The organism is Ruegeria haliotis, assembly GCF_013377785.1.
GTDB classification, from domain to species: Bacteria; Pseudomonadota; Alphaproteobacteria; order Rhodobacterales; family Rhodobacteraceae; genus Ruegeria; species Ruegeria haliotis.
Window position 1 is genome coordinate 1 of sequence record NZ_JABXWT010000009.1, and the last position, 56,522, is coordinate 56,522.

Below are 56,522 nucleotides of genomic sequence, written 5' to 3' on the forward strand. Positions count from 1 at the left end.
AAAACGGCCTGCGTTTCGCCATCCGTGAAGGCGGTCGCACCGTCGGCGCCGGCGTCGTGTCGAAAATCGTCGAGTAACTCTTTGAGTTCAATGATACAGAAAACCCAACAACGGCTTGCGGTTTTCTTCAATGTCGAGCCTGGACCTCTAGAGGTCCAGGCTCATTTATTAGTGAATTCGCTACAGCTGTATTGCAAGGATGACTGTACCTTGCATGCGCATTGCCGGCACGATCGTATCAATAGGCTTCAGCCAGAAACGATCTCTCTGCTGCAGGCAAATGACGTTGAGCTTCTATCGATCAGCAATCCGTTTCATGACGGCTATCCGGCTGGAAACAAGATCGCTGGCGCTGCTTTGGAACGAGAGGCCCAGTTTTCAGTGTTTCTGGATACTGATAGCTTCCTGATCCGTGAAACGTCCTTTCTGGACATTGCAGAACCGGGGAAGATCTGTCTTTGCCCTGAAACGCGCAACGCCTGGACAAACCGGCCCAGGGTCTGGCGGCGAGTCTATGCGCAGTTTGGTTTGCCCAAGCCCACACCCGATCTTCAATTGTTGCTGGGGGATCTGTCCCATCCGTTTTTCAATGCCGGAATGGTCCTGTTTCCGTCAGGTGACTTTGGCAAACTCTGGCTGGATACAGCCCTGAACATTGATGAAATGGAAGGGATTCACGGGCGTCGCCCTTGGTTGGATCAGATTTCGCTTCCTGTTGCAGTTGCGCGCCTCGGTGATGGAGCGCTGAAGATTGTTGACCGGGCATGGAATGACACGCCCGACATCCCGAATGAAGATACGCGACTGTTGCACTATCACCGCCCAAGGCGGCTACGCGTGCGGGGGAAAATGCACTTGGCAGATGTCGTGTTCAAGGCAAGCGATTCAGCGTTTGCAAGCTATGCAGACGTGATTGCGTTCTACTCGGGCAAAGACGTCGTGGCAGACGCCAAGGCGCTTAATTTCAAGGATGATGCCTAAGCGCCCAAAGGCGCGCATTCAGGTCAAGGCTGACTTGGCCGCCGCGCGAACGGCGCGAATATTTTCCCCATAGATACTGGGGTTTTCGACCGACCCGCCTTTGAACACAGCCGATCCGGCCACCAGCACATCTGCCCCCGCTGCGGCAACAAGTGGTGCGGTTTTTGGGTCAACTCCGCCATCGATCTCGATATGGACCGGGCGGTCGCCGATCATCTGGCGTAGGCGACGAATCTTGTTTGTCATGTCGATGAATTTTTGCCCGCCAAAGCCCGGGTTCACGGTCATGACGCACACCAGATCCGTCAGGTCCAGCAACTGCTCGACGGTCTCGGCGGGGGTGCCGGGGTTCAGGGCGACACCCGCCTTCATACCAGCGGCACGGATTGCCTGAAGCGTTCGGTGGGTATGGGGCCCTGCCTCGACATGTGCAGTCAGGATGTCGGCGCCCGCGTCCGCATAGGCTTGAATGTACGGATCGACCGGGGTGATCATCAGGTGGACGTCCATGATCGTCTTGACATGCGGTCGGAAGGCTTTGACCGCTGGCGGTCCAAACGTCAGGTTGGGAACGAAATGCCCGTCCATAACATCGACATGGACCCAGTCAGCGCCCTGCGCTTCGATGGCTTGTATCTCTTGCCCGAAATTGGCGAAATCTGCGGACAGGATCGACGGGGCGATCTTGATGGTACGGTCAAAGCTCATTGCGGCCTCGTGTCAGCTGATGTGTTGGGCTCGCGTATACCTGCGCTATGTGTCGAAGGGTAGCCCCTGTACACGCCTTTCATGGTGGACCCCATCGGAAAGCGTCACCGTTGCCGTGTATACTGTGACGCTGGTTGTGGCCAAGCTCTGCAGGATTGGGATCATCGGCGGTCAGGTACGGGCAAACCGCCCCTTTTTACTCTACGGGCAATCAATCCCCTGACGGAGTCCAATGCTGGTCGTATTCTGTTCAAAACCCGTGACATGGCGCAACTGAAAGGTCGTGACAAACGTGCCTGGCAGGCGGAATGCACGGTGATTTTTCAGCAGTACAGCCTGATGCCACGCATGGATGTCATGCCGAATGTCCTGCACGGCACGCTAAACCGCGACTCGACACTGGCGACCATGCTCAACATCCTCCTGATGGATGAGGTTCACTGCGCCATCGACATCTTTGTTCGTCTGGAAATTTCCGAACGCGCGCTGTTTCAGAACCCCAGGATCATTATGGCGGATGAGCCTATTGCCCTACTGGGCCGGATGAACGCGCAAATGGTGATGTAGGCACTGTGTCGAATCCAAGAAGAGGATAGCGCACTGTATTCGACGGCCTGCCCGAGCAGCCGATCACCGATGTTGCCCGCGAGATCCATGGTGCTGATGCCGAACTTTTCGGAAAAGGCGATATCGGCTGAGATCGAGACGCTCGACGCCACCCAAAATACCATGAGTGCTTCTACGGGGTCGCCGCAGATGTAGCGATAGCATTCGAGCCAATTACCCACGACGCCTACGAGATCATCGTCAAAGCCCGCAAGCTGAAGTCCAACTATGGCTGCATACCAAATAATCGGGGCCGGTGACAAACCGGACCTCTTTCAGCCCTCAGGAGCATTCCATGACAGAACTGATCGCAGGGTTCCAAAGCGTCAGCCACATCCGGAGCGACTACACTACAATGATACGGCACAAGCGACTCTACGGCGGTGCCCTTCTGATCCTGCAACGGTTCGAAATCAACATCCGTGTTTCGGCCATTCTTGGGTTCATCGGAGCAGGTGGTCTGGGTTATGAGCTGCGCAATTCGATGTCTTGGGGGCAAGGGCGTTACAACCAGGTCACGCGATCTTTTTCACTTCTGTTCGTCACTATTATCGTTGTTGAGCAACTCTCGGACCACTTGCGTGATCGCTTGCCTTAAGGCACCGAAAAAGGAGTGCCGGCATGAGCACATTTGCAACTGACCTGCCGACCGATGAGCAGAAGACCCAGGCCGATCGATTGTTCAGCGGCAAAATGCTGACAACTTTCACCCTACCTGTGCTGGTGGTTATCTATCTCGCCTTTGTGTTCTTGGTCTTTGACATAGCGGGCCTGGCCGTACACACCGGCAAAATGCTGATTTCCGACCGCTACGGCTATGGGACCCGAGTGGAACGCGATAACCGCAACGGTGACATTTTGGGCGTTGCGTGCCGAAGCGTTTCTGGAAAACCGCGAGTGACGTTCGCGGGTATGACGGGGATGCTCTCGTGCCCGCAGATGCATCGGCTGCGCTATGCCCAACCGGATGCGGCCTCCGTCAGGAGGTCGAAGACGGGCGGGAGCATCGGCGATTTCTAGTCCTCGTTCAGGGTCAGGGTCACCCGCTCTCCTGCAAAAACGGTTCTGCCATATTCGATCGGGTTGCCATCAGGGTCGGCGTTGATGCCGACGGAAAAAAGAACCGGGGCGCCTTCGGTCAATTGTAAGTGCAGAGCTTGCGTCGCGGTCGCGGCACGCGCTGTAAGACGGGTGGAGACGCGAGCATAATCCGCAATGCCGCAACTTCGCAGGGCCTTGGTGACGGATTGCGTCTCGGTCAGAGCGTGCGGCATATCGGGAAACTGTTTAGCTGGGAAAACGCTTTGAAACAGAGCGATGGGCTGTCCATCGGCCAGGGACAGACCATCGTAGACATGAACAGGATCGCCAGGTTCCAGACCTAGTGCCTTTGCTTCTGCCTCGTCCGCTATGCGGCTAGTGAGGGCCAGGATTTTCTTGCCGGGTATCCTGCCACTGGCAGAGATGTTCTTGTGATACCGCACGCGCTTGCCAATCGGATAATCCGTTGGACGGGCCGCGACAAACACGCCTGCCCCGCGCCGAGCATGGACGAGGTCCTGTTCCGCCATGTCGGATAGCGCCCGGCGCACAGTGTGGCGATTGACTCCGTGTGTCGCCGCCAGTTGCGCCTCGGTCGGCAGGCGGTCACCTGTCTGATACCGACCTTCAGTGATGTCAGACGTCAGGCTGAGGGCGATGCTTTTCCAGATCGGGGTTTTACTCATGTCATCAAATCTTCACAGCGCAACGGATTGCGCGTCACTCTCTCGCATGATATTATTTGTCTAGTTGTATAGTACATGTGGACAACCCGGCCAAGAGGTTTTGATGACGGCACAGTCGGTCACGGTTAAGTACAGGGGCGGTCCAGACCAAAAGTCGAAGCAGCTGCGTTGATTGATGCGCTGACGCAGACTGCGGAGGTGGACACAGTACGCTCAAAGGGCTTGGATCCAATAAAACGACTGATGCAGGCAGCCAAGACAGCTCGTGCAGCCAGGGCGGCGGCCACCAAGGTCGAATTCTTTACCATGGTTCGGGGAGAGGATTGATGAACGCACAGATGCAGTTTTCGGGTGGTTACCAAAACGCACCGTTAGACGCCGCACATGCGTTTCGCGCGGCGATGGCCGGGACGGCACGTCCGGGTGAAATCCGCGCATTGACTGACAGCGATCCATCAGCGCCCTTGTCTGTCGCGGTGGGTACCTTGTTGTTGACGTTGAAGGTGGTTGCCGAGCCGCAGCGGATGACCATCGCACGCAGCGCGGCGATGGTCGGGATATTCCACGATGATGAAACCCACAGGCGGGTATGCGACCGCGAAGTTGATGTCTCGGAATTTACCCTTGGAACAGCCGCATGAGCATGGCTCCTGTCATAGCGGTTGTTGGCCCCTCGGGTGTTGGCAAAGACAGTGTGATTGCGGCATTGGTTGCGCGCGCGCCTGGGATTCACCGGGTTCGAAGGGTGATCACCCGACCCAAAGGTGAGGAGGGCGAAGACTTTGAAAGGGTCTGTGTTGACGCGTTCTTGAAGATGGAGCGGGACGGGGCCTTCGCGTTGAGCTGGCCTGCGCACGGGTTACTCTATGGTGTGCCGAACGGAATTGCGCAGCAAAGGCAGGTAGCTGATGCCGTTCTGGTCAACCTGTCCCGTGCCGTACTGTTGCGGGCGCAGGACGTGTTTGGTGGACTGATCGTGATTTCACTGACGGCGCGAGCAGACGTTTTGGAGCGGCGCCTGTCCGCGCGTGGGCGTGAAAGTGAAGGCGAGCAGGCACGGCGTCTGGATCGAGCCAAGGCGCCCTTGCCGGATGGGTTGAACCGAGTCATCGAAATCGACAACTCAGGGCCGCTGAATGATACGATTGATGAAATTCTAAGCCGTTTTCAGCCAGAGAGGAAAAAGCGGTGGATCAGGTGAAATCGCCCGTCTTCATCCTCGCCCACCAAGGTCAGATCGCTGATCTGAAGCGGCGCAGGCAGAAGGGGACCAAGCCGGGTTTCCAGTACAGAATGCACCTTGGCCAATGTGGGTTTGCTCAGTTTGCCGCTGAGCGTGATGTGAAAACGAAACAGACCATTTACGTAGGGATAGCCCCATTGCACCAGATTGGCGTCCTGTTCCGGGGTCAGGCCCGCCGCACGACGACGGACCAGTTCCGCTGCGGATGTGGGCGCGCGGAAGGTATCCAACTCCTGAACACAGGCAGTAGCCAGCGCGTTCAGGTCATCCGTGTTGCCCAGCGGCAGCAATGCCAGAAAACGACCCAGACGCGCGACCTGCAAACCATCCAGCGTAACCGGCGCTCGGACTGCCGCAAGCGATGCGCAGGCGTCCTGCAGCGCGCCGAAAGACTGCCCGTCACGCAATCGAAACGGTGGTTTCATCGTCGCGTGCAGCCCGTATTTGCGCGGCACCTCGGTTACGGTCGCGACATCGATGCCATCAAGGGCCGGATGTGTGACCTCAGACCCTGTGTCCATGTCCCATCCCAGCCAGCTGGTTGCAAATTTCGTCCATTCCGCTTCGGCGGGTGGCGCAAAATAAATCGCATATCGCGTGAATGTCACATTGGCCTCCTGTACGTGGCCTTCCCTTTGCCTCAAACCATGTGAAGATCAGATGACAGATGAAATGATCCTTGCCAATGCTACGCTTGTACTGCCCGGCGAAACTGTCCGCGGGAGTATTCGGATTGAGGGTGAGAGCATTGCCGAGATTAACACAGGTGCTTCTGTCCCGGCGGGTGCAATTGATTGCGAGGGCAACTATGTCAGCCCCGGCCTTGTTGAATTGCACACGGATAATCTGGAACGCCACATTCAGCCGCGTCCAAATGTGCACTGGCCCCATGCCGCTGCGATCCTTGCCCATGACGCGGAACTGGCCGGTACCGGTATCACCACCGTGTTTGATGCCATGCGTGTCGGATCGATCCCGTCCGGCGCGGCGCGGTATGGAAAATATGCACGCGGCTTGTCGCGGGACCTGTGGCAGCTTCGCGAACAGGATGCACTGAAAATCAGCCATTTTCTGCATCTGCGGGCCGAGGTCTGTTCAGAGACCTTGATTGATGAGCTGGATGAATTTGACCCTGAGGACCGGGTTGGGTTGGTGTCGATCATGGATCACACGCCTGGGCAGCGTCAGTTTCGTGATATGGCAAAGTTTGAAGCCTATTTGAAAGGTAAGTACGCCATGGACGATGACACGTTCCTACAGCATGTCGCTCAACTGAAGGCGCTGCGGGATCGTAACGGCGAGTTGCACGAGATCGAAACGGTCAAAGCCGCACACCGCCTCGGCGCCGTGTTGGCCAGCCATGACGACACGACCGAGGATCAGGTGCGCATTTCGGCTGGTCACGGCATCCGTCTTGCCGAGTTTCCGACCACTGTCGAGGCAGCGTACGCCTGTCACGATTATGGGATCAAGGTGATGATGGGTGCTCCGAACATGATCCGGGGCGGGTCGCACTCGGGCAATGTTGCGGCGCGGGAACTGGCCGAGCGTGGCCATCTGGACATTATGTCGTCGGATTATGTGCCGTCGGCACTATTGCTGTCAGCCGCAATGCTGGGTGAGATGTGGGGCGACATCGCGCGTGGACTGCAAACTGTGACACTGACCCCTGCGCAGGCTGCGGGATTGAGGGATCGGGGTGAATTGCGTGCAGGCGCACGCGCCGATTTGATTCGGTTTCGCATGCGCGCAGGCATACCCGCGCTGAATGCTGTCTGGTCCCGGGGGCGGCGTGTCGCTTGACGCAATTCAGGAAATTCGGATTAGGCGAGGTAGAACAAATAGCGATCCGGGGCGATAGTCTCGGGACCTTCGATCTGGTCGAACCCCTTCAAGGGCTGGCCAGAGATCAGCAGGCCGCCGGGCTGCATTACCCGCGCAATCATCGGGCTGAGACGAGCAGCCTCGGCCACGTCTTCGTCCTTGATGCCGCGCCCGAAATCGTAATGCGCCATCGCGATCTTGTGGCCAGTGTCGGCCAGTTTTTGCAGCATCGGTTCGGCCTCACCCTGTAGGAAGTCCTTGGGCGGGGGCGTGCTGTTGGGATGGCACTGCAGAACCCGGTCCATTACCCAGATCCGACGGTTGGGCAGAATTTCCCTCAGGTGGTCATACGTGCGACCATTGCCCAGACCCATGTCCAGAATGTCACCGTCACTGTCGCCAATCCGGGCCACGGCCCAGTTCAATCCGTCGCGCTGAGCGGTCAGGCGGCGTAGCATGGAATCCAGTCGGCTCATTGGGAACTCTCTTTTCAGGTACGTGGAGCAGTCCAGGCCAAGGCGGGACCGGTCAGCAGTTTGTGCAGTAAGGCTTCGGTAAAGGTCCAGATGTCTTGATCATGAACCAGATGATGGGTCAACACGCCGAAGGGTTCGGCGTTGTCAGCGTGCCCCTCGCGGCGGTCCCGCAGCAAGTTGGCAGTTTTGGCGATCAGTGTATGTGTTGGGGTTAATCGGCGTGTTCCGCGCCAATCGATGGGGTCGAGATGAGTGTTGATCTGCTCTAATCCCGGAACGGCCAACGTGGCCTTTCTCGGCGTTGCTGTCGAGAGGATGCGATACCCGATCCCCGGTAGTTGCACGACCGTCTCAGGCGCGATGCGGTTCCATGGCGGGACAAACATAGGGCGCAGATCGTCCCCGAACAGGGTATTGAGTCTGGAAAACCCAGCCTGTGCGTCAGCGATGATTGCATCCATCGATCGATGCAGGCGGAACTCGGACTTTTTCTCACCTTTTGGTGCATGGTTCACATGCGCCCATCCGTGGACAACGGGGATGAGTGTCTGGCTTTGTGCAACATAGTCCGCCAATTCTGTACTGGCATCGCGCGGGATCACCGCCAAGTGGACCGGCAGCCCAAGTCGCTGGGACATGTCAGACAGCGTACCCAACTGCCGTGTAGGTGCAACAGCATCATCATCGCGCCACCATAGTGGCAGTGACAATCCTTGGTCGCGCCAGCGGTCCAACTCGGTTTCCAGCGGGCGCCAATCGGGATTCACGTTCGTTGCTCCCATAGGTGTTTTGCGATCTCAACGGTTCGTTGTGCTCCATCAAACCCATGATCTTGCGGCGCGCGCGGCCCATCCGAAATGACGCGATCAACGGCGTGCGCAAGGGATGTTCCGTTCAAATCCTGACTGGCAAGCACCTCAATTGCGGACATGCCCGACAGGCTTTGACCACGCAATCCTTGTTCAACTTCCTTTCCATCATCGAAGGGAACAAAAACCGCTGGCGACCCACTTTGAAGGATATCCAACGCCGTATTGTAGCCGCACATGCTGACCGAGGCCGCTGCATGTGGCAACATCTGGCGAAAATCCGGGCGAACCGGTTCCAGAGTTACACGAGCACCCTCGGCCAGTTGCGACAGCTCGGTAATACGCGCCTCTGCGTCCTGACCGCCGACCAGCAGGTGCCAACGCCTGTTGGGCATCTTTCGGGCGGCCTCGATGGCCGCGCGAAAGATCGGCTGACCCACAGACCCACCGCCTGCGCTGACGAGAACTTCATCCCGACCGGCCGCCTCGGGGTGCGGTTGGGGCGGCTCAGGTGCAACAAAACCGGTGTAGTGTAGCCGCTTCTCCAACTGCTCGGATACCGGCCAACTGACTGAAAGAGGCGTTATGCTCTCGATCGAATGCACCAGAACGCCGTCATAGAAACGCTGTACTAGGTTTTCGGCCCGCGTGACTTTGGCAGGTTTGGATGGCGGCGCCAGAATGTCCCGGACCGAATTCAGAATGACCGGGCGTCGTGGAAGATCCTGCGCTGCGGACAAAGCAACGTCGAATTCCGAGGCCAGAGACCGGCGGCCAAACGGAAAAAGTTCGGTTATCAGAATTTGCGGTTGGAAGCTTTGAACAGCTTGGGTCAGGGCCGTTATTCGCGCAGTTCTGTAGGCATCATCGGCAACCTCTCCGCTTTGGGTCAGCAGTCGGGTGAAATCTGTCCCATCCGAGCGTAAAGGTGGCAGACCCAAAAGGGTTACACCGTTGCTGTCCAACTGGGGTGCAGGCATTCCACCAGATACAACCAGAACCTCGTTCCCATCCTCGGCGAAAGCCCGCCCCAAGGTCAGCGCACGGCTGAGATGCCCTGTACCCAACAAATGGGTGACGATGATCATCACCTTCATCAGACAGCCTCTCGCTTAGTCAGGCGAACAGGGTCGGGTTCGGGGGACAGTGTGGTCATGTCGATTACATACATGCGATTGCGCTTGATCTGAAAAGGCGCGGTACCTTCGAAATCCCAACCCCATGCGCGGGCCAGAATGACTCGCATGATGCCGATATGACAAACCGCAACCGTGTCGGTCTGCAATCCAGATAGCCAAGGCGACAAGCGGGTCCAGACCTCTGCCGGGCTTTCCCCGTTGGGAGGGCGATAATCCCATCCCCAGTCTTCGATATGCCGGTAGCCACTGTTGCCATCTTCGATCAGGTCAACACCGCGCAACCCTTCCCAATCGCCCCAGTTCATTTCAATCAGTGCGTCCGATGTTTGGGGCGTGCGGCCTGAAACGAGTCGCGCCGTTTCATTGGCGCGCTTCAAGGGACTGGACCAGATTTCAGCACCATCCCAAGGCGGGGGAAGATCGTATCCCGCCAACTCGGCGCGCGCGTCTTCATCCAGCGGAATGTCACTGCGCCCCTGAATGCGGCCAGCGCGATTCCAGTGCGTGTGCCCATGACGGAGCAGAGCCAGTCGGGTCATGACAATACCTCTAAGATCGGACGAATGGTTGCCCAGAACCGTTCGGTTGCGTTGGGCATCAGATGGCGCTGGGCAATATGTGTACGGGCGTCAGAACCAAGGGACTGGCGAAGAGGGGCGTTATCCAGCAGCCGTTGCATACGGTCGGCCAGGCCTTGGGCGCCCATATCGACCGGCGGGTAGTCTGACGGCGAAAGAACATCCCGAACACCCGGTCGATTTTGCGCCACTACAGGCAGACCAGCGGCTTGCGCTTCGAGATAGATCATCCCATAGGCCTCATTCACACCGGGCCACACCAACAGCGATGCACGCCCGTAGACTGCCTGCAACGCCTTGCGATCAAGTTGGCCCAGAAATGTAACGCGGGTCCCAAAGGGGGCCATTAATGCCTCGACCTCGGTGCGGGCCGGGCCGTCGCCCGCAATGTGCAGAGCCCAGTCGCCGGTCAACAAGGCCAGTGCATCGGCCAGTATCTCATAAGATGACAGCTTGTCGCCGTGCCGCATCATGCCGACCGTCAGCATGGGACCCTCGCCAGAGGTTTCAGGCGGGAGCGCTGACATCGGAAGGAAGGGTGGAAACTCGACCAGAGCCTGAGTACCGTGCCTGTCCCGTTGCAGCGTGATCAGATCATTCGCAGTGTGGTAAAAGATCACCTGTGCCGCGTCACTGGCGTCATGCGCGGATTGCGCAAACCCGGCCCATGGGCCGGTCAGACGGCTCGACGCGCGGGTGCTTTCCAGCTGCACATAGGGAATGTTGCGCGCCGCACAAACCTGAGGCCCAAGCAGATCGGGGGCCTTGTAATAGTTATGATACGTCACCCAAAGGTTGGTGTCCGAAGGCAGGTCCGCAATCAACCGTTTTGCTTCGGTCTCGGCAGTGCTGCGCAAAGCATGTTGCACGGTCGGATCACCCGATTTGTCATAGATGCGCAGCTGAGACACCAGATCGACCGTGTCGCCCTTGGCTGCAATCGCGCGCATGAGATTCCGGGCCATTTCGCGGTCACCCGAAGGCTTGGGGCTGTCAGGCGACTTCATCGGTGCGTAGAAAGCGACGCGGGCCATCACGTGTCATCCGAACACAAGGCATCCAGCTGCGCGGACAGGCGTGCGATGCCCGGGTCCATTCTAAATTCGGCGATCAGGCGATCATAAGCAGCTGCGGCCATCTGAGCCGCTTTACTGGGTTCGGCAGCCACAGCGGAAATGGCCGATGCCAGCGAGGCCGGGTCATCATCTGAGAGAATCCCATGCGTGCCGGAATTGATGAACTCGGGGATGGCCGAAACCGGTGTCGACAAGATCGGCAGATGCTGCGAGGCCGCCTCCATCAACACATTGGGCAAACCGTCGCGGTCGCCATCGGTTGCGATGCGGCTGGGCAGAACAAACAGATCCGCGTTGCGCATGGCCTCAATCACCTCGGGTTGGTCGCAAGCGCCTTTCCAGGTGATCCGGTCAGTGATACCTGCGGCACGGGCCTGGTCTTGCAAGGGCGTACCAAGGGCGCCACCACCGATATGGGTCCAGTGCCAGTCCAGCGACTTTGGCAGCTTGGCAAAGGCTTCGATCAGACGATCAAAGCCTTTTTTCTCGACCAGACGCCCGACCGACAACATTTGAAATGGGCCATCCGCTGCGCGCAATGCACGATCCGGTGGTGCGGGAAAGCGGGCCAGATCCAGCCCGTGATAGATCAACTCGACCCGTGCAGGGGTATCTGCGAGCCAGCGCAGATGTTCTGCGCCAATGGCTGTGCAGGTTGCACCAAATGCAGCGCCATGAGTGGAGGATTGCAATTTCTCGCGCTTTTCCCACTCAGGCGACGTCCAGATGTCCTTGGCGTGGGCCGAAAAGCTCCACGGGATGTCGCACATGATGGCCGCATAACGGGCGACTGAAGAGGGCGTATGCATGAAATGAGCATAGAGCGCCCGCGTCGCCGCAGGCAATTCTGCCGCCAAAACGCAAGCCTGACCAAAGCGGCGGATGCGGTTGTGCGAAAGGTCGCGGCGCAAATCCTGACGCCAGACCCGGAAGGCCTCGGCATAACCGGGCATACGCTGCGCGACGACCCGCGCGGCCCAGACACGTTGCGGTTCTTGATACAGGTATTCGGGCAGGTAATGCACCTGACCCTTGAATCGGTCATGCAATGGGTGACGCTTGGTGTCAGTCGGATGTCGCAGAGACCAGATGTCGAACTGATGCCCGGCTTCTTGTAGTGCAACCAGTTCCTGCGCGATGAACGTCTCGGACAGGCGCGGCCATCCTTTGACCAGCACCGCCAGTTTGGGTCCTGCTGCGCTCATCCGGTGGCCCGTTCCTGTTCCCGGTTCAGCAGTACATCGATACGGTCGGTCACATAATCCAGCCCGTCCAGCAGCCGGCCACTGATCGCCTGCGACGGCAAGGGCTGATTGGGCAGGTTGCGAATGGCCTTGATCATCGAATCCGGTGTCAGCCCGTCGCGATTTTCGTCCAGCATTTGCACAAGGCCAAGGTTTTCCGCGTGCGAAGCCCGGATCCATTGTTCCAACCGTGGCGTGGTGCGCGGGACAATGACGGCGCGTTTGTCAAAGGACAAAACCTCGCAGAAAGTGTTGTAGCCACCCATGCAGACAACGCCCGCGGCCCCGGCAAACAGCGTTTCGATCTGCGATTCAAATCCGACGGCGGTCACCCGACCATTCAGCGCCGCGACGCGGGTTTCGAATTCTTCGCGCACCTCGCCAGACAGGAAGGGGCCATAAACCAGCACCGCCCGCGGGGTCAGATCAGGATCCTTTTCATAAGCCGACAGGACCAGGTTGACCATCGCTTTGCCATCACCACCACCGCCGGGCGTGATCAGGATGTAGGGTTGTTCCGGCGGGGCACCGACCGGGCCGAGATCCCGACGCAAATACCCGGTCCAGTGGATGCGCGATTGCGCAGCAGGGCTGAGCGGCAGCCCCTTGGTCGGATCATAAATCGACCGCAGACCATAGACCCAGATTTCATGATAGAACCGTTCGGTCGCGGCGATGGCCTCTTTGCGCGCCCATTCGGCGGCCAGCACTTCGGGTTCGTCCAGAACGTCGCGCAGACCAAGGATCAGTTTGGTTCCGCATGTGTTGGACAGATATTCCAGCGTCGGCAACAGCTCTCCCCGGAACCCCGTCGGCTCCTTGTCGACGATCAGCACATCCGGGTCGAATTGCTGCACGGCCGTCTGGATCAGGCCCGAACGCAGTTCGGTCACCTCGTCAATACCCATGCCAATCGTGCGCGCGGCATAAGACCCATCGGCGCGTTTGGTCACACCGGGCAGGCGCACGTGGTCTACCCGGCGGGGGAAGGTGAAACGCCCCGCCACTGGTGACCCGGTCAGGATCAGGGCCGAGGCACTTGGATCGGCCTGCGTCATCGCTGCCGCCAGCGCCCGTGAACGTCGTAGATGACCTAATCCGAACGTGTCGTGGCTGTAAAACAGGATACGCGGCGCGCGGCCGGATTTCATTTTATTTTTGCCTAGGCTCATAGTGCTGCCCGTTTTTCTGATCTCGGTGCAATATCCGCGCGTTTGCACTTGTTATCGCATATTTGATGGCTGCGCTTGCCAAAGGCGGAAACGCCCGCATGCAAATGTGCCAAGCATTGCGATTTGGCAACAGGATATTGATGGATTTGGAACATGTTGTAGCAGAGTTTGGCATTGGTGGCAGAATGGTCGACAAAACGGCCAATGGGGCAGAACCCATGTGCCGCGTCGATCATATTCAACTTTTGCCAAGTTTAAAGTGCCAGTAGGTGTGCTGTGCGCCAAGAACACGCATTTATACGATGTTGAGAACGCTGGCCGCGAAGATTTGTACAGGCCCAAGGGGTTCTGTAATCTGAACGGCATCTGGAGAATTGGAAGCAAGACCCTATGAAACCAAATTTTCTGGCCGGACTGATCCTGGCAATCTGGGCCTCTGTTCTGGTCATTCCTGTAAGTGTGGCCGCGCAAACGTCGCTGATCCCGGGATATACCTCGGGTACGGGCAGCGAGACCGAGACATCCAGCGACAGCGATTTGGCCGCTGCGATCCGGGCGGCTAGCGAAGCTGGTGCCAGCGTCATCGTGATCGACAGCGCTGGACAGGTCGTCTCGTCGGCGTCCGGCGAAAGTTCGGCCCCGGATGAAGCGGGACCGGCCAATCCGATGGCTGACGGCTCGCAGTTGATGAAAGCACAGGAGAGGTTTACGAAATTTCGTGAATCGGTGGAATCACGGCTTGAGGCGTTGCCCTATTCTGTGTTCGAGGTTCAATATGTATTGCGCCAGACCAGCCCGGACGGTCGGATTCAGACTTATGTCGAGGTTTTGGGTTGGAATATTCTGCTGCTGCTGTTGGGTCGGTGGTTGTCCATCGAAATCTACGGCAAGCGCATCGCGCGCCGGATTGTTGTAGCCCGGTCCAAGGAGAATCCGCAGGGTTACCGCGAAAAGATGCCGTTTTTGGTGTTCCGATTCCTGATGGGAGTCGGTGCCACGGTGTTTGCGATGATGATGGCTTTGATTGTGGGGTATCTCATCTTTGGCGAGGCCGAGGATATCTCGATCCAGTTCACGATAACGGCCATCTTCACCGCTTTTTTCCTGTCGCGAACGGTGTCCGATCTATGGCGAATGGTTCTGTCGCCGTATCTCAGCCAATATCGCTTGCCGCCTTTTTCTGATCGCCATGCGAAGCGGCTGTATGTTTGGGCATCCGCTTTGGCGACTTATGACATTTCGGTCGTGCTGTTTTCGACCTGGGTGGCGGACTTTGGTCTGAACTACAATGTTTACGCGATGGTCTATGGCAGCCTGACCTTGCTGGGGGCCGCGGGTAACGTATTGATGATCCTGTTCAATGCGGGCGCCATTTCGAACGCCATTCGCGGCGGACGTGCACCGGACAAGGTCTCGTGGATCTTGCGGTTCATCTCATTTGCATGGGCGCCTGTGCTGATTTTGTACATGGCCTTCAGTTGGTTCAAGCTGGCGGTCGATCTGGTATTGGAAAACCAGAACTCGATCCCGATCGTGGCGAGCAGCTATGCGATTTTCATGTCGGTGGTCGTGGCTTATGGCGCGATGAATTACCTGCTGGAGCGTTACTTCGATCGTAATCGTCAGATCGAAGAGATGAACGCCGAGGCCGACAGTGCCGAGGACGACGAGGCATCAAAAACGCCGGAGGCACAAAAGAGAAAACATACGATTCTGACCTACGAGGATCTTGCCCGGCGCGTTGCTGGTATCCTGGCATTTGTTGTCGGAGCTTATGCGCTGGTGGTGATCTGGAATCCTGATGCCAGCTGGAGCGAGGACCTGCCGATCGGACGGGCGCTGGATGTGATGGTGATTCTGTTCATCGGCTACATCCTGTTCCATTTTTTCCGTGTGTGGATCGACAGCAAAATTGCCGAAGAAGTCGTCGATGGCAGCGATGCAGAGCTGGGCGACGAAGGTGGTGAGGGCGGGCAAAGCCGATTGGCCACACTGTTGCCGCTGTTTCGGGGGGCCATTCTGGCCGTAGTAGTCGTCACCATCGCTCTGATTACACTGATGGAACTGGGTATCAATGTCAGCCCCCTGTTCGCGGGTGCCGGTGTCGTGGGTCTGGCCGTCGGATTCGGCTCGCAAACATTGGTACGGGACATTTTTTCCGGAGCATTCTTTTTGATGGATGATGCTTTCCGCAAGGGAGAGTACATCGACATCGGAGATGTGAAGGGAACGGTCGAAAAAATCTCGGTCCGGTCGTTCCAGCTGCGCCACCATCTGGGTGCGTTGAACACCATTCCTTTTGGCGAAATCAAGGTTTTGACCAACTACTCCCGTGACTGGGTGATCATGAAACTGCCCTTGCGCGTGACCTATGACACGGATGTCGAAAAGGTACGTAAACTGATCAAGAAGCTGGGTCAGGAATTGCTGAGCGATCCGGTGATCGGCGATAACTTCATCCAGCCGTTGAAATCCCAAGGCGTGATCGAGATGCAGGACTCGGCGATGATCATCCGGGTCAAGTTCATGACCAAACCGGGCGATCAATGGCTGGTGCGCAAGAAAGTCTATCAGGATATTCGCGAATTGTTTGCGCGTGAAGGTATTCGCTTTGCGCACCGCGAAGTTACCGTGCGGCTGGCGGATGGCAAGGAGGCTGAAGATCTGACGCCCAAGCAGCGCGAGGCCGTGACAGGCGCGGTACAAGCCACAATAGACGAGGATTATCTGGACGATATTGGGCCTGGAGGAGACGACCGCTAAGGCGGTCTCCCGCCCCTTTGGTCAGCGTCTCTGACGAGACGCCACCCAAAGCGTTGGGCCGGGCCGCGCGTTCCGCGCGGCGGGGGTGTCAGGTGGACAGCGACGGCCAAACGGCTTTGGATGTGCCCAGTTTCGAGGCCGGCAATGTCCACCGCATTTCGGCGTCTCCAACGGTCAGCGCGGGTTTCAGGCGATGGCCATCCCCCCAACCAGAGGACTCGATCACCTGGGAATAGTCTGCAGGAGATGCCTTCTTGATGTCTGCGCCCGTGCTGATCTTGCCCAAAATAGCCAGCAATTCGGCTGTGCGGGCCAGAGACAGATGCGCGTGCATAATCGAATTGCCGGACGCGGCCTCAGCCAGTGCTGACAACACGGCTGCGGCCATCAGGTATCCTGTGGCATGATCCAGAGCCTGAACCGGCAGAGGCGTTGGCTTGTCGGAACTGGCCCATTGCATTCCTGCATGGGCGATCCCGGCGCTCATCTGCACGAGGCTGTCGAACCCGCGCCGTGTGGACCAGGGCCCCTGCCATCCATAAGCGTCCAGAGTGACCTCGACCCGGTTCGGGGCCAATTCGTCTCGTTTCGCCTTGGTCAACCCAAGCGCATCCAGCGCACCGGGGCGGTACCCATGCACAAAGACATCTGCCTGCGCCAACAGATCTTGCAGACGCTCCAGCCCGGTTGGAGACTTCAGGTCCAGATACGTACAGCGTTTGCCCAGTGAGATGTCGGGAATCACGCCCGGTTCGTCCCAGCCCGGGGGGTCAACACGCAATACGTCAGCCCCGAATCCGGCCAGCGTGCGGGTCGAAACCGGGCCAGCCAGAATGCGGGTCAGGTCGAGAACCCGTAAACCCGCCAGAGGGCGCGCGGCTGTTGCCTCTGGCCGATCACGCAGCGTGATGCGTCGCGGATTCTGCCAGCCAACCAGTGGGTCGCGGGTGACGGCGCGGCCCTGCGGATGGTCCTGCCACTCGGCCCGGCTGCGCATCGCCGCGGCGACGCCACCTTCGGCTACGATCATCGCCTCCAGATCATTGATGGCCCATGTCTTGACGGCCTGTGCCACGGCATTTCTGTCAGCCTGGGCGCTCAGAACCTTCAGCGCCGCTGCGCGGTGGCGTGGCAGGTTGGTGTGCAGTCTGATCCAGCCGTCCGAGGCCAGGTAATCTCCGGCTATCGCATCCCACAGGCTGGGCATTTCCCACCCATCGGGTTTGAAAGACAAGCCGTACCAAAGCGAGGCCAATCGATGATCAACCGCGACCTCGGGTGCAGTCGAGGTCAGGTTCATGGCAGTTACGAGGCGTGCCAGTTCCCGACCCACAGCCGCAAAACTTGCCGTTGCCAATTCAGAGACCGCGAAAACGCTGGGCCGTGCGCCAGAGCCTGTCGTGCGATAGCTGTCAACAGCCGGGAGAGAGGCCAACAAGCTCATTGCTGATAGGGGTCCAGACTGTCGCGCAGCCCGTCACCCAGAAAGTTGAACGCCAGTACGATGACGATGATCGGCAGCATCGGAATCGCAGTCCATGGGTAAATCTCGATCGAGGCGAGGTTTTGTGCGTCATTCAGCATCACGCCCCAACTGACCGCAGGCGCACGCAGGCCGAGGCCAAGGAAACTAAGCGCAGTTTCCCCCAGAATCATGGCCGGAATCGACAGCGTGGCCGAGGCGATCAGGTGTGACATGAAATTGGGCAGCAGATGCTTGCGGATCACCCGACCCGAGCTTGCCCCCATCATCTCGGCCGCGCGCACGTATTCCTCTTCGCGCAGGGACAGGAACTTCGCCCGCACCGAGCGCGCCAATCCCGGCCAGTCGAGGATGCCAAGGATGATCGAAATGATGAAGAAGACGGCGACCGGGCTCCAGTTCGAAGGCACGGCGGCGGACAGCGCCAGCCACAACGGAAGTTCCGGCAGCGATCGCAGGATTTCGATAACCCGGTTGATGACCCAATCGATGCGCCCCCCGAAATATCCGGCCATCGAGCCGAACAGAATGCCAAGAGTGAAGGAGACGGAAATGCCGATCAAACCCACAGTCAGCGACAGTTGCGCGCCGTATAGGATACGGCTGAATATGTCGCGGCCCAATCGGTCGGACCCCCACAAGAACAAAGTGGACCCTTCAGGGGCGCAGATCAGATGTGTGTCTGACGGGATCAGTCCGGCCAGCCGATATTCTGAGCCTTCGCAGAAGAACCGGATGGGGCGCGGGTCTTCCGTATCGGACACAAATTTCCACTGGAATGTTTCCAGATCGGCCTCGGCCACGATGGGGTAAACATAAGGCCCGATGAATGCGCCGTCGTGGAACCAGTTGATCGATTGCGGCGGGGCATAAAGATGCTCGCCGTTGCGATCATTCGGGCCGTAAGGCGCGATGAAGCCCGCAAAGGGCAGCATCAGGTAGCACAACAAAAGGAAGACGCCTGAAATCAGGCCCAGCTTGTGTGTTCTGAATTTGCGCCAGACCAGAACCCAGTTTGGCGCGTCCAGATCTGCGCGCTCCAATTGCTGCACGGACGCCTGAGGATCAAACGGGGCGTCATCTACATAGCGGTCGTCAGGACGGTCAGTCATGCTTCGCGTCCCTCATAGCGGATGCGCGGGTCAAGCATGACCAGCAAGATGTCGGAAATCATGGTGCCGATCAGGGTCAGAAGGGCGACGAACATAAGGATGAAGGCCGACAGGAATTGATCCTGCGTTTTCAGTGCCGTCAGAAGGGTAGGGCCGATGGTCTGCAAGCCCAGCACAACCGACACCAGAACCGACCCGGAAACCATCGAGGGCAGCAGATTGCCGATGTCGGCGACAAAGGGGTTGAAGGCGACGCGCAGGGGATATTTGGTCAGCATCCGGGATGGGGCCATGCCCTTGGCAATGGCGGTTTCCACGTATGGCTTACCCAATTCGTCCAACATGTTTGCGCGCAAACGCTGCATCATCGCCGAAGCCCCTGAGGTGCCGATGACAAAGGTGGGCACGATCAGATGGATGAGGATGGATTTCAGTTTTGCCCAACTCATCGGTTCACCTTCGAACGAAGGGTCCATTAAACCGCCGATTGGCAGGTTGAAGTATTGGTGTCCGTAGTAGAACAGGATCAGCGCCAGCAGAAAGTTCGGCGTAGCCAGACCAAGATACCCCACAAAGGCTGAGGTGTAGTCGATCCAGGTCCGTGACCGGGCGGCGGCAAGAACCCCAAGCGGCAAGGCGACGGCGTATACAAACAGGATCGCGGCCAGATTGACGACAACCGTCAGCCAAAGCGTGTCACCCACGATTTCCGAGACGGGTCGATCAAATTCAAACGACCAGCCATAATTGCCCTGAAGCAATCCAGAAAACCCGTGGGGACCCGGCCAGAAACCAATCCAGATCAGGAACTGTTCCCACATCGGACGGTCCAGCGCATATTCGGCGCGCAGGAATTCGGCCTTGGCCACGCCCGCGGATTGACCCGAGGCCTGAAGTTCCGCGATCTGGTTGCTCAGGTAATCACCCGGCGGAAGGTTGATGATGACGAATACCAGAACTGACACCACCAAAAGTGTCAGCAGCATCGTAAAAAAGCGATACACCGCATAGCGCAGCATTATCATTTAGCTGCTCCTGTCAGTCGGCAAAAAAGAATTCGTCCGGGCGATGTATGCCGAAATGCGCACCGGGTTCCCATGCCCACATGGCCTGCTCTGGTACATTGCGCAATCGGTTCGAAACCACGATGGGTTGTGGTGCACCATTGAGAATGCCGATGGCATATAGCTGGTCGGCGTGGATGTTCAGCATCTCGGTCCAAATGGCTTCACGCTCTTCGCTGGTTGTGGCCACGTCCCAGTCATGGGCCAATGCCATCAGCCGTTCGGCTTCGGGCATGTCGGGCGCTTCGCCGACTTCTCCACCTGTCTGATAGTATTGGCCCCATTTGGGCCAGGCCAGAAACACCTGATCGGTTGGCGCCAGATAGGCCGGAGACGTGTGCGCCTGCGGAATTCCGTCATCCCAGCCGAACCAGACCGACGCCATCGTGCTGCCCGCAAATACGCGGTTCCGCAGAATGTCCCGATCCAGCGGCCGCATCACCAGTTTGACGCCAATGTCCCGCCAGTTATCGGTGACGATCTGAAGCGCGTTTTCGACCTCCTGCCGTTCACCGGCAGTTTCGATCACCAACTCCATCGGGCGACCGTCGGGCAGCAGTCGGATACCGTATTTATCCCGTTGATCCAGCCCAGCCTCGTCCAGCAGGGCGTTGGCCTGATCTATATCGTAATCCGCCCAGGCTTTGGTATTCTCTTCGCTATAGAAAGGCGAGGCGGGCAGAACCGACATCGCGCCGGGATGGGCCAGCTTGAAATACAGCGCCTGATTGATGGTCTTGCGGTCGATGGCCAGCGACAAGGCGCGGCGCACACGTACGTCGCGCAGAACAGCGCGCCAGCCTTCGTCGTCGAAATTCAGGTTCGGATAGATCGCAATCTGCGATGCGACGCCGGTTTTCCACAGAAGGGTTTTATATCCGCCCTGTGCCTCACCTTTTTTCAGGATTGAGGCATCGCGGAAGGCCAATCCGCGGCCCTGCAGATCGCTTTCGCCTGCATTGGTTTTGGCGGCGACCAGCCCGGGGGCGACGATCTCCATCTCGACCACGTCGATATACGGCAGTTGCACGCCTTTGGAGTCGATACGGTGATAATAGGGATTGCGCACGAAGTTGTGCCGGATCTTCTTGCCTGAGCTCGCGTTCAGCCAAGGCTGCAATGTGGGCAGCTTATGGTTGTCGAACTTATAGAGGTTATCCACTTTGTTGTGCAGCGCCGCCCAGCTTTTGACGCGAGCATCGTCTACGTTAAAGGCCAAGTCCTCTGGATCGGCGAACTTCTCGTGATACTGTTTGAGAAAGGCTGACGGGCGATAGATAAATGGTGGGCGCGCCTGTGCCAGAGACTGCAGGAAATCAGGATTGGGATTGTCCCATTCATAGATCACCGTTGTCTCATCCGGGAACGTGACGGTGGGCAACTTGCCTTCGATGATCAGAAAGTCCGGAGGACCAGAGGGACTGAGAAGCTTGTTGTTGGCAACATCTTCCCACCAGTACCGAAAGTCCTCGGACGTAAAAGGTGACCCGTCCGACCATTTGTGGCCGTCGCGTAGGTTCAGGGTGAATTTGCGATTGTCTTCGCTCTCGAACGAGGCCAGCAGGTCAGGGACAATGGTGTAGTTTTCGTCAAACCCAACCAGCCGCGCATAACCGTAGACGACCATTTGACGAACATCTTTGGACCGCGTGACCATAGTACTCAATGTGCCGCCAGGTGTTCCGAAGTCGCGCCCTTTTGCAGCCAGATCGATAATCAGCGGGTCTTTGGGCAGGCGGTCTTGAACGGGCGGCAGATTGCCAGCATCAACCTCGGCGGCCCAAAAAGCGCTTTCTTTCAGGTCCGGTGTTCCTGCCGCGGCGGGCAGCATCCAGGCAATGGCCAGCGAAGCGGCCAGGATCAGCGGGCGAGTGGTCTTAAACATGGCAACGTACCTTATGGCCCGGTTCCAATTCCACAAGTGAGGGTATCACTGTGTCCGAGAAACGAAAGGCTTCATCCCAACAATCCGGCGAGCCGGCGCCCAAAGAAACCATTTTCAGGTCGATCGGGCGATTGATGTCAGGTTCGGGTTGAGCGGCAATCAACGCCTTGGTGTATGGGTGGCGTGGATTGTAGAAAAGGGTTTCGGGTGGGGCCTGTTCCACGACAAGCCCCCTGCGCATGACGGCAACTTCATCGGCAATGCGCGCCACGACGGCTAGGTCGTGGGAGATAAAGAAATAAGACAGGTTTAGACCGTCCTGCAGATTTTCCAGAAGGGTAAGGATCTGCTCTTGAACGGACACGTCCAATGCCGATGTCGGCTCATCGCAGACAATCAATTGCGGGTCCAGCATCATTGCCCGCGCGATGGACAGGCGTTGTCTCTGGCCGCCGGAAAAGGCATGTGGATAGCGTTTGAGCATGTCTGAATTCAGCCCCACACGCTGCAGCATCTCTGCCGCTTTGTCCCGTTGTTCCGACGTTGAGCCGACGCGATGTATTTCCAACGGCTCGGTCATGGCGTCCTGAACACGCATCCGTGGACTGAGTGAGCTGTAGGGGTCTTGAAACACCATCTGTGCCTTGCGCTGAAACGCAGTGCGCTGGGCGCGCGTCATATGGTGAACAGTGATGGGATCTTCGTTTGGTGAAGTGCGAAACAGAACCTCGCCACCCGGATCAGGCAATTCGGCGCCCAGTGCGATCCGCGCGGCGGTGGTCTTGCCTGAGCCGCTTTCACCAACAATGGCCAGCGTTTTGCCGCGCGCCAGATTCAGATCAACACCTCGGCATGCATGGATTGCCTTGTCGGCTTGCCACCCCTTGCTGGCACGCATGGTGTAGGTCTTCGAGACGTCCTTCATTTGTAGAATCAGATCTTCGCTTGGCATTGGCAGACCAACCGCTTCCTGATCTGGAATCTCGGGTGCGGCATCGAACAACTGTTTGGTGTAAGGATGGGCCGGGGCAGTCAGGATTGGTGCGGCGGGGCCGGATTCCATCACCCGTCCCTTATGCATGACAACAACACGTTCGGCCATGTTGGCAACGACACCCAGATCATGGGTGACAAGGATCAGCGCCATCCCCGTTTCTCTCTGAAGTTCCTTGATAAGCCCCAGCACCTGCGCCTGCGTGGTCACGTCCAACGCAGTTGTTGGCTCGTCCGCAATCAGTAGCTCGGGTTTTGCCACCATGGCCATGGCGATCATGGCGCGCTGGCGCATCCCGCCTGACATCTCGAATGGATAGGAGTCATAAGCGCGTTGAGGGTCCGGAAAGCCGACGCGCTCGAACTGTTCTAACACCTCAGTGCGCGCCTGAGATTCCGAAGCGCCGCGGTGCAGCCACAGAACTTCGCTAACCTGATTGCCGATCTTGTGCAGCGGCGACAGCGATCGCATCGGCTCCTGAAAGATCATTGAAATCCGGTTGCCGCGAATACTGCGCATTTCGCGTTCACTGATTTCCATCAGCTCCGCCGTGCCTTTGGAATCATTCAGGGTTATTGTGCCGCTGCGAATTTGCGCCGCGCGTGGAAGAATTCGCAGTGCCGCCCGACAGGAAATCGTTTTGCCCGAACCGGATTCTCCGACCAATGCAAGTGTTTGTCCGGCCTCAACATCAAAATTCACATCTGTGACAACGGACTCTCCCGTGCCAAAGCCGATGCTGAGGTCTCTGACGGACAACAACGCGCTCATGCGGGTTTTCCACCCGGTTGGCCGTTCGGTAACATCGGCGATATCAACTCCCTGTGTTTTTTCGTGCAGTGTCGCGCGGTTCTGCCCGACTAGTCAAACCCGTTCTTGGGCTGAAATGTCGCGGAAATGTGAAACTTGGGGCTTCACTTCTACACAAAGTCTTGAGTTTTTGTCATCAAGGGCGGCGTCGACTGCATCTATGCTGGCGACTGGTATCAAGGAGAGATTTCCCAGTGTCCGAGAGTCAAAGCCGTCTGGATCTGTTCATCGATCGCATGGTGTCACAGCGCACCTGTCTGGATTTTGCAATCGCGCAAACCACCGGAATGCCCGGACCTGTGTTCGAGCTGGGTTTGGGCAATGGCCGAACTTATCACCATATGGCGCAGCGTATTCAGGACCGCCCGGTCTATGTGTTTGAACGCGCTGTCGCGTCGCATCCGGATTCTACGCCACCCGAAGACCGGGTGATTCTTGGTGATGTTCGCGAAACGCTGCCTGCGTCAGTTGATCGATTCGGGGCGTCGGCCAGTTTGATCCACGCCGATCTTGGTGGTCACAACCGGGAAAAGAACGACGCGTTCGCGCGCTTTGTTTCCCCATTGATCGAGCCGCTGCTGGTGCCGGGTGGGCTAATGGTGTCCAGCGACCGGATGTATTTTGACGCCTTGACCGAGCTGCCTCTGCCCGAGGGTGCGGTCGAAGGGCGCTGTTTTATCTACCGCCGCTGATCCGCGAGGGAGCCTGCCGATGATATTCTACGATTGCTCGACGGCCCCCAGTCCGCGCCGCGCCCGGATGTTCATTGCCGAGAAGGGGTTGGAAATTGAGACGCGTGATATCTCGATCGCGACAGGTGAGCAATTGGGCGAAGCATTTCGCGCCGTGAACCCGCGCGCCACTCTTCCGGTTCTTGTGACGGATGAAGGGACGGTTCTGACGGAAAATCTGGGTATCGCCGCTTATCTTGAGGCGCGGTTCCCCGAACCGCCCCTGATGGGGCGAAACCCTGACGAAAAGGGGTTGGTCCTGATGTGGAATGCGATTGTGGAGCAGCAGGGCGGCGCACCCATCGCCGAGGCGCTTCGCAACACGCATCCGGCGTTCAAGGACAGAGCTATTACGGGGCCTGTGAACTTCCCGCAAATTCCAGATTTGGAGCAACGTGGTGTAGAGCGCACAAAGTTGTTCTTCGACCTGCTGGAGACAAGGCTGCAGGAAAGTCCCTGTATAGCGGGAGATGCTTTTACGCTCGCAGATATCTCGTCCTTTGTGTTTGTCGATTTCGCACGCGTCGTCAAAATGCGGATCCCAGAGGGGAACACAGCCACCCAAGCGTGGTTTGATAAGATTCAGTCCCGGCCCAGCGCGAACCTCTGAAAACTGCCAGGCGGGCGGTGAGAACTCTCAGTCGCTGATACTGTACAGAAATGTCTAGACAGAAGTGAACAGTGTTATTAGCGTCTGAGCATCTTTGCAGAGGAGAGCGGGATGAAATCTCAGTATCGTGTCGTGGTCATCGGTGGCGGCGTTGTGGGTGCCTCGGTTCTGTATCATCTGGCCAAGTTTGGCTGGTCGGATGTTGTCATGCTGGAACGGCGACGGCTGGCCTCGGGGTCATCCTGGCACGCGGCGGGCGGCATTCATGCACTGAACGCTGATCCGAACATGGCGGCGCTGCAATCATATACCATTGATCTGCTGAGTGAGATCGAAAAGGAATCGGGTCAGAACATCGGTCTGCATATGACCGGAGGCCTGACGCTGGCGGGCACGCCCGAACGGTGGGAGTGGTTGCAGGCCAACTACCGCATCTTTCAGTCTATCGGCATTGATGACTGCGAATTGCTGAGCGCCGAGGAAGCGCAGAAGCGCTGTCCAATTATGTCCACTGATGGCGTTCTAGGCGCTATGTGGGCGGATCGCGAAGGTTACATCGACACCACCGGTACCGTTCAGGCTTATGCCACAGCAGCAAAGAAACGTGGTGCCGAGTATTACGAAGAAACCAAGGTCGAAGAACTGATCCAGACCGATGACGGCTGGCAGGTTGTAACTGACAAGGGCACGATCACCTGCGAACATGTGGTCAACGCTGCGGGCCTGTGGGCCAAGCAAGTGGGGCGCATGGCGGGCGTGGAACTACCGGTTTCACCGCTAAAGCACCACTATCTGATCACCGACACGGTACCAGAGGTAGCGGCGGCGGATTTCGAGATGCCGATGACCGTCGACCTCGAAGGCTTCACCTATATGCGGCAGGATCAGAAGGGCGTCCTTGTCGGCATTTACGAAGTCGACCACGAACATTGGGCCATGGACGGAGCGCCCTGGAACTACGGCGAGGAACTGTTTCAGGAGCAACTCGACCGGATCGAGAATGAGCTGACACTGGGCTTTGAACGTTACCCGTCAATCCAGAATGTCGGTATCAAGACATGGGTAAATGGCGCGTTCACCTTTGCGCCTGATGGTAACCCGCTGGTCGGCCCGGTGCCGGGCAAGCGCGGTTACTGGTCGGCTTGTGCCGTGATGGCCGGGTTCCTGCAAGGCGGCGGTGTCGGCAAGACGCTGGCCGAATGGATGATCCATGGCGAGCCCGAGGCAGACGCCTGGCCAATGGATGTGGCGCGTTTTGGCGATTTTGCACAAAACAAACGTTACATCCGCGAAACCACCGGGCAGTTCTATTCCCGCCGTTTCGTGATGACCTATCCAAACGAACAGCTTCCCGCAGGTCGGCCGCTGAAAATGGCCCCGGCCCATGACGCGATGACCGAAGCGGGCTGCAAATGGGGCGTCAGCTGGGATCTCGAGGTGCCGCTGTATTTCGCGCCGAAAGGGTTCGAGGAAACGCCGACGCTCAAGCGATCGAACGCGCATGAGATCGTGGCGGAGGAATGCAAAACGATCCGAGAAGGTGTCGGCCTGATGGATATCTCGGGCTTTTCGCGGTTTGAGGTCAGGGGCCCGAATGCCGAGGTATGGCTGGACAAGGTAATGGCCTCGAAACTGCCCGCGCCGGGGCGCGCAAGACTGGCCCCGATGCTGGGTGAGAACGGGCGGCTCAAGGGTGATCTAACCGTGCTTAACTGGGGTGATGGTACATGGTGGATCATGGGCAGCTATTATCTGCGGGCCTGGCATATGCGCTGGTTCGACGACCACATGATGGATGGTGTCGATATCCGCGATCTGGGAGAAGAATACTGTGGATTCGGTCTGGTTGGTCCGAAATCGCAAGCCGTGATCGAGAAACTGGCCGAGCAGGATATCTCGGGTCTGAAATTCATGGGTTGCGGTGATTTCGATATCGGCCTTGTTCGCGCCCGCGTTGCGCGCATGTCGGTGACTGGCGAGAAAGGCTATGAGATCAACTGCCGTTACGGCGATCACATCAAACTGCGGCGCATGCTACTTGAGGCCGGGGACGACGAAGGTATTCGCGAATGCGGCTTCAACGCGATGCTATCGACGCGGCTGGAGAAAAGCTTTGGTATCTGGTCCGCGGAATTCACCCAGCTCTACACACCCGGTATGACCGGGATGGACCGTTGGATAGACTGGGACAAGGACTTTGTCGGCAAACAGGCTGCAATGGCCGAGCGCGATGGCAATGGTCCGGCGCAGGTGCAAGTGACGCTCGAGGTGGATGCGCTGGACGCGGACGCCAGCGGGTATGAACCGATCTGGGCAGGGGATGAGCGCGTCGGTTTTGTGACCTCTGGCGGGTACGGGCACTACACCGGCAAGTCTCTGGCCATGGCACTGGTAGATCGTGACAAGGCGGCACCGGGGACGGAATTGTCTGTACATGTGGTTGGCGTCGAACGACCCGCGCGTGTCATCGCACCGTCGCCTTATGACCCGCAGGGCAAAGCGATGAGGGGCTGACGGTGGCTACGCAAACCCCCGAACGCGGACGACGACGGCGAGGGCGCAGCGCGGATGCTGCGCCATCGGTCAGCCGCGACGTGAATTACCGCCAGCTGAAGAGCCCGTTTCCGTTGATGGAGGTGTTCCCGGCAGATCAGATCGCAGACATGCACGAGACTGCCCTACGCATGCTGCAAGAGCTTGGCATCAAGGTTCTGTTGCCCGAAGCGCGGCGTATTTTCGTAAAGGGCGGCGCGCGGGTGGATGAAGACAGCGAAATGGTCTTTATCGGACGCGATATGGTCGAGGCTGCCGTTGCCGCTGCACCCAAATCGATTGCCTGTCGCGCTGGCGCGCGGTGCAGGGATTTCACGCTGGAATTGGGCAGTCTTGTTTTTCAGCCGGGTGCAGGCGCCCCGAATGCCACAGATCTGGAGCGGGGACGCCGCCCAGCGACCGGCCAAGACTATCTGGATTTTCTGAAACTCACGCATCATTTCGACGTCTTTCAAATGATCTCACCACAAGTCGAGCCGCAGGATGTGCCGACCCATCTGCGTCACTACTTCACCACGCAGGCGCAGATGGAATTGACGGACAAGTTTCCGTTCTTCTTCTCACGCGGAACGCCGCAGGTGATGGATTGCTTCGAGATGCTGTCCACCGCGCGCGGCTTGTCGGATGAGGAGTTTCGCGGCACTGCGCGTTGTTATACAATCATCAATACCAACAGCCCACGCACCCTGGATATCCCAATGGCGCAGGGGTTGGTCGATTTTGCGCGCTACGGGCAGATGTCGATCATCACGCCGTTCACGTTGATGGGGGCGATGGCACCGATCACGGTGGCTGGTGCAATCACGCTGTCCCACGCCGAGGTGCTGGCTGCGCTGACACTCACGCAATTGACCAATCCGGGCGCGCCCACCTGTTATGGAACTTTCACCAGTAATGTAGATATGAAATCGGGCGCCCCCGCATTTGGAACGCCCTCGCATTTTCAGGCGTCGCTTGCAGCGGGGCAACTGGCCCGTCACTTGGGATTGCCATGGCGATCGGCGGCAGGCTCGGCATCGAACATGAACGATGTGCAGGCAGCCAACGAAAACCAGTTTGGCCTTTGGGGTTGCCTGATGGCCGGCGCAACTGTGATCATCCACTCGGCAGGCTGGCTGGAAGGCGGGCTGACTGTTTCGTTCGAAAAACTGATCTGCGACGCTGAGGTGCTGAACATGGTGGCCGAGCTGTGTGCCGGCGCGCAGGCCGGAACGGCCGAGATCGGCTTTGACACCGCGCTGCGCGAGGTTGCGCCCAGTGGGCATTTTTTTGCAACCAGCCAGACGATGGAGCGGTACAACACTGCGTTCTATGAGCCGCACGTACATGATTATGCCAATTTCGGCACCTGGGCCGAGCGCGGTTCGTTGGATGCCAGCAGCCGCGCGACCGGGGTATGGAAAGACATTCTGGCCAATTTTCAGGCACCCGCCCAGAACGAGGAACGGCTGGGTACGTTGCAGGAATTCATCGTTCGCCGTACCGAAGAGGGCGGTGCGCCGCCGGAGAGTTGAATGAGTACAAAACCCATCCTTCACCGTGACGACCCCGAGGCTGAACCGTTGGTCGGTAACATCAAGGTCACACGCGATGACTGGCTGAACGTGGCGATGGACGTCCTGATCTCGGACGGGGTGGACCAGATCAAGGTTCTGAACCTCGCCGAACGGATGGCTGTGTCGCGCTCGTCCTTCTATTGGTACTTCAAGTCCCGGCAAGAACTTCTGGATGCGTTGTTGGCGCGGTGGCAGGCAACCAACACTGCTGCACTGATCGCGCAGGCCGAGGCCCCCGCGAACACGATCACCGGGGCTGTCTGCAATGTGCATCGTTGCGTTGTGAACACCGACCTGTTCGATACAGCGCTGGATTTTGCCGTTCGCGACTGGGCGCGCAAATCGGGCAAGGTGCGGCGGTCTCTGGATCAGTCGGATGCCCGGCGGATGGAGGCATTGCATGCCATGTTCGTCCGCTATGGCTATTCCGAGATCGAGGCTGAAACGCGTGCCCGTGTGTTGTATTACATGCAGATCGGATACGACCTTGCGCAGTTGAACGAGCCAATGTCCACGCGGATCTCAATGGTTCCGCATTACCTGTACGTCTTCACCGGGGTTGAACCAAGGCCCGAGGAAGTCGCGGAATTCAGCGCCTATTCCCAGCGCTACTGGAAAGGAGCCCCCTCATGAGCCAACCAGACGCAATCATCATCGGAACTGGCGTCATCGGTGCAGCCATTGCGTTTGAGATGGCCAAGGCCGGCTGGAAAACGCTGTCGGTGGATCGCAACAGTCAGGTCGGTCATGGATCGACCGCGGGGTCTTGCGCGATCATCCGCATGCATTATTCGACGTTCGATGGCACGGCCTTCGCGTGGGAGGGGTATCACTACTGGCGCGACTGGGCTGCGTATCTGGGCTTGCCTGAAAATTCCAATCTTGCGCAATTTCGCGAGACTGGATGTCTGGTCATGAAGACCGAGGCCAACGGCATGTTGGATAAGCACATGTACAACAGCGCCGATCTGGATTGCCCATTCGAGGAATGGTCCGCTGACAAGATCGTCGAGCGCCTGCCGGTCTATACGTTGGACAGTTTTGCCCCGGCGCGGCGCTTGGACGACCCCGAATTCGGGCAACCCAACGGAGGAACGATGCAAGGCGGCGTGTTCTGGCCGCAGGCGGGTTACGTCACTGACCCGGCCCTTTCAGCGCAGAACCTGATGGATGCCGCGAAACAGCACGGGGCTGAGGTTCAGACCGGGGTAGAGGTCGTTGAGATCCTGACCCAGGATGGGCGTGCTTCTGGCGTCAAACTTGCGTCTGGTGAGGAAATCCACGCCAAGATTGTCGTAAATGTTGCCGGGCCGGGGTCGGCGATCATCAACAAGATGGCGGGCGTTCTGGACGATATGACCATCGAAACCCGCCCCCTGCGGCAGGAAGTGGTTCACGTACCAGCGCCTGAGGGGTTTGATTTCGAAAATCAGGGAACGATTGTCTCGGATAGCGACATTGCGTGTTACTGTCGCCCTGAACATGGAAATCATATTCTGGTCGGGTCCGAAGATCCAGAATGCGACCCGCATCAGTGGTGTGACGATGACATGCACTATAACCACGACTTTACGGATCAGTGGACGACTCAGGCGATGCGCTATGCCCAGCGCGTTCCAAGCCTTGGCATCCCGTCGAAAACGCGGGGCGTTGTTGATCTGTATGACGCCTCGACCGATTGGATTCCCATTTACGACAAATCCAACCTGCCTGGATTCTACATGGCCTGTGGCAGCAGTGGGAATCAATACAAGAACGCTCCGATTGCGGGTAAGATGATGACAGCGCTGATCGGGTATTGCGAGGGCGGGGCAGATCACGATGCCCAACCACTGCAGTTCGAGTTGCCCTATATCCAGCGGACGATTGACGTGGGGTTCTATTCGCGCAGGCGGCCGATTAACGAAGAAAGCAGTTTTTCGGTTTTGGGCTAGCCGATGAAGGGACACAGCTTTGGCTGTCACGGCAAACTATTGTCCCTTGTCGAACCCATTTCGGGGGTGCAGAGAGGACCTTTCAGCATCCTCGCTGCCTGATGCGAAGCGAGTGAGTGTCGCCCTTCGGGCCGAAGCCAATCTGCGCTGGCACGTATCGTTAGGTCGGTACTGGCGGGCCGGAAGTTGGCTTGCTCCCAATAAACAGACGCTTTGGATCAGTTATGATCGTCAGCCTCTCAAGCCGGTTCACTAGGTGACGTTGCCTGACGCCGTGAGCTGGCTAAGCCGCAAATGTCACCCAGGCCCAGACCATGACGATGTAAGTCAGATTGTGCATCAATTGATCCAGACCGGCAGCACGCCAAAATGCCGCCTGATTTGGTTGCAGCCGTTTTTTGTCAGAATAACGGGCTTTGGCAAAATCAATGTTGAAATGAACAACCCACTCCAGCGCAGCAACGATCAGGATGAAAGTCAACGGCGCGCCGAACAGCGCAAAGACCGCAACCGATCCCACGACGTGAACGGCAGCATGTTGCGCGCGACCCGCATGAAAATACTCGCCACGCCCGGCGAGCATTTTGGGTGTCTGTAGGTAGTAATCGGCAAACATATGTTTGATCTGCAATAAGCAGAGCATAAGAAACACTGCACCAAAACTGGCAGGCAAAAGTACACTCCCGATATCGTCCTGATTTGAACAGTAGGCATTATTGAACAGCCGCGCAAATGAACTAGTTCACACAAGGCGAAGAAATGTATCAGTTGGGAAAATATTTGCGTATCTCGGCCCGTATGCTGTAAATTCGCGCTGTTGAGTTTGCACGTATTACACCAAAATCGGATTGTTGATCAGCAGTAGGGGCGGGTTCCATAGAACGCACGATTTTTCGGTTCATCTGGAAATATTCCAAACGCGATCAGCTGATCCTGCTGACCGTGACGGCGACGCTGTTTCCGCTGCTGTACCTGACGCTTGAACTGCCCAAACGTATCATCAACGACGCGATCGGTGCCTCCAGCAGTATCGTGAACGTTTGGGGCTACAGCCTGCCCCAGACGAATTTCCTGATCATTCTGTGTTTTGCCTTTTTGGCGGCGGTTCTGGCCCATGGTTTGATGAAAATGCGCATCAATACCATGAAAGGCGTGTTGAGTGAGCGCATGTTGCGCCGGCTCCGCTATCAGCTGATCAGCCGGGCCTTGCGGTTTCCGCAACCTTATTTTGAACGTGTCAGCCAGGGCGAGCTGGTATCGATGATCACCGCTGAAAGCGAGCCGATGGGCGGACTGATGGGGGACGCGATCAGTCAACCGGTTCTGCAGGCAGGTCAGATGATCACCATTCTGTCCTTTCTGTTTCTGCAAAGCGTCTGGTTCGGTTTGGCCGCCGTTGCCCTGATACCGGTTCAGGCCTGGCTGATTCCGCGCTTGCAGCGTCAGATCAACTTGTTGAACAAGCGACGCATTCAAGAGGTGCGTGTACTGGCCGCTCAGATCGGTGAGAACGCGGCTGGTGCGTCCACGTTGCGCGCAAATGGCGGTTGGCGCTATCGCCAGGCGATGATCTCGGATCAGTTGGGACGCCTGTTTGGCATCCGGTTCGAAATTTATCAAAAGAAGTTCTTTATGAAGTTCATAAACAACTTCATTTCGCAACTGACACCATTCATGTTTTATCTGGTCGGTGGTTTGCTGGTCCTGCAGGGGTCCGTTTCGCTGGGCGCGCTGGTTGCCGCGCTGGCGGCGTACAAGGATCTGAGCTCTCCTTGGAAAGAGCTGTTGACCTATTACAATCAGACACAGGACATGTCGCTGCGCTGGGATGTGGTACTAGAGCGTTTTGCGCCATCCGGCATGCAGGATGAAAAGCTGTTCGAGGGTGAGCCTGAGACGCGCCCACGGTTGAATGGCGACATTGTTCTGGATCGTGTTTCGGTTCGTGACATCGATGGAAATCAGGTGCTGGACGATCTGAACCTGACATTCCCAAGCGGGCGAACGGTTGGAATCTCTGCCCCAAGTGAAGAAGACAGACGGGCGATTGCGGAACTGTTGACCCGGGAAATCACACCAAGCGCGGGCCGTGTTGAAATCGGGGATCAGAACCTCGCGGACCTGCATCAGGGCGTTGTTGCCGCGCGCATCGGGTATGCCTCGTCACGTCCGGTCATGTTTCAGGGAACACTGGGCGACAATGTTATGATGCCGATGCGGTACAAGCCGCTCTCGGCGCTGACGGACGATCCCGGTTATGCCGAAACTCTGCGGGCCGGGAACAGTGCCGACCCCTTTGAGACTGAATGGCTGGACCCGTCCCGGGCCGGGTTGGACACTGCTGAGGCTCTGCGAGACTGGTGGTTGAAGCTGATCGATGGGATGGGGTCTGGGGCGGCCTTGTTCCAGCGGGGGGCTGAACAGGTCTTTGATGCGAGCAACCATCCGGATCTGGCGCAGAAGCTGGTCGAGTTGCGCCAGCTGGTACAGCAAGCGGTTCAGGAGGCCGGGCTTGAGCAGCAAGCGCTGATCTTTGATCGCGACACATATAATCCGGCATTACCGGTGGCCGAGAACCTGTTGTTTGCCACCCCACGCGTTCCAGTAACGCAAGAGGTGCTGGCGCAGCAGACCGTCTTTTTGGGCCAATTGCGTGAGCTGGGTTTGGATGAAACACTGATCGCGTTGACCCGTGATGTGATCGACATGTTGCGTCAAATCTTTGGGTTGGACGGCACGGACCATCCCTTGTTTCGCAAGCTTGGACTTGAGGCGCAGACATATGAGGCCGCCGTGGAGCTCGTCGAACGCACCCGTAAGGAAGGGGCTGCGGGGCTGGATGATGCGCAGCTTGCCAATTTGCTGGCAGTACCGCTGGTGATTTCAGCGGAGCAGATCGGACCGGCGTTTACGGATGAGTTGAAAGACCGAATTCTGGAACTGCGGCATAGCCATTCCGAAAAACTTCTGGAGCGGTTGCTTGGTGTGTTCGTACCGCTGAACCCTGATGAGTTTGCACCCGGACTGACGGTGATGGAGAATGCTTTGTTCGGCAAAGTCAGTCAGATCGGTGGGACGCGCTCGGATGAAGCGCGCAAACTGATTGTTGATGTGCTGGCCGGAAATGGCGCGCGACCGTTGGTTGTCGAATTGATCTACGACGTCCCTGTGTCCTTGGGCGGGCAGAGCCTGCCAGCGGTCTTTGCGGAACCGTTGGCCTTTACGCGAGCGACGATCAAGAAACCTGACATTTTGATCCTGGAAAGCGCGCTGGCCAGCTATGACATGCAGACACAGGTGGCCGTGTACAAGAATCTGCGCGCGCTCTTGCCCGAGACCACAGTTGTTTATCTGAATGATCAGTTCGAGAACCCGGATGTTTTCGACATGCACGTCGAAATCCGTCAAGGTCGTGTGGTCTCGGACGAAGGACCTGCGGACGTGGAAGAAGACAGTGCCGCCTCGGCCGATCTGGCGCGTAAACTACGCGCCTTGGAACAGACCCCGCTGTTTTCGGGGCTGGACCGCAGGCAGCTGCGCCTGCTGGCCTTTGGTGCCCGCTGGTTCAACGCGGTGCCGGGGCAGATCGTGTTTCTGAAGGACGATCAACCGACAGATGGTGCATATGTGGTGCTGGAAGGTGAGGCTGGATTGTACCTGCCGCAGGCCGAAGGGTCTGATCAGTTGATCACGAAGGTCGGGTCAGGCGCTTTGGTGGGGGAGCTGGGATTGATCCGAAAGGAACCGCGCGCGCTAAGCATGGTGGCTGAAACCGATCTGTCCTGCCTGCGTATCGGCGAAGAAGAATTCCTGGCCGTGGTTGAAAACGATGCCGCGACCGCGTTCAAGCTGCTGCAGGTGATCGCAGGGTATGTTTCAAACTAGCGCTCAGCCGTTGGGTTTGCAGAACAGATCATAGAGCAATTCGATGATCTGTGCCGTCTTCCCGTCTTGCAGCGAGTAGTAGACAGTTTTGCCGTCCCGGCGGGCGGTGACGCGATCTTCCTCGCGAAGCCGCGCCAGTATCTGGCTGACGGCGGCCTGACGGATTTGCAGCAGGTTTTCCAGCTCTCCGACGGATTTCTCACCTTGCCCCAGATGGCACAGGGTCATCAGGCGGCCCTCATGCGCCAGCGTCTTGAGAAAGGCAGCGGCGCGAGCGGCGTTGTCTTTCATGCCGGGCAGCGAATCCGGGGGTTGGATCTGGGGTTCAATGTCTTTGAGTGTCACGAATAAGCCGTCTTGCAACTTGAAGTTGGCGTAATATGCCTCAACCCGAGCCCCCTTGTCACCCCTTGGTGGCGGGGGCGCCACCCTGAAACGCGTTGCCGTTGACATAATCGCAGGGCTCCTCCTGCATCTGCAGGTGCAAACCATCCCCGGTATACGGATGGGCGCGGGCCAAGTCTTCGTCCACGTCGATTCCCAAACCGGCCGCAGTCGGAGCGGTGACGAATCCGTCGTCGACACGCAAGGTGCCTTTGATCAGTTGATCGTGAAACGGTGTATCGATGGATTCCAGCATCAACAGGTTGGGGATTGATGCCGCAAGGTGGATATTCGCAGCCCATTCCAGCGGACCTGCATAAAGGTGCGGTGCCATCTGGGCGTTGAACACTTCGGCCATTGCGGCCACTTTTTTCATTTCCCAAATGCCGCCCGCCCGACCCAAAGCTGGTTGCAGGATTTCCGCAGCACCTGCGCGTAAGACCGCACCAAATTCGGCCTTAGTGGTCATGCGTTCACCGGTTGCAACCGGGATGCGGACGTTGCGCGCGACGCGGGCCATGTCTTCGATCATATCCGGAGGTGTGGGTTCTTCGAACCAAAGTGGGGAGTAAGGCTCTAACGCTTGACCCAGACGAATGGCCCCTGCTGTGTTGAATTGGCCGTGCGTACCGAACAACAGATCGGCCTTGTCGCCCACGGCGTCTCGGATCGCTTTGCAGAAAGCGACCGACATTGAAATGTCGGACATTGCTGGCATATGCCCGCCCCGGATCGTGTAAGGCCCGGCTGGGTCAAACTTGACGGCCGTGTATCCGCGCCGGACCATTTCGGCGGCACTTTCGCCTGCCAGTTCCGGTGAGGTCCAGAAGTCGTCCAGATCATGGTGGGGCAGGGGATAGAGATAGGTGTAGGCGCGGATGCGCTCGTTCATCTTGCCGCCAAGAAGGGCATAGACAGGCCGGTCGCGATCTTTCCCCAAGATATCCCAGCACGCGATTTCCAGACCAGAAAACGCCCCCATCACGGTCAGGTCCGGGCGTTGGGTGAAGCCACTGGAGTAGGCGCGACGGAACATCAGCTCGATATTCTCGGGGTTTTCACCCAACATATGCCGCTCGAATACGTCACGGATGACGTGGCGCATGGCGTCGGGTCCGACCGAGGACGCGTAACATTCCCCCCAGCCGGTAACGCCCGTGTCAGTCGTCACCTTGACCAGTATCCAATAGCGCCCACCCCATCCGGGTGCCGGAGGCGCAGTCACGATGATGTCGAGGTCCTGCAGTTTCATCCGGTATCCTCCCGTCAGGCGCCTTTAGCCTTTGTCGAACATGATCACATTGCGCTTGGCCGAGCCGGTTTTGGTGTCCGCAATGGCTTCGTTGATCTGGTCCAGTGACCAGCGACCCGAAATCAGCTCATCCAACTTCAACCGCCCCTGTTCATAGAGATCGATCATCCAGGGGATGTCACGCTGAATAACCACATCGCCCATTTTCGAGCCCACAAGACCTTGGCCCAAGGCCGCCAAAACCACGGGTTCATAGCGCGCCTCATCACCGGAATGCGGCATCCCGATCATGACGGCCCGGCCGCCACGCCCGAGATACCGAGGAGCCTGTTCATAGGCCGGGATCGCGCCAACGGTGATCAGTACCGCATCAGCACCGCGCCCGCCCAGTGCCTTGTAAGCCGCTTTCCAGGGTTCTTTGATACTGGCCAACACACCGTGCGTCGCGCCGAACTCTTTGGCGATTTCCAGTTTTTCTTCGGTCATGTCCACAGCCACGATACGGCGCGCGCCTGCGATCCGTGCGCCTTGAATGGCGTTCAGGCCGACGCCGCCTGCTCCGATCACCACGACATCCTGGCCGGGGCGTAACCCGGCGGTATTGATTGCGGCGCCAACGCCGGTAATGACGCCGCAGGATAAAAGACTGGCCAGATCTTTGGGCAGGCTTTCCGGGATTTTGACGATCTGTCGATGGCTGACGACGACCTTTTCAGCAAAGGCGCCGCAGGCCATTGCCTGTTCCAGCGGGCCTCCGTCGCTGGTGCGAAGCGGGCCTTTGATGGCGTCATAGGGTGTTTCGCAGATTGTCGGTTTACCGCTGGCGCAGGACGGGCAGGACCCGCAGGCGCGGATCAGCGTGACAACAACCGGATCACCAAGTTTGAAATCGCCAGCAGCGTCGCCGACTGCGCTGATCACTCCGGCTGCTTCGTGGCCGTAGACGGCGGGCAGGAACCCGCCCCAGGCGCCGTCGGCATAAGAAATGTCCGAATGGCAAATGGCTACCGCCTCCAGCGTCACCTCAACCTCTCCGGCTCCGGGGGCGGCAAGCTGAACGTCTTCGATGACCAGGGGTTCATTAAAAGCCCGACACACGGCGGCTTTGATGGTTTGCATGTTGTCCCTCACTCCGTTTGATGCACGGTGGCGTGGGAACACACAGGCCGCAAGGCAGAAACCGCCAAAGATGTGTCGTTGTTATGCCACGACGGGGCGGGATCGCCAAAACAGGAAGAAACCACCCAGCATCAGCACCAATGCCAGCAAGAACGGCGCGCCCGGCAGGTAGATTGCGGTATCCGGCCGGATGAACTGTGCAAACACACTGGTCATCAACAGTGGTGAAATCACCATGGACAGGGCGCTAAGGGCTGCCAGAACCCCCTGCAACTCACCTTGCTGAGAATCCGGTGTGGCACGCGACATCATCGCTTGTAGCGCAGGGGTAATTACCGCCCCTAATGCGGTGATGGGGATCAGCAATAGCGCGATCATTCCGTTGGTCAGAAACGCCAGCAGCGCAAAGCTGATGATCTCAAAGACCATCCCCCAAATGATTGTCATTCGTTCCCCAAGGTAGCGCGCTGCCGGTCGGATCAAGCCCCCTTGCACCGCGGCCATGCCGATGCCGTATACGCCCAAGGAAAGCCCGATCATCTGCGGTGACCAACCGAATCGCTCGGTGGTGAAATAAGACCAGATCGCCGGGTAGACGTAGATCGAAACTGAATAGAGGAAGTAGACCCACAACATCGGGCGTATTCCGGGTAGCGCTGCAATCGCGCGCAGGGAATTCACCGGGTTCGCACGTCGCAGACTGAATGAGCGTCGGGTTTTGTCTGATACGGTTTCCGGCATCACCAGGAGGCCAACGCCAAAAATCAGGGCCGACAATGCAGCGGCAGCCCAGAACGGGGCGCGGGTACCGTATCCGCTTAGCAATCCGCCCATGACCGGTCCAAGGACAAACCCAACACCAAAGGCAGCACCCAGAAGTCCGAAGTTTGCGGCCTTTTCATGCGGTTTTGACACATCGGCCATGAAAGCGGCCGCCGTGGAATGGGTGGCAGCTGTGATGCCGCCGACAATCCTGCCAATCAGTAAAAGCCAGATGCTACCAGCGATGGCCATGACCACGTAATCCAGCGCCATCACAAACAGGGACACCAGCAACACAACCCGGCGGCCATAGGCATCGGACAGATTGCCCAAAATGGGTCCGAACACAAACTGCATCGCCGCAAAAGCCGTGCTGAGAATGCCGCCCCAAATCGCGGCATTGGCCAGCGTTCCGCCCTGCACTTCGACAATCAGTTGCGGCATGATCGGCATCACGAGGCCGATGCCCATCGCGTCGATCATGACTGTGCTGAGAACAAAGGCAAAAGGCAGGCGCATGGGAACCATTCGAAATATCTGTTCCCGGCACCCTATGCACAGTCAGGGACTTAGGAAAGTCAGCCCTTGGGCTTTTGCCACTGACGTCCCGTAACGACCGCAAGGAACCATGTTACAGTTTACGTTCCAGCTCGGTCAGGATTTCCGCCAGCTTGCGTGGATGCGAAAAGAAGGCCGAATGTGAACTGTCGATGGTGCGGCGCAGGTCCGCAGGAATGAATTCGCTCATCTGCGCCTGATAGTCGGTCGGAACTGTTCGATCGTCGGTGCTGCGAATGTAAGCCTTCGGCACTTTGCGAAATTTTTCACCAACGGGCAGCGGCGTGTCCTGAGGTCGGATGGCCTGAGGGCACAGGCGGGCAAAAGCAAAAGGCACAATTTCGGGGACGCAATCGTGATAAAACAATGCCTGTACGCAATCGGGATGAACGGTGTAGGACAGGCCATCGGCGGATTTCTCGACTGCATCGACAATGGTCTGCGCGGGGCCGCGTCTGCGCATCTCGACCATCGAAACTCCGTCATGCGGGACATATGCGCTGAGATAGATCAGCGCGCGCATGGCCTTTGGATTTGCCTCGGCAGCGGCGCTGATCGGATAGCCGCCCCAGGAATGACCAACAATAATTGTATCTGGCGTCGCCGCCGATAGGATCGCATCCCGGCAACTGTCCAACGTGACCTCTGAGATAGGCGTCGGGTCCGAGCCGTGGCTGGGCAGATCAATGGCACGGGCGATGTGGCCCATCGCCTCAAGCTCTGGGATCAGATCGCGCCAACACCAGGCGCCGTGACAGGATCCATGGACCAACAGGAAATCGGCCAAGGTGATGCTCCTTCAAATATGTCCGATATCGGTTAGAAAACGTTGCAGCAGCGCGGCGTATTCCACCGGTTTTTCAACGCAGGGCAGGTGGCCGGCCCGGCGCATCAATTCGAACCGAGAGCCGGGGATCAGGTCGATGGTCTCGCGGACCAAATCCGGCGGGGTCGATCCGTCCTCACTGCCTGCGATGCCCAGTGTGGGCAGGCGCAGACCGCTGGTGGGCGTATAGAAATCCGTCCCCGCGATGGCGGCGCAGCATCCCAGATACCCATCAACTGGCTGGCGCACCATCATGGTACGCCACGCAAGATGATCTGCGGACGCGCGATAATCCCGAGAGAACCAGCGCTCCATGGTGGCATCTGCCAACGCCTCAATTCCACCCGAACGGACGGCGGCCATGCGGTCCTGCCAGATGGGCGGTGTGCCAATCTTTGCGGCGGTGTTCGACAAGACCAGCGCACGGATCTGATCCATACGTTTTACGGCAAGGCCTTGCGCGATCATGCCACCGATGGATAAGCCGACGAATACACAATCCCTCACGTCCAGATGATCCAGCAGCGCCTCGGCATCCCGGATCAAAGCGCCCATGGAATAGGGGGCGGGCGGGGCAGATGACAGCCCGTGCCCTCGTTTGTCATAGCGGATGATACGCAGCCCGGAAGGTAGATGCGGCAGCACCGCATCCCACAAGCGCAGGTCGGTTCCCAGCGAATTGGCAAACACGATCGGAACGCCATCCGCTGCACCATCAATCCGATAATGCAGGTGTACATCGCCGAGATCAGCAATCTTCATGACTTCATCCTTGTCGCCACGGGTTGCAGGACGCAGGTTGCACAGGTTTGGGGCAGTTGTCAGGTCAGGAATTCCAACGCGCGGCTAAAGACCTCAGGGTCGACGTTCCCGCCAGAAGCGACCACGATGACCGCATCCCCGTTGATGTCGTCATTCCGGAACAAAGCCGATGCCAATGCTACAGCGCCGCCCGGTTCCAGCACGATCTTGAGGCGCAGAAAGGCCTGTGCCATCGCGCGCAACGCTTCTTCTTCGGTCACAGACAAACCCGGCCCACACAGGCGGTGCAGAATCGGAAACGTGATCTTTCCGGGCTGGGGCGTCAGGATGGCGTCGCAAATGTTGCCCGACGCCGCGTTGTTGTTCTGGATCTGACCCGTCGCCAGCGAGCGTTTGACGTCATCAAACCCCTCCGGCTCGCAAGGGCGCGCGCGCAGGCCGGGCGCGTGTTTTTCCAGTGCCAGCGCAATGCCCGAGGTCAGACCGCCGCCGCCGCAACAGACCAGCACATCGGCTTCGGTTACGCCCATCGTTGCGGCCTGATGGGCGATTTCTAGGCCGGTGGTGCCTTGTCCGGCAATGACTTGCGGTTCGTCATAGGGTCGGATCAACGTCAGGCCGCGTTCAGTGGCCAATGCCTCGCCAATCTCTTCGCGGCTTTCCGTGGCGCGGTCATACAGAACCACTTCGCCACCCAAGGCTTTTGTGTTGTCAATCTTCAACTGCGGCGCGTCGGACGGCATGATGATGACCGACGCGATACCATGTTTTGATGCCGCCAAGGCGACGCCTTGCGCGTGGTTGCCCGAAGAATAGGCGATAACACCGCGCTGTCGGTCTTCATCGCTGAGGGCGGAAATGGCCGACCACGCACCGCGAAACTTGAAACTGCCCGTGTGTTGCAGGCATTCGGGCTTTACCAGAACCCGGCAGCCTGCGATCTCATCCAGAAAAGGAGAGGTCAGGACAGGGGTTTCCCTGCCATGGCCTTTCAACCGCTCAGCTGCGGCTTCGATCATTTCAATAGTGCTCATGCAGCGTTCAATACCTTGCGAATGACATCAAGTGATTGTGGTTCGTTCAAAAACGGGACGTGGCCACGGTCTGGAACCTCTGTTGATATTAGCTTGGGGTGGCGGTCAAGCATCTCTGCCAGCGTGTCCGCGCTCAGCAGATCCGAAGTCGCGCCCCTGATTGCGCCGGTTGGGATGCCGCGCAATGCCTCGAAGAACTCCCACAGATCCAGAGCCGAACCAGCAGCGGCTTGCTCGATCAATGCGGTGCGCAGGGCAGGATCATAGCGCAAGGTCAGACCATCCGCTTGCTCGTCAAACTGGAACTCTGCTTGCTGGCGCCAAACCTTAAACGGGACGCCGGGGAACTGAGGTTCCATCAGGTGTTTGAGTGCCTGCGCAGCTTCGTCAAAGGTTTTCGACGCTGGCTGGACACCAACATAAGTCATGATCTTGGCAATACCGGCAGGCTCGATCACTGGCCCTACATCATTCAGGATGACGCCCGACAAGCGTTCTGGATGGCTGGCGGCCAGGGCCATGGCGATCAGGCCTCCGCGCGAGGTGCCCAGAATGGTCGCCTTTGAGAGACCCAAATGATCCAGTAGTTCGATCGCGTCCTGGCCTTCGCGAAAAATGTTGTAGTTCATGTGGTTGGCATCGTACGCGGACTGCCCGCGCCCGCGGTAATCCATCGTGACCTGGCGCAGGTCGGTCACATGCGGCGCGAGAAACGAAAAATCACTGCTATTGCGCGTCAAACCGGCCAGACACAGCAAAGGTGTGCCGGTGCCGGTATCTTCGAAATAAATGCGAATGCCATCTGAGGTGGTGAAATCCGCCATCAAAGACCGGCCAATTCAGGGATCGAGGTCAGATCGGACAACACATGCGCTGGCGTCCAGGGCAGGCGGTCCATTGGCTCGCTGGCCCGATTGACCCATGCGGTGACAAAGCCATATCCGCTTGCGCCGGCTGCGTCCCAACCGTTCGAGCTGACGAAGAGAACCTCGTTGCGGGCACACCCGAACCGGTCCTGCACCAGATCGTAGACACGAGAATGTGGTTTGAAGACGCCGACGCTTTCCACCGAAAGAACATCGTCCAACACATCACCGATTCCGGCGGATTGTACTGCGCCATCCAGCATCGGTGGCGATCCGTTCGAAAGAACTGCGGTTTGCAAGCCGCCATCTTTCAATGCTTTCAGCATGTCGGGAACCTCTGGGTAGGCGCGCAGTTCCCAGTACAGATCCAAAAGACGCTGACGCAGCTTTTCGTCCCCCTGCAATCCGGTGGCCTCCAGCGCCCAATCCAAACCGTCCTGCGTGACATCCCAGAAATCGGTATGTGCATCGGCCACGGCCCGCAACCATGTATATTGCAGCTGTTTCAGGCGCCAGTGAGTGGCAAGATCGGGCCATTTGTCCCGAAGCGCTTCGAATCCCGCTTCGGATGCGGCCTGCCGTGCTGCAGCGGCCACGTCGAATAGCGTACCGTAGGCGTCGAAAACGCAGGTTTTGATTGCCATCCGCTCCTCCTCATTTCGGGTGCAGGTTGGCACAACAGATGAGGGCGTTAAAGGGCCAAGGGTTTACATCATTGTGTCATCCCCTAGGGTTGGGCGTTCATTCCTATAAAGGTCGGAGATCAACATGACCGAAATCAAACAAGGCGACACGGTTCGCATCCACTATACCGGGACGCTGTTGGACGGAAACGTCTTCGACAGTTCCGAGGGACGCGATCCGCTGGAGTTCGAGGTCGGCTCGGGGCAGATCATCCCCGGTCTGGACAGCGCCATGCCCGGTTTGTCGGTTGGTGAGAAAAAGCGGGTCGAGATTGCCTGCGTCGATGCGTACGGCCCAATCAATCCGGGGATGCGTCAGGATATTCCGCGCGAAGGCATTCCCGATGATATCCCGCTGGAACCCGGTACACAGTTGCAAATGCAAACGCCGGATGGACAGGCACTGCCGGTCACCGTTGTCGAGGCAAATGATGCGACAGTGACACTGGATGCGAACCACCCGCTAGCCGGGCAGGATCTGGTTTTTGAGATCGAGGTTGTTTCGATCAACTAGGCATTGTCCCGGTCGCCTGAGCGGCCAGGGTACTAACCGAGCAGGGCTTTTACAGCTTCGCGAATTGGTGGCTGTGTGAAAAACACGAACAGCAGCAGCAATGAGGTCAGCGTCAGCAACAGTATTCTGGCGCGACCACTCAGAAAGCCCTGCTTTCGTCGAGCAGTCGAACTTCGCGGGTTATTGGCTATGATCTGGTCAAGTTTGCTCATATTGGTATCCCTGCCGCTGAAAGATGGTGAAATCTTGGCAGTGGCAGGGAAATATATGGTCACATGAAATCGGGCTGTGGCATTCCCAGAACATGAAAGCCGCCATCAACGCGGATGATTTCGCCTGATGTGCACGATCCCGCATCCGAGGCGAGATAAACGGCGGTGCCGCCGACGGCTTCGAGCGTGGCGTTCGAGCGCATGGGCGCATTCTGATCGCAGAATTTATAGGTTTTACGCGCACCACCGATGGCGGCGCCGGCCAGAGTTTTCATTGGCCCGGGCGAGATCGCGTTTACCCGAATACCCTCGGGGCCCAGGTCGTTCGCCAGGTACCGTGTCGCCGATTCCAGTGCCGCCTTGGCGACGCCCATGACGTTGTAGTTTGGCACAACCTTGTTCGAGCCCTGATAGGTCAAGGTCAGCAATGTGCCACCATTGTCCTGCATCAGCGGATAAGCACGACGTGCGACTTCGATGAAGGAATAGGCCGAAACGTCCATCGAGTGTTTGAAATTGGCGCGTGTCGTATTCAGGAACCGGCCTGTCAGTTCGGATTTGTCCGAATAGGCGATGGCGTGGACCACAAAGTCGATGGTTGGCCAGCGTGCGCCCAATTCGTCAAATGCCCGATCCAACGAGGCATCGTCAGTGACATCCGCGTCGACCATGAAGTCGCTGCCAAGGCTTTGGGCCAGCGGCTCCAACCGCTTGCCGAAGGCCTCGCCCTGATAGGTGAATGCCAGTTCAGCGCCCGCCTCGTGCATGGCCTTGGCAATGCCCCACGCGATTGAGCGGTCGTTTGCCACTCCCATGATCAGGCCGCGTTTACCCTTTAGAAGTTCCGACATCACATTCACCCGTTATACTTGGACAGAACCATGGATCCGTTTGTGCCGCCAAAGCCGAAGCTGTTGGTCATCACACTGTCCAAGCCTGCGTTTTCAACCACTTGAGTTGCAATTTCACCGGGCAGGATGCCTTCGGCAAGAGTGTCGACGTTGATCGACGGCGTAATAAAATCATGGCGCAGCATCAGCAGACAGAAGATCGTCTCAAGCGCACCGGCCGCGCCCTGCGCGTGACCTGTCATCGATTTGGTCGATGAAATTGGCGGCACATTGCCTTCGCCAAAGATGCGGCGCACTGCTTCAACCTCACCGACATCACCGACCGGGGTCGATGTGCCATGGGCATTGATGTACCCGACTTTGCGACCTTCGGGGACGGTTGCCAACGCAAGGCGCATTGCGCGCTCGCCGCCTTCGCCAGACGGGGCCACCATATCGTGCCCGTCCGAGGTGGCGGCAAAGCCAGTCACTTCGGCATAGATTTTGGCACCGCGGGCCACGGCGTGTTCCAGATCTTCCAGAACCACGATGCCACCACCACCGGAGATCACGAACCCATCGCGGTCCTGATCGAAGGCACGGGATGCCTTTTCCGGAGTATCGTTGTATTTCGAGGACATCGCGCCCATGGCGTCAAACAGACAGGACAAGGTCCAGTCCAGTTCTTCGCCGCCGCCGGCGAACATCACGTCCTGCTTGCCCATCATGATCTGTTCCGCCGCGTTGCCGATGCAGTGCAGGGATGTCGAGCAGGCTGATGTGATCGAATAGTTGATGCCCTTGATCTTGAACGCGGTCGCGAGGTTGGCTGAAATGGTCGAGCACATGCACTTTGGCACCGCGAAGGGGCCGATGCGCTTGGTCGCGCCGTTTTTCAGAACCGTCTGGTGCGCTGTCAGCATGGCGCTGGTCGATGGGCCACCAGACCCGGCCACCAGACCGGTGCGTGGGTTTGTGACCTGATCTTCCGTCAGCCCCGCATCGGTAATCGCCTGGCTCATGGCGATATGGGCATAGGCCGCGCCGGGGCCCATGAAACGCAGGGTGCGTTTGTCCACATGCTCGGCCACGTCGATTTTCAGCGATCCGGCGATCTGGCTGCGAAAGCCATGTTCGACCATCTGCTCATTGGCCTCGATGCCGGATTTGCCTGCTTTGAGCGAGGCGAGAACCTCTTCGGCATTGTTCCCGATGGAGGAAACAACCCCCAACCCGGTGACGACGACGCGACGCATAGGCGTACTCCTTATTTGGGCCAGTTCAGGCTCAGGCTTCTGAAAGAACGACTCTCATGTCTTTGACGTCGTAGATCATCTCGCCATCAGCTTCCACGATACCATCCGCCACACCCATCGTCAGTCGACGCGTTTGGATCGCTTTTTTGAAGTCTATCTTATAGGTCAACATCTTCCGGTCCGGACGCACCATTCCGGTAAGTCTGACCTCACCAACGCCAACGGCCATACCGCGCCCCTGCCAACCGCGCCAACCCAGGTTAAAGCCGGTCAATTGCCACAACCCATCCAAACCCAGGCACCCGGGCATGATCGGGTTACCTGGGAAATGGCAGTCAAAGAACCAAAGGTCAGGCGTGATATCAAATTCAGCGAAAACATGGCCTTTACCATGAGCACCGCCATCGCCGGAAATGTCGGTGATCCGGTCCATCATCAGCATCGGCGGGGCGGGCAATTGCGCATTGCCCGGGCCGAATAATTCGCCACGGGCGCATTTCAGCAGATCGTCTTTGTCAAAGCTGCTCGGGAATTGGGCCATTCTGCCGCCTCTCCTGCCAAGGGTCCGTTTGTTATATCTGGTCTCGTCTAGCACCCGTTTGCAAGGTCCTGCAAGAGCGCCCCGCCACATCATGTTGTGCGCGCAACATTCTTTGCGAATGAATTTCATTTGAAATTACCGGCAGAGCACCCCTATATATAAGACAGCAGAAATTGGGTATCGGATTGATGACACCTCAGAGCCGAAACATCGCAACAAACTGGTTGGTAGATGCCGGATTGCGCCCGACGCGTCAGCGTGTGGCGCTGGCTGAGCTTTTGGTGGGTGACGGGCGGCATCGCCACGTAACAGCCGAAAGCCTTTTCGAGTCGGCTAAAACTGCCGGGGATGCCGTGTCTCTGGCCACCGTCTACAACACCCTGCGCGCGTTCTGCGAGGCCGGTGTTCTGCAAGAAATCACGGTAGACGGCTCAAAAAGTTACTTCGACACGAACACCCATGATCACCCGCATTTCTTTTGGGAAGACGAGAGCCGCCTAAGCGATGCGCCGTCTGAAGAACTGGTCATTCAACGTCTGCCTGCAGCCCCCGAAGGGGTCGAGATTGCCTCCGTCGATGTGGTCATACGGCTGCGGAAGAAACAGTAGCCTAGGGCGCTTTCAGACATTCAAACAAAGCACATTCTGCAATCTGTAGTGTTGCGTCAGTTGGGCCTGTGCCGTGACGTGCCAGAACGACCGCCTCGGGCGCATCTGGATTGCTGATCGGCAGGCTAACCAGTCGGCGGTCGTCGTAGCTGAGAGTGTTGCGCGGGCTGGCATAACTGATACCGATTCCCTCGTTATGAGCCGCCAGACTACGCTGGATTTCCAGAGACGCGGCGCGATGGGCGACCGTTGGGCTTAGTCCGTTCCGCCGAAACAATCCCAGGACATGTTGCGCTGATAAGCCTTCGTTAGACAGGATCAGGGGGTGGCGCTCCAGTTCGGACAGCGTGACCTGACAAGCCCGGGCCAGAGGGTGATCGGGTGACAGGATCGCGTGCGGTCGGCTTTCAAATAATGTTTGTCGAACAAATCCGGCGTCCATTCCCAGATCGTAGGTGATTGCAATATCCACCTGATCATCGATCAGGCCGGTCATCAGCCCCTCGAACCCGTCTACAACATATGTCACCGATACGTCCGGCAAAGCGTTCCGCAGCTGATGCAGGGCAGGAGCTAGGTGGAACGGGGCCAGATCAATGAAACACCCCAACCGCACATGCGTTGCGCCCTGAGTTGCCGTGGCGGAAGTTTCCAGCCGCGCAGCTTTGTTCAGGATATCTTCAGCCTGCTCGATGAATCTGCGGCCTTGTGGGGGCAAAGCCATCGCTGCTCCGCGCCTGCGGATAAATAGCGGGTACCCCAGATGCGCTTCGACACGCGTCAAAGCAGTTGAAAGTGCGGGTTGCGATACGTTGAGGTGCTGAGCGGCGGAGGATAAGCTGCCGTGCCGCCCAATGGCGCAAACATATTCGTACTGGCGCAGTGAAATATATAACATGAGATTAATACTATCTTCGAAAGATATGAATTGAACAGAGGGCACGATCCGGCGCAAAACCACAGGATCAACTCATGGAGACCGATATGCCGCATCCTCTCGTTTCTCAGGACATGATCGACACCTTTCACGCCGACGGCGTTGTTCTGGTCAAAGGTCTTTTTGCCGATCATGTGAATCAGTTGCGCGATGGGGTGGCGATGAACATGGCTGAGCCCGGGCCTTATGCGTCCGAGAACAAGAAAGACGGCGAATCCGGTCGGTTTTTTGACGACTACTGCAACTGGACTCGTATTCCGCAGTTTCGCGAGGTGATCGCCACATCGCCGGTGGCCGAAGTGGCCGCAGACCTTATGCAATCGCAAAGCGTGCAGATGTTCCACGACCATGTTCTGGTCAAAGAACCCGGAACATCGATGGCCACGCCCTGGCATCAAGACGGTCCCTATTACTTCGTCGAGGGGCAGCAGACGATCAGTTTCTGGTCTCCGCTGGACGCGGTCAAGCAGGCGACGCTGCGCTGCGTGGCCGGCTCGCATCGCTGGAAGAAAGAGGTTTTGCCGACCCGCTGGGTGTCCGAAGAAGGATTTTTCGCGGATGAAGGGCAATACATCCCCGTGCCCGACCCGGATGCTGAGGGAATGAAGGTGGTCGAGTTCGAAATGGAGCCCGGAGATGCGGTGGCCTTCAACTATCGCACGTTGCACGGGGCGCGGGGCAACCAGTCGGATAGTCGCCGCAGGGCATTCTCGCTGCGACTGGTGGGGGATGATGCGCGCTATGTAGAACGTCCGGGCCGCACCTCGCCGCCGTTTCCGGGGCATGACATGACACCCGGGCAGCGTCTTCGCGAAGACTGGTTTCCGGTTTTGCTAAAGCGTTGATCAACAGGGTTCTTTTGCACGGGCGGTCAATCTTACGGAAAATGCTGCCGATTTAAGTGCGGTCAGAACCATTGACCCGGTTCGATCAGTCCAAGGTCAAGCAATTGGCTTGAGTTCCATTGGAATGGAACCGAGTTGCGCCAGCGGAAGGTCGGGATGTCAAAGGTTGAACCCGCATTGCTTTTTAGGGCTTTGGCGGCACGGAACGAACAGATGGCTGCCGTCAGATTGTGATGCCAGGGGCAGGAGTAGGTGTTGTATTCCGGCTCGTTGAACGTGTGATCTGACCGCAGGGTCAGCCCACTCCGAGCCTTGAACAGGGAGATCCTGTCGATCCGGCGGCGTTCGTAGGGGATGTGATCCTCGAACCGCCAGCGCAGGCCGCCCGACATGTCCAACTGGCGATCCATTGGCTGTCCCACCGCGTCGTGGCGGGCGTGGGCATAATACCCTGTGCTGTCGAACATCGCATGATCCGGCGCCACGCCATTGGGATAAGTGCCCAGATCATCTGCATACAGGTCGATGACGTGGCTGAGCATAGCAGTGCGGCGCTCTTCGCTGTGAAAGGCCAGCATTTCACTGATACTGCGCGTTTCGCAGAACGGAAAAAACAAGTACTCGGAATTGTAGCAGTAGTACAACCAGACGTCGGGTGCGGATTGAATGATCTGGTTGATTGTCTCGAACACAACCGACCGAGGCGCGCATTTTAAAGTAACACGATGGACGACATCGCCCAGATCCTCGCCCAGTTGAAATTCTGCGGGCATGAACGCGATCACAGATGTGAACCCAAGTTTCAGGTGATGGCGCAGGGTGCCATCCAGTTCCACGTCATCCTCGGCAAAAACCAAAGCGATGGGACCTTTGGCCAATGCGGGCTGGCCTGTTTTCAGGAATTGATCGAGGGAATCGTATTGCATTGCCGTTTTTCATTTCCGCCTTGCTGGAAAGTTCCGCCAAATTCGGGTAATTGCGCCTGCATTGCAAGCGGCGTTCGAAGCGTATAGATGCCGCCGATCCAGCGAATGCAAAGGCCCGACCCATGTCCGAACCGAAAAAGCTGTTTATCAAGACCTACGGCTGCCAGATGAACGTGTACGACAGCGAGCGCATGGCGGAGGCGCTGGGCGGTCAGGGCTATGTCGAGACCAAAACCGCTGACGACGCGGATATGATTCTGTTGAATACCTGCCATATTCGCGAGAAGGCGGCAGAAAAGGTTTATTCCGAGCTGGGTCGGTTCAAGGGATTGAAGGCCGAAAAGCCTGATCTCAAAATCGGAGTCGCGGGTTGTGTCGCGCAGGCCGAAGGTCAAGAGATCATGCGCAGGCAACCGCTTGTCGATCTGGTGGTTGGCCCGCAAAGCTATCACCGCCTGCCCGAGATGGAGGCCAAGACCCGCGCCGGCGAAAAGGCGTTGGACACGGATTTCCCCGAAGAGGACAAGTTCGAGAAGCTCAAGAACCGCCCCAAGGCCAAACGTGGACCGACGGCGTTTTTGACGGTGCAGGAAGGGTGCGACAAGTTCTGTGCCTTCTGCGTGGTGCCTTATACGCGCGGCGCCGAAGTCAGCCGTCCGGCAGACCGCATTCTGCGTGAGGCGCAGGATCTGGTCGAACGCGGCGTACGCGAGATCACTCTGCTGGGCCAGAACGTCAATGCCTATCACGGCGCGGGACCCAACGGGGACATGACACTGGCGGGTCTGATCTGGGAGTTGAACAAAGTCGACGGGTTAGAACGTATTCGTTTCACGACGTCTCATCCCAATGACATGGCCGACGACTTGATCGAAGCGCATGGAACGTGTGAAAAACTGATGCCGTACCTGCATTTGCCGGTTCAGTCGGGTTCAGACACGATTCTGAAGCGTATGAACCGCAGCCACACCGCCGAGAGCTATTTGCGATTGGTCGAACGTATCCGCGCGGCGCGGCCTGATATAGTCATGTCAGGTGATTTCATCGTCGGGTTCCCGGAGGAAACCGAAGAGGATTTTCAGGCCACGTTGGATTTGGTTGAAGAGGTCAAATATGGATACGCGTACTCGTTTAAGTACTCGACGCGCCCCGGGACTCCGGCGGCCGAGCGGGCTCAGGTTGACCCGGACGCGGCGGATGACCGCCTGCAGCGCCTGCAAGCGCTGATCACGCGCCACCAAAGGGAAATCCAGGATTCGATGGTAGGGCGAAACGTCCGCGTTTTGTTCGAAAAAGCGGGCCGGTTGCCCGGGCAGATGGTTGGGAAATCCGAATACCTTCATTCTGTTCACGTGGTTGGCCCCGAGATTTCGGTTGGCGAGTTGCGGGACGTACGAATTACCGACTCTGGCACGAATTCCCTGGCGGGCACTTTGCTGTAATTCGTTGGTTATCCGCTGTGCAGATACCATGCTTGGTGTTTGTTTCCAAAATTTACCCTTGATTTATCGCTTGGAACTATGTTCCGAGGGAAGCCAGATTTTGTTCCAGACGCGGTTATCCGCTGCGAAGGTGTTTCAATCTGCGCTGATCCGACTTCCGGGTTGCAGCGATGGAGGGTACGAGTGACGATCCTAGAGAGATTTAATTTGCCGAAATTCCGGCAAGCCCTGCCGATGGCGTCGGCAGTGACATTCTTTGCCAGCGCGACAATCGCCGGAGATCTGACAGGCAATGTCACCGAGCCGGATGTGATCAGTCCGAAACGGTATGGCAGTGACGTCAGTGCGTTCTATCTTGGGATAAGCGGTGGTTATGGTTCGGGCGGAAAAGACCAATTTGGTCTCAGTACTCCGGCGGGCACTTTTGGGATTGGTGAGCAGGATCTGACCGGATCTTACGGCGGCATTCGGGGCGGCTGGCGTGGTGTTTTGCCTGCCAGAGGCGGCCGCGATTTTGTGTATGGCTTTGAATTTGGGTACGATTTTGGCTCAATCGAAGATAGTGTCACAACCCAGATCAGCGGCGAAACTGTTCAGGGTGGCACTGAAGTATCGGATGTCCTGTCGCTACGGTTCCGAAATGGCCTCACAAATCGCAGCAGGAGCGTCTTGTACTTCGTGACCGTCGGTTACGTTCTGGGGGATGTTGAAACAACAAACGGCATCGGATCCGGGTCAACGTTACGGTCTTTCGAAGATTCCGGCAGGCGAGGGGGCTTTTCGGCGAGTGTCGGGGCTGAACATCAGCTGAACGACAAGTGGTCGATCACCGGCGAGTACGAGTATGTGCAGTTCCAATCCGAAGACGTTCAGTTCGAATCGGGGTTTTCGACAAAATCGACGCCTAGTTACCGCGGCCTGCGGTTTGGGCTGAACTACACGTTCTGACGTGACCTCGAATGGCCTTTGTTTCGGGCCCCCGTCGGCGGTTTTGTCATCAGTCGCGTAATTTTTGAAACTGTGGCTTGCGCCTACCAAGGCTTCTTGTCTACGCTCAAGGTGTAACGCCAAGACAGGAGAACGTATTGGCCATCGGTGCCCTGACCCCACCGCAAGACGAGATGCCCCAACGCGAGGCATTTGTTGAATTCCCAGACAACCGATTGTTGATTGACCTATGCGGCGAGTATGACCGCAATCTGGCCGATATCGAGCAGAAGCTCTCTGTTCAGATCGTACGCCGGGGCAATCAGCTTGTGGTGATGGGCGACGAGGACGCGCAGAAGCAAGCGATCGAGGTGTTGCAGTCGCTGTATACCCGATTGGAAGGCGGTCGCGATGTCGAATCCGCAGATGTCGACCGAGAGCTTCGCATGGGGGGCACCGAACAAGGAACCGGCAGCCGTGACGGTGATCAACTTGAGATGTTCAAAGGCGGCACGGTCGAAATCAAGACCCGTAAGAAGCTTGTCGAACCGCGAACGGATGCGCAGAAGGCTTACGTTCAATCCTTGTTCAACAACGAACTTGCCTTTGGTATAGGGCCGGCGGGCACAGGTAAGACCTACTTGGCCGTTGCGGCGGGTGTGTCGATGTTCATCGGCGGGCATGTGGACCGGATCATCCTGAGCCGCCCTGCGGTCGAGGCGGGGGAAAAGCTGGGTTACCTGCCAGGTGACATGAAGGACAAGGTCGATCCTTACATGCAGCCGCTCTATGATGCGCTGAACGATTTTTTGCCGGGCAAGCAGCTCGCCAAACTGATCGAGGAAAAGCGAATCGAAATTGCACCGCTGGCGTTTATGCGCGGGCGGACGTTGGCAAATGCTTTTGTTGTGTTGGATGAGGCGCAGAATGCCACGACCATGCAGATGAAGATGTTCCTGACTCGTTTGGGTGAAGGCAGCCGGATGGTCATCACGGGCGACCGATCTCAGGTCGACCTGCCGCGCGGGGTCCCGTCGGGGCTGGCGGACGCAGAGCGGTTGCTGAACACGATTCCCAATATCAGCTTCAATTACTTTACATCGAAAGATGTCGTGCGGCATCCGCTTGTCGCGGCTATCATCGAAGCGTATGAGGCCGATGTGGGCCATGAAACACGTTGATTTCCAGGCCCGGCGTACGGGCTTTGGAACACTAAAATGAACCTGGAATTAACCGTTGAAGACGAGCGCTGGCAAGAGCTGGAACCCTTGTCTCAGCAAGCGATTTCTGCGGTTTTGCAGTATTGCGGATTGGACTCTGAAATCTGTGAGGTCAGTCTGCTGGGCTGTGATGACACACGCATCGCGGAGTTGAACGCCGAGTTTCGTGAAAAGCCCACGCCGACCAACGTCCTGAGCTGGCCTGCCGAGGACCTGGCGGCCAAGGAGTCTGGGCATGCGCCGCTTCGACCAGAGCCCGATTTCACTGGCGAGATTACGCTGGGAGATATTGCGATTGCCTACGACACCTGCGCGCGCGAGGCGGCTGAAGCTGGCAAGTCCATGAATGATCACGTGACCCATTTGATCGTTCACGGAACGTTGCATTTGTTGGGCTATGATCACATACGTGACCTTGATGCCACCTTGATGGAAGGGGCAGAGGTCAAGATACTTGGCAAAATGGGTATTGATGACCCATATAATACATGAAGCGGGTTATTTCACCCGATCAATTGGAACGGGATTATGGGCGATACAGACGGCAGTTCTAGGGCGGCGCAGAGCGCGCAATCACAGAACAGCAGCAACGACATCGAAGAGAAAAGCGGCTTTTTCTCTCGGATATTTGACGTATTTTCAAGCCCGGATCAGGAACAGGACAGTTCGGTCAATGGGCATGAGGCAGCGACTTCTCAACCCCGTGGCATGATCAACCTGCGTAGAATGCGGGTCGAGGATGTTGCTATCCCGACGGCAGAAATCATATCGGTGCCTTCAACGATAACCAAAGATGAACTGGCTCAGGTATTTCGTGACAGCGGGCTGTCGCGCATTCCGGTTTACGAAGGTACTTTGGATAAACCTTCGGGATTTGTTCACCTCAAGGATTTTGCCCTGACCCACGGGTTCAACGGCGGATCAGTTGAATTTGATCTGAGCTCCATGCTGAGAACACTGCTGTTCGTGCCGCCGTCGATGCCCATTGGTGTTCTGCTGACCAAGATGCAGACGGAACGTCGGCACATGGCGTTGGTGATCGATGAATATGGTGGCGTCGACGGCCTGTTGACGATTGAGGACCTGATCGAACAGGTGGTGGGCGAGATTGCTGATGAGCATGATGCAGACGAAGATCAGCTGTGGGTTCAGGAAAAGCCGGGCTGTTATGTGGTTCAGGCCCGTGTTCCGCTAGAGGATTTCGAGGCCGAGATCGGCCGGTCTTTGACCAGCCACGAGGACGTGGACGAAGAAGAAATCGATACGCTGGGTGGTTTGGTCTTTATGTTGTCCGGTCGCGTACCGGCGAGGGGAGAAGTTGTTCTTCACCCAGAAGGCCCCGAGTTCGAGGTGATTGACGCCGACCCACGTCGCATCAAACGGTTGCGCGTCATGTTGCCGGACATCGCTGCATGAACCCTGCCGAGGGCTGGCCTCTCTGGCTGAGACTTGTTTTGGCAGCTCTGCTGGGTGCGTTGGGCGCCTTCGGACTGGCGCCGTTTGGCTATTGGTTGGCCACGGTGGTGGCGTTGATTCTGATCGTGCCATTATTTCTGGCCAGTGAAACGCGTATCCGCGCTGCTTGGGTGGGATGGGTCTTTGCCACCGGGTATTTTGCGCACGCGCTCAGCTGGATCACCGAACCCTTTCAGGTCGACGCTGCGCGGCACGCGTGGATGGCACCGTTCGCCTTGGTCTTTCTGGCGGGTGGTCTGGCGCTGTTCTGGGCGTTTGCGTTTTGGGCATCGCGGCAGATCGGGGCGTCCGCTCAGCGTCAGGGATTATTGTTGGTCGTGGCTCTTTCGCTGGTGGAATTCGGACGAGGGTATTTGCTCACCGGATTTCCGTGGGCCGGAGTTGCGCAGGTCTGGGTGGACACGCCGATCGCTCAGATTTTGTCATTGATCGGCCCGTACGGTTTGGGGGCGCTGACGTTTGCGGCGACATTGCCCGTGGGCGCCGCCTTGTTTGCAAACCGGTCCATAGCCCGGTTCGCCCGCCCGTGTGCCTTCACCGTGGTATGTGTGATTTTGGCTTTGGCCTACGCAGCGGCGCGCCCGCCCGTTCTTGAGGGCGAAAACACAGTCCGTTTGATACAACCCAACGCCCCGCAGCATCAAAAGTGGGATCCGGATTATGAGCTTCTGTTTTTTACTCGGCAGATTGAATTCACCGCGGCGCAACCCAAACCTGACCTGATCGTCTGGCCGGAAACTTCTGTGCCTGGCTGGCTTGGTAACGCACAGCCCCATCTGACGGTAATCGCGGATGCGGCGCAGGGTACACCTGTGTTCCTGGGCATCAGACGCTGGGATGATCCGAGAATCTATAACTCGATGGTCTATCTGGATGAAACCGGACAGCAGAATGGTCTGTATAGCAAGCATCATCTGGCACCCTTTGGTGAGTACGTGCCTTTTGGTGATCTGTTGGCGCGGTTTGGTATCTATGGGCTGGCGGCGACCACCGGAAACGGCTTTAGCTCGGGGCCCGGGCCTGCGTTGATGGATGCGGGCAAACTGGGACGGGCGCTGCCCTTGATCTGTTACGAGGCTGTGTTCCCACAAGACGTCAACGGGGCGCCGGGACGAGCTGATTTCCTGCTGCAGATCACCAATGATGCATGGTTCGGTGCGCGCTCGGGGCCGTATCAACATCTGGCGCAGGCGCAAATGCGGGCAATTGAGCAAGGCCTGCCAATGATGCGATCAGCCAATACCGGGGTATCAGCGATGATTGACCCATTGGGACAGATTACGGCCTCTTTGTTGCTGGGGCAGGCGGGATATGTCGATGCCGTTCTGCCGCGACCTCACGCCGCGACGTTTTATTCACGAACCGGAGATAGTCCTTCCTTTTTTGCGTTATTGGTCCTTTTTGCGATGTTCTGGCGCAACGCCCGCCGGGGTCGCCTCTGATTACCGATTGACCCTTTCTCATAACGCGCGTATCCCGAATTTTGCCTGTCACAACGGCTTCCTGGCGTGACAGAAAATTGTAATGGAGCACTATTATGTCCCGACAGAACTACACATTTACTTCGGAATCCGTTTCC

At 57.7% G+C, this 56,522-nt stretch carries 56 protein-coding genes, 3 pseudogenes and 1 riboswitch (1 of these 60 running past the window's edge); of the genes and pseudogenes, 27 read left to right on the top strand and 32 right to left on the bottom strand.

The genetic code is table 11. The features are described from left to right. Both HW561_RS14740 and HW561_RS14745 read left to right on the top strand, forming a co-directional pair. On the top strand, positions 1-77 hold a 77-nt coding region (locus HW561_RS14740; RefSeq protein ID WP_211198660.1), incomplete at its 5' end, for an EF-Tu C-terminal domain-related protein. Positions 78-210: 133 nt separating this feature from the next. Continuing rightward, the gene (locus HW561_RS14745; RefSeq protein ID WP_176866100.1) at positions 211-981 is read left to right on the top strand and encodes a hypothetical protein; all 771 of its coding nucleotides are present in this window, start codon (positions 211-213) and stop codon (positions 979-981) included. An 18-nt stretch (positions 982-999) separates the two neighbouring features. On the opposite strand, the gene rpe is transcribed toward HW561_RS14745, so the two are convergent. Continuing rightward, entirely contained in the window at positions 1,000-1,689 is a 690-nt protein-coding gene (rpe, locus tag HW561_RS14750; RefSeq protein WP_176866101.1) for a ribulose-phosphate 3-epimerase, read from the bottom strand. A gap of 19 nt (positions 1,690-1,708) precedes the next feature. Here rpe and HW561_RS14755 point away from each other — a divergent pair. From HW561_RS14755 to HW561_RS14765, 3 genes and pseudogenes are all read left to right on the top strand, one after another. Then, a pseudogene (locus tag HW561_RS14755) lies at positions 1,709-2,451 on the top strand (ATP-binding cassette domain-containing protein). A 241-nt stretch (positions 2,452-2,692) separates the two neighbouring features. Beyond that, positions 2,693-2,893, top strand: a pseudogene (locus HW561_RS14760) (PhnE/PtxC family ABC transporter permease); the annotation flags it as partial. 23 nt (positions 2,894-2,916) lie between these two features. Beyond that, a complete protein-coding gene (locus HW561_RS14765) occupies positions 2,917-3,315 on the top strand; it encodes a hypothetical protein (RefSeq protein WP_176866103.1) in 399 nt (132 codons plus the stop codon). On the opposite strand, the gene phnF is transcribed toward HW561_RS14765, so the two are convergent. After that, positions 3,312-4,022 carry a phosphonate metabolism transcriptional regulator PhnF gene (gene phnF, locus HW561_RS14770; protein ID WP_176866105.1) on the bottom strand — a complete coding sequence of 237 codons (711 nt, stop codon included), beginning with the start codon at positions 4,020-4,022 and terminating at the stop codon, positions 3,312-3,314. The genes HW561_RS14765 and phnF overlap by 4 nt on opposite strands. Positions 4,023-4,163: 141 nt before the next feature. Here phnF and HW561_RS23975 point away from each other — a divergent pair. The 3 genes and pseudogenes from HW561_RS23975 to HW561_RS14785 all read left to right on the top strand — a co-directional run. Continuing rightward, positions 4,164-4,349, top strand: a pseudogene (locus tag HW561_RS23975) (phosphonate C-P lyase system protein PhnG); the annotation flags it as partial. Beyond that, a complete protein-coding gene (locus tag HW561_RS14780) occupies positions 4,349-4,663 on the top strand; it encodes a phosphonate C-P lyase system protein PhnH (protein ID WP_176866107.1) in 315 nt (104 codons plus the stop codon). The pseudogene HW561_RS23975 and the gene HW561_RS14780, both read left to right, overlap by 1 nt. After that, entirely contained in the window at positions 4,660-5,223 is a 564-nt protein-coding gene (locus HW561_RS14785; RefSeq protein WP_176866109.1) for an AAA family ATPase, read from the top strand. The genes HW561_RS14780 and HW561_RS14785 overlap by 4 nt, the downstream gene beginning before the upstream one ends. Here the strand turns inward: HW561_RS14785 and HW561_RS14790 are convergent. Continuing rightward, a complete protein-coding gene (locus HW561_RS14790; RefSeq protein ID WP_176866111.1) occupies positions 5,190-5,873 on the bottom strand; it encodes a DUF1045 domain-containing protein in 684 nt (227 codons plus the stop codon). The genes HW561_RS14785 and HW561_RS14790 overlap by 34 nt on opposite strands. 52 nt (positions 5,874-5,925) lie before the next feature. On the opposite strand from HW561_RS14790, the gene HW561_RS14795 reads away from it, so the two are divergent. After that, the gene (locus HW561_RS14795; protein ID WP_176866113.1) at positions 5,926-7,068 is read left to right on the top strand and encodes an alpha-D-ribose 1-methylphosphonate 5-triphosphate diphosphatase; all 1,143 of its coding nucleotides are present in this window, start codon (positions 5,926-5,928) and stop codon (positions 7,066-7,068) included. Positions 7,069-7,088: 20 nt separating this feature from the next. Here the strand turns inward: HW561_RS14795 and HW561_RS14800 are convergent, their stop codons facing one another. Genes HW561_RS14800 through HW561_RS14835 form a run of 8 tightly spaced genes read right to left on the bottom strand, consistent with a single transcriptional unit; the run spans position 7,089 to position 13,819 of the window. After that, entirely contained in the window at positions 7,089-7,565 is a 477-nt protein-coding gene (locus tag HW561_RS14800) for a class I SAM-dependent methyltransferase (protein WP_176866115.1), read from the bottom strand. 14 nt (positions 7,566-7,579) lie between these two features. Further along, on the bottom strand, positions 7,580-8,332 hold the full coding sequence (locus tag HW561_RS14805; RefSeq protein ID WP_176866117.1) for a polysaccharide deacetylase family protein: 753 nt from the start codon (positions 8,330-8,332) through the stop codon (positions 7,580-7,582). After that, on the bottom strand, positions 8,329-9,471 hold the full coding sequence (locus HW561_RS14810) for a glycosyltransferase family protein (RefSeq protein WP_176866118.1): 1,143 nt from the start codon (positions 9,469-9,471) through the stop codon (positions 8,329-8,331). The genes HW561_RS14805 and HW561_RS14810 overlap by 4 nt, the downstream gene beginning before the upstream one ends. Beyond that, a complete protein-coding gene (locus tag HW561_RS14815; protein ID WP_176866119.1) occupies positions 9,471-10,052 on the bottom strand; it encodes a histidine phosphatase family protein in 582 nt (193 codons plus the stop codon). Before HW561_RS14815 ends, HW561_RS14810 begins: the two co-directional genes overlap by 1 nt. Then, the gene (locus HW561_RS14820) at positions 10,049-11,125 is read right to left on the bottom strand and encodes a glycosyltransferase family 4 protein (RefSeq protein WP_176866120.1); all 1,077 of its coding nucleotides are present in this window, start codon (positions 11,123-11,125) and stop codon (positions 10,049-10,051) included. Before HW561_RS14820 ends, HW561_RS14815 begins: the two co-directional genes overlap by 4 nt. Further along, positions 11,125-12,372 carry a glycosyltransferase family 4 protein gene (locus tag HW561_RS14825; RefSeq protein ID WP_176866121.1) on the bottom strand — a complete coding sequence of 416 codons (1,248 nt, stop codon included), beginning with the start codon at positions 12,370-12,372 and terminating at the stop codon, positions 11,125-11,127. The genes HW561_RS14820 and HW561_RS14825 overlap by 1 nt, the downstream gene beginning before the upstream one ends. Continuing rightward, positions 12,369-13,562 carry a glycosyltransferase family protein gene (locus HW561_RS14830; protein WP_235962923.1) on the bottom strand — a complete coding sequence of 398 codons (1,194 nt, stop codon included), beginning with the start codon at positions 13,560-13,562 and terminating at the stop codon, positions 12,369-12,371. The genes HW561_RS14825 and HW561_RS14830 overlap by 4 nt, the downstream gene beginning before the upstream one ends. Positions 13,563-13,579: 17 nt before the next feature. Next, complete coding sequence (locus HW561_RS14835) at positions 13,580-13,819, bottom strand: hypothetical protein (RefSeq protein ID WP_176866123.1); 240 nt, start codon at positions 13,817-13,819, stop codon at positions 13,580-13,582. Positions 13,820-13,973: 154 nt separating this feature from the next. On the opposite strand from HW561_RS14835, the gene HW561_RS14840 reads away from it, so the two are divergent. Then, positions 13,974-16,346, top strand: coding sequence for a mechanosensitive ion channel domain-containing protein (locus HW561_RS14840; RefSeq protein WP_176866124.1), 2,373 nt, complete (start codon positions 13,974-13,976; stop codon positions 16,344-16,346). Positions 16,347-16,434: 88 nt separating this feature from the next. Here the strand turns inward: HW561_RS14840 and HW561_RS14845 are convergent, their stop codons facing one another. The 5 genes from HW561_RS14845 to HW561_RS14865 are packed head-to-tail and all read right to left on the bottom strand — an operon-like array spanning position 16,435 to position 23,655. Beyond that, on the bottom strand, positions 16,435-17,790 hold the full coding sequence (locus tag HW561_RS14845; RefSeq protein WP_176866125.1) for a CoA transferase: 1,356 nt from the start codon (positions 17,788-17,790) through the stop codon (positions 16,435-16,437). Next, the gene (locus tag HW561_RS14850; RefSeq protein ID WP_176866126.1) at positions 17,787-18,941 is read right to left on the bottom strand and encodes an ABC transporter permease; all 1,155 of its coding nucleotides are present in this window, start codon (positions 18,939-18,941) and stop codon (positions 17,787-17,789) included. The genes HW561_RS14845 and HW561_RS14850 overlap by 4 nt, the downstream gene beginning before the upstream one ends. Beyond that, positions 18,938-19,966: an ABC transporter permease gene (locus HW561_RS14855; protein WP_176866127.1), complete on the bottom strand. Its 1,029-nt coding sequence runs from the start codon at positions 19,964-19,966 to the stop codon at positions 18,938-18,940. The genes HW561_RS14850 and HW561_RS14855 overlap by 4 nt, the downstream gene beginning before the upstream one ends. A gap of 13 nt (positions 19,967-19,979) precedes the next feature. Beyond that, on the bottom strand, positions 19,980-21,890 hold the full coding sequence (locus HW561_RS14860) for an ABC transporter substrate-binding protein (protein WP_176866128.1): 1,911 nt from the start codon (positions 21,888-21,890) through the stop codon (positions 19,980-19,982). Then, a complete protein-coding gene (locus HW561_RS14865) occupies positions 21,883-23,655 on the bottom strand; it encodes an ABC transporter ATP-binding protein (protein ID WP_176866129.1) in 1,773 nt (590 codons plus the stop codon). The genes HW561_RS14860 and HW561_RS14865 overlap by 8 nt, the downstream gene beginning before the upstream one ends. A 233-nt stretch (positions 23,656-23,888) precedes the next feature. Between HW561_RS14865 and HW561_RS14870 the strand changes: the two genes are divergently transcribed. From HW561_RS14870 to HW561_RS14895, 6 genes are all read left to right on the top strand, one after another. Next, the gene (locus tag HW561_RS14870; protein WP_176866130.1) at positions 23,889-24,386 is read left to right on the top strand and encodes a class I SAM-dependent methyltransferase; all 498 of its coding nucleotides are present in this window, start codon (positions 23,889-23,891) and stop codon (positions 24,384-24,386) included. A 19-nt stretch (positions 24,387-24,405) separates the two neighbouring features. Further along, positions 24,406-25,035 (top strand): glutathione S-transferase family protein, encoded by a 630-nt coding sequence (locus HW561_RS14875; RefSeq protein WP_176866131.1) that lies wholly within the window; start codon positions 24,406-24,408, stop codon positions 25,033-25,035. 111 nt (positions 25,036-25,146) lie between these two features. Further along, positions 25,147-27,549: a GcvT family protein gene (locus HW561_RS14880; protein WP_176866132.1), complete on the top strand. Its 2,403-nt coding sequence runs from the start codon at positions 25,147-25,149 to the stop codon at positions 27,547-27,549. 2 nt (positions 27,550-27,551) lie between these two features. Next, positions 27,552-29,102 carry a trimethylamine methyltransferase family protein gene (locus HW561_RS14885; protein WP_328803294.1) on the top strand — a complete coding sequence of 517 codons (1,551 nt, stop codon included), beginning with the start codon at positions 27,552-27,554 and terminating at the stop codon, positions 29,100-29,102. After that, positions 29,103-29,777: a TetR/AcrR family transcriptional regulator gene (locus HW561_RS14890; RefSeq protein WP_176866133.1), complete on the top strand. Its 675-nt coding sequence runs from the start codon at positions 29,103-29,105 to the stop codon at positions 29,775-29,777. After that, positions 29,774-31,078, top strand: coding sequence for an NAD(P)/FAD-dependent oxidoreductase (locus HW561_RS14895; protein WP_176866134.1), 1,305 nt, complete (start codon positions 29,774-29,776; stop codon positions 31,076-31,078). The genes HW561_RS14890 and HW561_RS14895 overlap by 4 nt, the downstream gene beginning before the upstream one ends. Before the next feature lie 283 nt (positions 31,079-31,361). On the opposite strand, the gene HW561_RS14900 is transcribed toward HW561_RS14895, so the two are convergent. Then, positions 31,362-31,721, bottom strand: a complete 360-nt coding sequence (locus HW561_RS14900) for a DUF3307 domain-containing protein (protein WP_235962924.1) — start codon at positions 31,719-31,721, stop codon at positions 31,362-31,364. 245 nt (positions 31,722-31,966) lie between these two features. On the opposite strand from HW561_RS14900, the gene HW561_RS14905 reads away from it, so the two are divergent. Further along, the gene (locus HW561_RS14905; RefSeq protein WP_176866231.1) at positions 31,967-34,963 is read left to right on the top strand and encodes an ABC transporter transmembrane domain-containing protein; all 2,997 of its coding nucleotides are present in this window, start codon (positions 31,967-31,969) and stop codon (positions 34,961-34,963) included. Between the two features lie 3 nt (positions 34,964-34,966). On the opposite strand, the gene HW561_RS14910 is transcribed toward HW561_RS14905, so the two are convergent. The 9 genes from HW561_RS14910 to HW561_RS14950 form a co-directional block, all read right to left on the bottom strand. Next, the gene (locus tag HW561_RS14910) at positions 34,967-35,254 is read right to left on the bottom strand and encodes an ArsR/SmtB family transcription factor (RefSeq protein ID WP_176866232.1); all 288 of its coding nucleotides are present in this window, start codon (positions 35,252-35,254) and stop codon (positions 34,967-34,969) included. A gap of 112 nt (positions 35,255-35,366) precedes the next feature. After that, on the bottom strand, positions 35,367-36,599 hold the full coding sequence (locus tag HW561_RS14915) for a mandelate racemase/muconate lactonizing enzyme family protein (RefSeq protein ID WP_176866136.1): 1,233 nt from the start codon (positions 36,597-36,599) through the stop codon (positions 35,367-35,369). A gap of 24 nt (positions 36,600-36,623) precedes the next feature. Continuing rightward, on the bottom strand, positions 36,624-37,718 hold the full coding sequence (locus HW561_RS14920) for a Zn-dependent alcohol dehydrogenase (RefSeq protein ID WP_176866137.1): 1,095 nt from the start codon (positions 37,716-37,718) through the stop codon (positions 36,624-36,626). A gap of 81 nt (positions 37,719-37,799) precedes the next feature. Next, entirely contained in the window at positions 37,800-38,999 is a 1,200-nt protein-coding gene (locus HW561_RS14925) for a TCR/Tet family MFS transporter (protein WP_176866138.1), read from the bottom strand. A 112-nt stretch (positions 39,000-39,111) separates the two neighbouring features. Beyond that, positions 39,112-39,825 (bottom strand): alpha/beta fold hydrolase, encoded by a 714-nt coding sequence (locus tag HW561_RS14930; RefSeq protein WP_176866139.1) that lies wholly within the window; start codon positions 39,823-39,825, stop codon positions 39,112-39,114. Between the two features lie 12 nt (positions 39,826-39,837). After that, positions 39,838-40,626 carry a 3-oxoadipate enol-lactonase gene (gene pcaD / locus HW561_RS14935; protein WP_176866140.1) on the bottom strand — a complete coding sequence of 263 codons (789 nt, stop codon included), beginning with the start codon at positions 40,624-40,626 and terminating at the stop codon, positions 39,838-39,840. Between the two features lie 59 nt (positions 40,627-40,685). Beyond that, complete coding sequence (locus tag HW561_RS14940; RefSeq protein WP_176866141.1) at positions 40,686-41,660, bottom strand: threonine ammonia-lyase; 975 nt, start codon at positions 41,658-41,660, stop codon at positions 40,686-40,688. Further along, positions 41,657-42,484, bottom strand: a complete 828-nt coding sequence (locus HW561_RS14945; protein ID WP_176866142.1) for an alpha/beta fold hydrolase — start codon at positions 42,482-42,484, stop codon at positions 41,657-41,659. Before HW561_RS14945 ends, HW561_RS14940 begins: the two co-directional genes overlap by 4 nt. Further along, entirely contained in the window at positions 42,484-43,170 is a 687-nt protein-coding gene (locus tag HW561_RS14950; protein WP_176866143.1) for a haloacid dehalogenase type II, read from the bottom strand. Before HW561_RS14950 ends, HW561_RS14945 begins: the two co-directional genes overlap by 1 nt. Positions 43,171-43,294: 124 nt before the next feature. On the opposite strand from HW561_RS14950, the gene HW561_RS14955 reads away from it, so the two are divergent. Further along, positions 43,295-43,723, top strand: a complete 429-nt coding sequence (locus HW561_RS14955) for an FKBP-type peptidyl-prolyl cis-trans isomerase (RefSeq protein ID WP_176866144.1) — start codon at positions 43,295-43,297, stop codon at positions 43,721-43,723. Between the two features lie 32 nt (positions 43,724-43,755). Here HW561_RS14955 and HW561_RS14960 read toward each other — a convergent pair whose 3' ends face one another. From HW561_RS14960 to fabA, 4 genes are read right to left on the bottom strand one after another with little or no spacing between them, the layout of a single operon-like run. Continuing rightward, the gene (locus HW561_RS14960; protein WP_176866145.1) at positions 43,756-43,935 is read right to left on the bottom strand and encodes a hypothetical protein; all 180 of its coding nucleotides are present in this window, start codon (positions 43,933-43,935) and stop codon (positions 43,756-43,758) included. Positions 43,936-43,994: 59 nt separating this feature from the next. Then, positions 43,995-44,786: an enoyl-ACP reductase FabI gene (locus HW561_RS14965; RefSeq protein WP_176866146.1), complete on the bottom strand. Its 792-nt coding sequence runs from the start codon at positions 44,784-44,786 to the stop codon at positions 43,995-43,997. Positions 44,787-44,791: 5 nt separating this feature from the next. Then, complete coding sequence (gene fabB / locus HW561_RS14970) at positions 44,792-46,021, bottom strand: beta-ketoacyl-ACP synthase I (RefSeq protein WP_176866147.1); 1,230 nt, start codon at positions 46,019-46,021, stop codon at positions 44,792-44,794. Positions 46,022-46,052: 31 nt separating this feature from the next. Then, on the bottom strand, positions 46,053-46,562 hold the full coding sequence (fabA, locus tag HW561_RS14975) for a bifunctional 3-hydroxydecanoyl-ACP dehydratase/trans-2-decenoyl-ACP isomerase (RefSeq protein ID WP_176866148.1): 510 nt from the start codon (positions 46,560-46,562) through the stop codon (positions 46,053-46,055). 188 nt (positions 46,563-46,750) lie between these two features. Here fabA and irrA point away from each other — a divergent pair, with 188 nt between their 5' ends. Further along, positions 46,751-47,170, top strand: coding sequence for an iron response transcriptional regulator IrrA (gene irrA / locus HW561_RS14980; protein ID WP_176866149.1), 420 nt, complete (start codon positions 46,751-46,753; stop codon positions 47,168-47,170). 1 nt (position 47,171) lies between these two features. On the opposite strand, the gene HW561_RS14985 is transcribed toward irrA, so the two are convergent. After that, entirely contained in the window at positions 47,172-48,068 is an 897-nt protein-coding gene (locus HW561_RS14985; RefSeq protein WP_176866150.1) for a LysR family transcriptional regulator, read from the bottom strand. Between the two features lie 86 nt (positions 48,069-48,154). Here HW561_RS14985 and HW561_RS14990 point away from each other — a divergent pair, with 86 nt between their 5' ends. Beyond that, positions 48,155-48,952 carry a phytanoyl-CoA dioxygenase family protein gene (locus HW561_RS14990; protein WP_176866151.1) on the top strand — a complete coding sequence of 266 codons (798 nt, stop codon included), beginning with the start codon at positions 48,155-48,157 and terminating at the stop codon, positions 48,950-48,952. Positions 48,953-49,014: 62 nt separating this feature from the next. On the opposite strand, the gene HW561_RS14995 is transcribed toward HW561_RS14990, so the two are convergent. Beyond that, positions 49,015-49,878 carry a hypothetical protein gene (locus HW561_RS14995; protein WP_176866152.1) on the bottom strand — a complete coding sequence of 288 codons (864 nt, stop codon included), beginning with the start codon at positions 49,876-49,878 and terminating at the stop codon, positions 49,015-49,017. 122 nt (positions 49,879-50,000) lie between these two features. Here HW561_RS14995 and miaB point away from each other — a divergent pair, with 122 nt between their 5' ends. From miaB to metK, 7 genes are all read left to right on the top strand, one after another. Further along, a complete protein-coding gene (gene miaB / locus HW561_RS15000; protein WP_176866153.1) occupies positions 50,001-51,320 on the top strand; it encodes a tRNA (N6-isopentenyl adenosine(37)-C2)-methylthiotransferase MiaB in 1,320 nt (439 codons plus the stop codon). A 183-nt stretch (positions 51,321-51,503) separates the two neighbouring features. Further along, positions 51,504-52,268, top strand: coding sequence for an outer membrane protein (locus HW561_RS15005; RefSeq protein WP_328803295.1), 765 nt, complete (start codon positions 51,504-51,506; stop codon positions 52,266-52,268). Between the two features lie 137 nt (positions 52,269-52,405). Then, on the top strand, positions 52,406-53,428 hold the full coding sequence (locus tag HW561_RS15010) for a PhoH family protein (RefSeq protein WP_176866154.1): 1,023 nt from the start codon (positions 52,406-52,408) through the stop codon (positions 53,426-53,428). A 36-nt stretch (positions 53,429-53,464) separates the two neighbouring features. Then, positions 53,465-53,959, top strand: coding sequence for an rRNA maturation RNase YbeY (gene ybeY, locus HW561_RS15015; RefSeq protein ID WP_176866155.1), 495 nt, complete (start codon positions 53,465-53,467; stop codon positions 53,957-53,959). A 36-nt stretch (positions 53,960-53,995) separates the two neighbouring features. Continuing rightward, positions 53,996-54,883 carry a hemolysin family protein gene (locus tag HW561_RS15020; RefSeq protein WP_176866156.1) on the top strand — a complete coding sequence of 296 codons (888 nt, stop codon included), beginning with the start codon at positions 53,996-53,998 and terminating at the stop codon, positions 54,881-54,883. Further along, positions 54,880-56,385 carry an apolipoprotein N-acyltransferase gene (lnt, locus tag HW561_RS15025; RefSeq protein ID WP_176866157.1) on the top strand — a complete coding sequence of 502 codons (1,506 nt, stop codon included), beginning with the start codon at positions 54,880-54,882 and terminating at the stop codon, positions 56,383-56,385. The genes HW561_RS15020 and lnt overlap by 4 nt, the downstream gene beginning before the upstream one ends. 42 nt (positions 56,386-56,427) lie before the next feature. Then, positions 56,428-56,475, top strand: a riboswitch (SAM-SAH riboswitch). A gap of 5 nt (positions 56,476-56,480) precedes the next feature. After that, on the top strand, positions 56,481-56,522 hold the 5' end (the start) of the coding sequence (gene metK / locus HW561_RS15030) for a methionine adenosyltransferase (RefSeq protein ID WP_176866158.1). It continues 1,140 nt past the right edge of the window; only the first 42 of its 1,182 coding nucleotides appear in the window; its start codon is at positions 56,481-56,483; its stop codon lies off the right edge, out of view.

Excerpts from the sequence above, each read along its gene's own strand:
- rpe (WP_176866101.1), bottom strand. The coding sequence starts at position 1,689 with ATGAGCTTTGACCGTACCATCAAGATCGCCCCGTCGATCCTGTCCGCA.
- HW561_RS14765 (WP_176866103.1), top strand. The coding sequence starts at position 2,917 with ATGAGCACATTTGCAACTGACCTGCCGACCGATGAGCAGAAGACCCAG.
- phnF (WP_176866105.1), bottom strand. The coding sequence starts at position 4,022 with ATGAGTAAAACCCCGATCTGGAAAAGCATCGCCCTCAGCCTGACGTCT.
- HW561_RS14780 (WP_176866107.1), top strand. The coding sequence starts at position 4,349 with ATGAACGCACAGATGCAGTTTTCGGGTGGTTACCAAAACGCACCGTTA.
- HW561_RS14785 (WP_176866109.1), top strand. The coding sequence starts at position 4,660 with ATGAGCATGGCTCCTGTCATAGCGGTTGTTGGCCCCTCGGGTGTTGGC.
- HW561_RS14795 (WP_176866113.1), top strand. The coding sequence starts at position 5,926 with ATGACAGATGAAATGATCCTTGCCAATGCTACGCTTGTACTGCCCGGC.
- HW561_RS14800 (WP_176866115.1), bottom strand. The coding sequence starts at position 7,565 with ATGAGCCGACTGGATTCCATGCTACGCCGCCTGACCGCTCAGCGCGAC.
- HW561_RS14810 (WP_176866118.1), bottom strand. The coding sequence starts at position 9,471 with ATGAAGGTGATGATCATCGTCACCCATTTGTTGGGTACAGGGCATCTC.
- HW561_RS14815 (WP_176866119.1), bottom strand. The coding sequence starts at position 10,052 with ATGACCCGACTGGCTCTGCTCCGTCATGGGCACACGCACTGGAATCGC.
- HW561_RS14820 (WP_176866120.1), bottom strand. The coding sequence starts at position 11,125 with ATGGCCCGCGTCGCTTTCTACGCACCGATGAAGTCGCCTGACAGCCCC.
- HW561_RS14825 (WP_176866121.1), bottom strand. The coding sequence starts at position 12,372 with ATGAGCGCAGCAGGACCCAAACTGGCGGTGCTGGTCAAAGGATGGCCG.
- HW561_RS14830 (WP_235962923.1), bottom strand. The coding sequence starts at position 13,562 with ATGAAATCCGGCCGCGCGCCGCGTATCCTGTTTTACAGCCACGACACG.
- HW561_RS14835 (WP_176866123.1), bottom strand. The coding sequence starts at position 13,819 with ATGATCGACGCGGCACATGGGTTCTGCCCCATTGGCCGTTTTGTCGAC.
- HW561_RS14840 (WP_176866124.1), top strand. The coding sequence starts at position 13,974 with ATGAAACCAAATTTTCTGGCCGGACTGATCCTGGCAATCTGGGCCTCT.
- HW561_RS14845 (WP_176866125.1), bottom strand. The coding sequence starts at position 17,790 with ATGAGCTTGTTGGCCTCTCTCCCGGCTGTTGACAGCTATCGCACGACA.
- HW561_RS14850 (WP_176866126.1), bottom strand. The coding sequence starts at position 18,941 with ATGACTGACCGTCCTGACGACCGCTATGTAGATGACGCCCCGTTTGAT.
- HW561_RS14855 (WP_176866127.1), bottom strand. The coding sequence starts at position 19,966 with ATGATAATGCTGCGCTATGCGGTGTATCGCTTTTTTACGATGCTGCTG.
- HW561_RS14860 (WP_176866128.1), bottom strand. The coding sequence starts at position 21,890 with ATGTTTAAGACCACTCGCCCGCTGATCCTGGCCGCTTCGCTGGCCATT.
- HW561_RS14865 (WP_176866129.1), bottom strand. The coding sequence starts at position 23,655 with ATGAGCGCGTTGTTGTCCGTCAGAGACCTCAGCATCGGCTTTGGCACG.
- HW561_RS14875 (WP_176866131.1), top strand. The coding sequence starts at position 24,406 with ATGATATTCTACGATTGCTCGACGGCCCCCAGTCCGCGCCGCGCCCGG.
- HW561_RS14880 (WP_176866132.1), top strand. The coding sequence starts at position 25,147 with ATGAAATCTCAGTATCGTGTCGTGGTCATCGGTGGCGGCGTTGTGGGT.
- HW561_RS14890 (WP_176866133.1), top strand. The coding sequence starts at position 29,103 with ATGAGTACAAAACCCATCCTTCACCGTGACGACCCCGAGGCTGAACCG.
- HW561_RS14895 (WP_176866134.1), top strand. The coding sequence starts at position 29,774 with ATGAGCCAACCAGACGCAATCATCATCGGAACTGGCGTCATCGGTGCA.
- HW561_RS14900 (WP_235962924.1), bottom strand. The coding sequence starts at position 31,721 with ATGCTCTGCTTATTGCAGATCAAACATATGTTTGCCGATTACTACCTA.
- HW561_RS14910 (WP_176866232.1), bottom strand. The coding sequence starts at position 35,254 with ATGAAAGACAACGCCGCTCGCGCCGCTGCCTTTCTCAAGACGCTGGCG.
- HW561_RS14915 (WP_176866136.1), bottom strand. The coding sequence starts at position 36,599 with ATGAAACTGCAGGACCTCGACATCATCGTGACTGCGCCTCCGGCACCC.
- HW561_RS14920 (WP_176866137.1), bottom strand. The coding sequence starts at position 37,718 with ATGCAAACCATCAAAGCCGCCGTGTGTCGGGCTTTTAATGAACCCCTG.
- HW561_RS14925 (WP_176866138.1), bottom strand. The coding sequence starts at position 38,999 with ATGCGCCTGCCTTTTGCCTTTGTTCTCAGCACAGTCATGATCGACGCG.
- pcaD (WP_176866140.1), bottom strand. The coding sequence starts at position 40,626 with ATGAAGATTGCTGATCTCGGCGATGTACACCTGCATTATCGGATTGAT.
- HW561_RS14940 (WP_176866141.1), bottom strand. The coding sequence starts at position 41,660 with ATGAGCACTATTGAAATGATCGAAGCCGCAGCTGAGCGGTTGAAAGGC.
- HW561_RS14945 (WP_176866142.1), bottom strand. The coding sequence starts at position 42,484 with ATGGCGGATTTCACCACCTCAGATGGCATTCGCATTTATTTCGAAGAT.
- HW561_RS14950 (WP_176866143.1), bottom strand. The coding sequence starts at position 43,170 with ATGGCAATCAAAACCTGCGTTTTCGACGCCTACGGTACGCTATTCGAC.
- HW561_RS14955 (WP_176866144.1), top strand. The coding sequence starts at position 43,295 with ATGACCGAAATCAAACAAGGCGACACGGTTCGCATCCACTATACCGGG.
- HW561_RS14960 (WP_176866145.1), bottom strand. The coding sequence starts at position 43,935 with ATGAGCAAACTTGACCAGATCATAGCCAATAACCCGCGAAGTTCGACT.
- HW561_RS14965 (WP_176866146.1), bottom strand. The coding sequence starts at position 44,786 with ATGTCGGAACTTCTAAAGGGTAAACGCGGCCTGATCATGGGAGTGGCA.
- fabB (WP_176866147.1), bottom strand. The coding sequence starts at position 46,021 with ATGCGTCGCGTCGTCGTCACCGGGTTGGGGGTTGTTTCCTCCATCGGG.
- fabA (WP_176866148.1), bottom strand. The coding sequence starts at position 46,562 with ATGGCCCAATTCCCGAGCAGCTTTGACAAAGACGATCTGCTGAAATGC.
- irrA (WP_176866149.1), top strand. The coding sequence starts at position 46,751 with ATGACACCTCAGAGCCGAAACATCGCAACAAACTGGTTGGTAGATGCC.
- HW561_RS14985 (WP_176866150.1), bottom strand. The coding sequence starts at position 48,068 with ATGTTATATATTTCACTGCGCCAGTACGAATATGTTTGCGCCATTGGG.
- HW561_RS14990 (WP_176866151.1), top strand. The coding sequence starts at position 48,155 with ATGCCGCATCCTCTCGTTTCTCAGGACATGATCGACACCTTTCACGCC.
- HW561_RS14995 (WP_176866152.1), bottom strand. The coding sequence starts at position 49,878 with ATGCAATACGATTCCCTCGATCAATTCCTGAAAACAGGCCAGCCCGCA.
- miaB (WP_176866153.1), top strand. The coding sequence starts at position 50,001 with ATGTCCGAACCGAAAAAGCTGTTTATCAAGACCTACGGCTGCCAGATG.
- ybeY (WP_176866155.1), top strand. The coding sequence starts at position 53,465 with ATGAACCTGGAATTAACCGTTGAAGACGAGCGCTGGCAAGAGCTGGAA.
- HW561_RS15020 (WP_176866156.1), top strand. The coding sequence starts at position 53,996 with ATGGGCGATACAGACGGCAGTTCTAGGGCGGCGCAGAGCGCGCAATCA.
- lnt (WP_176866157.1), top strand. The coding sequence starts at position 54,880 with ATGAACCCTGCCGAGGGCTGGCCTCTCTGGCTGAGACTTGTTTTGGCA.